Below are 57,671 nucleotides of genomic sequence, written 5' to 3' on the forward strand. Positions count from 1 at the left end.
GCAAAAAAGGCATCAGCAGTGATCAAGTGGCGGCCATCGGTATCACCAACCAACGTGAAACCACCATCGTTTGGAACAAAGAAACGGGCAAACCGGTTTACAACGCCATTGTGTGGCAGTGCCGTCGTACCGCCGACATCTGTGAGGACCTAAAAGCGCGCGGATTGGAATCTTACATTCGCGAAAACACCGGCCTTGTGCTTGACCCTTACTTCTCGGGCACCAAAGTAAAATGGATTCTCGATAATGTTGCAGGCTCACGTGAAGACGCCGAAGCGGGCAAACTACTGTTTGGTACTGTCGATACTTGGCTGGTGTGGAAGATGACCCAAGGCCGTGTGCACGTCACCGACTACACCAACGCCTCCCGCACCATGCTGTTCAACATCAATGAGCTATGTTGGGATAGCAAACTGCTCGAAGAAATGGGCATCCCATCATCGATGATGCCGCAAGTAAAACGCTCATCGCAAATTTATGGCCAAACCAACATTGGTGGTAAAGGTGGTACGCGTATCCCTATCTCAGGCATTGCGGGTGATCAACAAGCGGCGCTGTATGGCCAAATGTGTGTCGAAGCAGGCCAAGCGAAAAATACCTACGGAACGGGCTGTTTCTTGTTGATGAACACCGGACAAGAGAAAGTGACCTCACAAAACGGGTTGTTGACCACCTTAGCGTGTGGACCAAAAGGTGAGCCAGCATACGCACTCGAAGGCGCGGTATTTATGGCGGGTGCGGCGATTCAGTGGTTGCGCGATGAGCTGAAACTGATTTCCGATGCGCACGATTCCGAATACTTCGCCACCAAAGTGGACAGTTCAAACGGCGTGTATGTGGTGCCTGCCTTTACTGGTTTAGGTGCACCGTACTGGGATGCCTATGCTCGCGGTACCATTGTAGGCCTCACTCGTGGTGTCAACTCAAACCACATCATCCGCGCAACCTTAGAAGGCATTGCCTACCAAACCCGTGATGTACTGGACGCCATGCAAGCGGACTCTGGCATTAAGCTCTCAGCCCTACGCGTTGATGGCGGCGCAGTGGCCAACAACTTCCTCATGCAGTTCCAATCTGACGTGCTTGATACCGAAGTGCATCGTCCAAAAGTGACCGAAGTGACCGCGCTGGGCGCGGCGTACCTCGCAGGTTTGGCCGTGGGTTACTGGAACAGCATAGATGAGCTGAAAAACAAAGCAGAGCTCGATCGTCGCTTCCTTCCTCATCAAGATGAAGAGAAACGCAGCCGACGCTATAAAGGCTGGAAACGCGCGGTTAAATGCGCACAAACTTGGGCCGAATTGCGTGAGATTGACGAGTAAACTAAGTTCACCTTAGTTTCAAACTGCTTGTTTTAGCAAGATGACATTGGAGCCGTACAAATGATTACTGCATCGTCCACAACGCTCTCGGTACTCGACATCTTGGTTGTCGGGGGTGGTATCAATGGCGCAGGCATCGCAGCAGATGCGGCAGGACGTGGCCTTAGCGTCGCACTTTTTGAAGCCAAAGATTTTGCCTCGGCGACCTCTTCAGCCAGCTCGAAACTGATCCATGGTGGTTTGCGCTATTTGGAACATTATGAGTTCCGTTTGGTCTCCGAAGCTCTGGCGGAGCGCGAAGTGCTGATCAAAAAAGCGCCGCACATTGCCTTTCCCATGCGTTTTCGCCTGCCGCACCGCTCCTATCTTCGCCCCGCGTGGATGATTCGTTGCGGGCTGTTTTTGTATGATCACTTAGGTAAGCGCACCACACTGCCTAGCAGCCATAAGGTGAACCTTGCCGAAACCGGGCTGCTGAAAGAAGAAATGAAAATTGGCTTTGAGTATTCCGATTGTTGGGTCGACGATGCTCGCCTCACGTTACTGAATGCCATCAGTGCCAAACGCAATGGCGCAGAAGTGCGTAATTACTGCAAAGTAAGCAAAGCTGAGCGTGTTGACGACCTTTGGAAAGTGACTATTGAAGATCAGCAAAATGGTGAACAGTTTGTGCGTTACGCCAAAGCCTTGGTTAACGCGGCGGGCCCTTGGGTGAAACAATTTTATGATGACAGTTTAGATGGCCCATCACCACGCAACATTCGTTTGATCAAAGGTTCACACATTGTCGTGCCGCGCGTACATCCCGATCCGCAAGCTTACATCCTACAAAACAACGATGGGCGGATTGTGTTTGTGATTCCTTACTTGGATAAATTTTCAATTGTCGGCACAACGGATGTCGAATACACCGGTGACCCTCGCCATGTGGCGATTTCAGAACAGGAAGTTGACTACTTAATTGACATTGTTAATCAGCATTTTGTCCATCAACTGAGCAAACAAGATGTGGTGTGGACTTACAGCGGCGTACGACCGCTGTGTGATGATGAATCTGATTCACCCCAAGCCATCACGCGTGATTACACCATCGAGCTGGAGCAAGAACTTGACCAAGCACCGCTGATCTCTATTTTCGGTGGCAAACTGACGACATATCGCAAGTTGGCGGAGTCTGCCATGCGTAAACTCGCGCCCTATTTCGACCATATGGGCGCACCGTGGACGGCGCAACAAACGCTCCCCGGCGGTGATTTTAGCTGTACACGAGACCAGCTAGCCCACGCGTTGCGCCAACAATACCCTTGGTTGAGTGCAACCTTAGCCTACCGTTATGTCTGCCAATACGGCAGCGATGCACGCCAATTGCTCGCGGGGGCTGAAGAGGTATCAGCGATGGGCATCGAACTTGCTCCAGAGGTTTACCAACGAGAATTGGATTATCTGATGACGCATGAATTTGCGCAGTGCAGTGAAGACATTTTATGGCGTCGAAGCAAACTAGGACTTTATCTCACACCAGAGCAAGTGCTTGATGTCGATAATTACGTCATAAAAAAGTGCTTTAAAGCCCTGGCACTAAAACAAGTCTGTTGAACTGCTTGCCCCCTTGTTCAATCTTCATCAAGTCAGTAGCCAAACGTCATCAAGTCGAGTAACTTGATGACGATACTTACGAATAAAGGTAACTGACTATTATGGGATTTTTAATTGACCACTGGGACTTCTCTACCTCTCCAGCGACTCGATATGAAAACAACTTTCAGCACATACAAGCCAGTCACTGGTATCACTGTGAGCGACACCATCCAGATATCCGCGCTTGGCTGCTCGAAAATCAAGTACCACTGAGCACAGTTAATCACCTTCTTGCGGATGAAACTCGTCCTTCTTTTCATCATTATGACGATGATAGCTTTATGTTGATTCTTCGCGGAATCAATATGAACGACAACGCGATACCTGAAGATATGCTTAGTATCCGTATCCTTTATTACAAAGGGGCCTTAATTTCGACACGTAAAACCTCCTCGAAAGCCATCTCAGAAATCAGAGCCTCTCTTGCCGATAGAAAAGGCCCCAATAGCATCGCCGATCTGCTCCTGACCATCATCGATGGATTGACCGGGAAAATGCAGCAATATCTTCAAGATATAGAGGAGCAAATCGAACAGTTTGAGCTCGACACCGAGCAAATTGGCGAGATCATTGAGGTACAAAAAGCGCTTTTAAGAATCAAACGCTTTATTCGCCCGCAGCAGTATGCTATTGCTGATTTTTCGAGCTCTGAAGTCGCTCTTTTGACCAATAAAACCTTAATGGTCAATTATGCACTGAGTAATATTACTCGCATTAACGAAACCATAGAGTTCTTTCTTGGCGAGCTCGCACTTCTCAAAGAACAAATTCAGCAGTTGCGCGAAGACAAAATCAGCCGCAACAGCTATCTGTTTACATTAATCGCCAGTATTTTCCTACCCACCAGTTTTCTCACTGGCTTGCTTGGTATCAATATCGGTGGCATACCAGGAGTCGAGTCCCCAGTCGCCTTCTTGTGGTTTTGTGTTGGGTTGGTGGTCATTTTTGCCGCCGAAGTTTTGCTGCTCAAGCGGCTCAAATTCTGGTGATGCTTACACTTTTACGCGGTCTGGATGGATAACCACACAGGCCGTGTGTTTCTGTTTACCAAAGCCGATGATCTGCGCTAACGCTTTTTTACTCACCGTCACATGTGCTGATGCCATCGCCTCTTCTTCCGATTCCGCGTGAGGATCGTGAATGAAGAAGAAACGCTCACTCATGCCACTTAGCAGCACCCAGTGCGGCTCTTTACTGCCATTAAATCGATAGGTGCTGATCAGCAGCAACACGCTCGCGCCCATACTGACCCACTCTTCCAGCTGGCTTTGCGATGGCGGTGCTTCAATGGTGCTCACAGGGTATTCTTCTAACTGCTGACAGAAATCCTGATGCACAATTTCAATCACTTGCTTCTTATTTTCATCACGTACGCTGTCAATAAACGGCGTCGATTTCGCATGACTCCACAGCTCTACCGTGTAACCTCGGCGTGCAGCCGCTAACGCTAAACCATGTCCGCTGCACCCGCCATGTCCGGCCGCCATAAAAATGGTGGTTGCTTCGCGCCAAAGCTGCAACTCCTGCTTACGCGATGGCTGAAAACTGGCGTCGTGATGGGCAAACGCCATCAGCAAACAAGCCGCGCCACAAGTAAAAGGGGTGGTCTGCACATAGAGCGGCATAGGCAGCAACGTTTTAGGCCCATAGTGTGCCAAACGCTTCTGCATCCGGATGCCATCGCTTAAATCGTCATAATAGTGAATAAGAATTTTAAGCTTTTGATAACCCAGCTTTTTATACAAATTTATTGCGGCACTATTGTCTTCACGAACTTCTAAGCGTAATGTAGTGAAACCCTGTTCAATGGCGAACTGCTCACAGATCTCAATAAGAGATTGAGCTATCCTTTGGCCACGAAATTCAGGTCTAACGGCAATCGAATATAACCTTGAGAGTTGTGTTCCTTGGTGAAATAAAACAAGAGCATATCCTGCTAGCTCTAGCTCATTAGTAGCGACGAATAAAACGGCATGTTCAGATTGGATAAAACGCTTCATTTGTCTTGGTGCAATTCTGTCACCAGTAAAGAGCTCTCTTTCCAAACGATTTAGTGCATCAAGATCAGACATTTTCGCAATACGAAAATCCATGTAACACCTTCAAGGACTGATTATTTCCCCTCATCATAGCTCGTTTATTAAGGAAAGAAATAGATGGCAAATCTTTTAATTGTGACTGACCAAGCTAGCGATTGGCAGCAGTATTTCCCATCTGAACAAGTGGTTGATGTTGCCCAATATCTCGACAGTGATTGGCAACACAATCAACGTAGCGTGCAGGTAGTGAACCTGTGTCGCGATTATGGTTACATGAGCAGCGGTTACTATTGTTCGCTGATGGCGGGGGCACGTGGCCACCGAGTCATCCCGACAGTGACAGCCATTAATGACATCACTCAACCGCTGCTGATTTCATCTGGATTCCTCAAGCTCAACAAGTTAGCCAAAGATCAAGACAGCATCAGCTGCAAAATCTACTTTGGCCGTACCGAACACAAAGGCTTAGAGAAACTCGCCCGTCGTCTGTTTGAACAATTTATGGTGCCCGTCATTGAATTAAAAATGACCAAAAATCAGCACCACTGGCAAATCGACTCCGTCGCGCCATTTCCTTTCCAAGAGCTCAGCGATACAGAAGAAAACTTCTTTATTGAGTCGTTGGAGATGTTCTCCAACAAGGTTTGGCGTAAACCCAAACAAGAGAAAAAGTATCGCTACGACATCGCGATGCTGATCGATGAAGAGGAAAAAATGCCCCCTTCGTGCCCTCAAGCGCTGAAACGCTTTAAACGAGCGGCATCGCGTTTGGGGATGAACTTAGAAACCATCTCCAAAGATGAGATTTCTCGTTTGGGTGAGTTTGACGGTTTGTTTATTCGCAGCACCACCAACATCAGTAACTTCACCTATCGTTTTGCCAAAACAGCAGAAAAGCTAGGCTTAATCGTGATGGATGATTCTGAGTCGATCATGAAATGCACCAACAAAGTCTTTCTCACTGAGTTGCTGAAAAACAACAAAGTGCCCGCGCCAGCGAGCGTTATTTTGAAGAACTTTGACCCAGAATGGAAAAGTGATCTGCTCAATGAGCTGGATTTCCCGATGGTGTTGAAGATTCCAGACGGCGCATTCTCACGTGGCGTGGTGAAGGTGCGTAACGAAGAAGAGTTGGAAAAAGAAGCCGCAGCGCTGTTTGAAAAAAGTGAACTGATTTTGGCGCAAGCCTTTATGCCAACCGACTTTGACTGGCGCATTGGCATTTTGAACCGCCAAGCGATTTTCAGCTGTAAATACATGATGAGCCGCGGCCATTGGCAGATCTACCAACACCACAATAGTGGCCGAGTGTCGTCCGGTGGTTTTGAAACCTTGGATTTGAAACAAGTGCCGAAAAACGTGGTTGATGTGGCGCTAAAAGCCGCTAACTTGATTGGTAATGGTCTGTATGGCGTCGATCTTAAGGAAGTGGATGGCCAAGTGTATGTCATTGAGGTGAACGACAACCCAAGTATTGATCATCATGTTGAAGATGCTTTCCTTGGCGATTTACTCTATGACCGCGTGATGACCGAGTTCTTGCGTCGCATTCAAATGCGCGGGTTCTAACATCCAACGTCAATACGCTTTTAAACGCTTTTAATAACACAAAGCCACTCCTCGTGAGTGGCTTTGCTGTTTATATCATGCAGAGCTTAGCCTGGGTGGCCATCCGCTCGCGGCGTCACGAGCATATAACCAAACTTCCAGACAAACAGCGTAAACGCGAATACCCACAACGCGGCACTGATGTCGATCCAGATAAACAGTTGTGCTGGCGCAAAAATGACGCCAAAACTGCGCACCAAAGCCGCGAGGAAGAGTGCGCCAAACGCCAGACTCATATTCGGCCCTTGGTAGATCATTCGTCCGGTGTGCCCCATGGTGACACGTGCAATCATCGCCAGAATAAGCCCAGCCAAAGCCCCAATCGCAAATAAGTGGATTAGGTTGTGTGACGCAAACGGATTATCCAGCAAACCGCGCAACAGCAGACTCAACGGTAAACACAGATAAGCGGCGTGCAACGACCAAACCAACGGCTCACTTAGGGTCAGCCAAGGTTTCCAACGGATAAAGCGCACCAGTTGCGCCACACCCGCGATCACCATCAGCGGCTGGCCAAGTTGTGCCATGGTCACTGGGAAAAAGCTGAGCAAAAACAGCATCACCAAAGGTAAGTTTGCCGCCCAATCGAGCCAAACAATCGGATTGGCTTTTTCAAAGTTAAAGCGACGTGCGGTAAAGAATGGGATCACGCGTGCCCCCATCACCGACAGCAGCAAGGTGAACCACCAGAGCATCGCTTGCCAAACCGCCGAAGAGGTAAATGGCGGCATGCCTTTTATTGTCGCGTAGCTGGCAAAATTAGCACCAATTGCCAACAAAAACAGTGGGACGAAAAAGAGATTACGCCAACCTTTGGCCTGCACCACTCGGCTACCGATTTCAAAGGCCACCAAAGCAAGAAACAGCGCTTCAATACTGGAGGTTAACCACAGCGGCGTTGGCGTCCAAAGCAAAATCCTCGGCAACAGCCACAGCGCCACCAGCAATGCCAAACGATAATGTTTGGTGCCGTTGATGCCCGTCCAGTTTTGTACCGCGGTTAACAGGAACCCAGCCACAATCGCCATCGCAAAACCAAACAGCATTTCATGCACATGCCACCAAAGTCCTGGCACTTGGAGTTGTGTTGGCTGACCGGTTTGAAAAATCCATACCCACACCGCAATAGCGATAATGGCGTACACCGAGCCTAATAAAAAGAAAGGTCGAAAACCCAATCTCAGCCAAGCGGGAATTTTTTCTTCCACTTTTTTGTCAGTAATATTTAGCACGTTTCGCCCCCTCCACATGCTGAGCAAATTCACAACAAATGCAGTGTAGCACTAAAGATGCATTAAAAATACAACTTTAAAAATTTTACCTCTTAGGTATAACGGTCATTAGGAATATGGCTCAAGGAATACAGATGTACATTTTTGGTTATGGCAGCTTAATCAATGCTGCGTCGCGTCAATTGACGGGGCAAACGGGTGAGGCTATCCCGGTGATTGCTCACGGTTTGGTGCGCTATTGGGGCAAAGTCGACGACAGCTACATTCTCTCACCGTTGGTTGTGAACCGTGGCGAGAGCCAAGTGAATGGTGTGCTGCTGGAAATTGATGATCGTGCGCTCGCGGAGTTCGATCGCCGAGAGAGAGGCTACCATCGCATTGAGATTACGCCGGATCAGATAGAAACCGACCACTCATTCAATCGTGCTTATCCCATTTGGGTGTATGTTAAAGACGATCCGCAACCCCCCTGTCCTTCGAGCCCGATCATGCAAACTTATGTCGATACGGTACTCGCGGGATGCTTAGAAATCTCCGAAGCGTTTGCCCAACATTTTGTGCAATACACCGTAGGCTGGCATTTTCCTAAAGAAGACGATCGCCACGCGCCAAAATATGGCAATTTGGCTGGAGTGGAGTCACATCACTATCCGTTGATTGACGCGCTCATAATACAAAAGGGAGCATGATGCTCCCTTAAACAATACGTGCTCGTTGCCGATCAGAACTTGTAACGGCCACCGAAATATAACGCGGTAATATCTACATTGACATCGTTAAATTCTGTTGCGACGCCACGGTAGCCACCTTGCAGCATCCAGCCAGAATCGAACTCATAACCCACTTCAACACCGTAGTTAATACCAGTGTTGCTGTCGGAATCTAGACTTGCAGACTTAAAGTCTTCTTTGGTCAGCTCAAACTCGTAAGAAGTCGATGCAAAGCCTAGTAGACCGCCTACGTAAAAGTTCGAGTTTGCCACATAGTATTTAGGACGAATGTTCAAACCAAACGATGAGAATGACGCTTCAACATCTGCCATCACAACGCCCGCGGTTGAGCTTGCTGCAACTTGACCGAATGTCTTCGAGCCATACAGCACATACTCACCCTCAATACCGATTAAGAAAGAATCTGAAATTTTCTTATCGTAGCCAATTGCAAACTGCACGCCTGCGTCTAGGTCGTAAGAAACTTCGTTGACTTCGTTGATCGATACATCCGCCTTAATCACTTCAAGGCCAACATACCAACCCTGCTTTGGACCTAAGTTCGTTTGTTCAACTTCAGTTGCATTTGCGCCGAATGCAGCGCCCATAGCCAATGCCAAAACCGGCAACATCTTATTCATTATAATTCCTTGTATTTCATACTGTTAAAACCAATAAACAGCGCGGGGATTATAATGAATTTCATTGAGCCAACAAATAGAGCAATTAATAAATGCGACTTAAAACATAGTTTGCAGTTATAAACAGACGAAAACTACTGTTCTATGAATCGCTCAACTCAGACTATAAATGACCCTTTCAAGAACAGTCTGCACGCCCTTGATCAGCCGCTCTCGCCGCTCCTGTTGCGGCATTGAGTGCAAGCAAGTTGGTTTGCTCTGAGATGCTACCGATCACATTCGTAAACTCACTGATCTGCATGACGCCCTCATTGTAGAAAAGGGAACATGATTCTCCCCTATCAACTACACAATTCTCACCCCCGTCGGCATCGCTCTTTCTGGCGTTAAGAGAACACTTTCGCTTTCATCGTCCGTTTCTGCGCACAACAGCATGCATTCTGAGGTTTCTCCACGCATTTTCGCTTTGGCAAGGTTGCACAACACCACCACTTGTTTGCCCATCAGCTCTTCTTCGCTGTAGTACGGCACTAGGCTAGTGACGGTTTGCAGTGTTTTCTCGCCGACATCAATTTGTACGATATAGAGTTTGTCTGCATTCGCATGACGGGCGACTTCAATAATTTTCCCAGTACGAATTTCCAGCTTGGCGAAATCAGCGTAAGCGATCGTTTCCATGTAAGATAACCTCAGTAAAGTTTTACTAAAAAGATAACGTTTACACTATCATTAGAGCCTGATATTACAAGTGGTAAAGATCGCATTTTTAAAATGAAAACTCGCAGTTATTTGCCTAATTTACAGTTCAGAGGTTTAATGAGGGCAGCATAGAAATGAGGTAACACATGGCCACAATTAAAGATGTCGCTCGCGAGGCTGGCGTTTCCATCGCCACCGTCTCACGAGTGATTAATAAATCGCCCAAAGCCAGTAAAGCGTCGATTGAATCCGTCACTCAAGCAATGGCCAAACTGGGCTACCGCCCCAACGCCGCCGCCAAAGCGTTGGTGAGTCAAAGCACCAACACCATGGGCGTATTGGTTGGTGATGTATCGGATCCCTTCTTCGGCACGCTGATCAAAGCCGTCGATGAAGTGGCCCATGAAAATGGCAAGCATCTACTGATTGGCAATGGCTATCACAATGCCGAGGAAGAGCGCAGAGCCATTGAACTGCTGATCAATAGCCGTTGCGACGCACTGGTGATTCACTCGAAAGGCTTGAGCGATGAAGAGTTGCTGTCATACGCGCAAGAAGTGCCAAGCTTAGTGATCATCAATCGTCATATTCCACAAATCGCGCAACGCTGCATTTCCCTCGATAACTACAAAGGGGCCTATTTGGCTACAGAGTATTTGATTCGCCATGGCCACCAACACATTGCCTGCATTTCATCGAGCCACAAAATTGAAGACGCCGACGCGCGCATCGCTGGGTACCTCGCCGCATTAAGAGACAATCACATCGAGCTCTCCAGTGCGTACATAGAACAAGGCGAGCCCAATAGTGATGGTGGGGAAACGGCAATGACTAACCTGCTGACAAAATCTCTGCCGATCACCGGCGTGGTCGCTTACAACGACTACATGGCGGCGGGTGCGCTATCGGTATTGGATGAAAATGGCTTAAAGGTGCCAGAGCAAGTGTCAATGATAGGATTCGATGATGGTTTGATTGCTCGCTATGTCAGCCCTCGCCTCACCACCGTGCGCTATCCAATACAGATGATGGCAGAGAAAGCCGCAAGACTGGCGATCGATTTGGCTCGCCAGCAAGAGGCCGACCACAGCACCATGATCTTCTCACCCACTTTGGTAAGAAGAGATTCTGTGGCCAAGCTCTCTTAGCGTCTTTGCCTCATCAAAGCTTAAATCGCGTCATCTTCTGATCAAGCTGGCGCGACAAATCGGCCAAGGTTTCACTCTCTTCAGCTAAGAAGTTGGCCGCTTGCGACATCTCCATCGCCGCGTCATTGATACCACTGACGTTGCGATTCATCTCCTCTGCCACCGCACTTTGTTCTTCCGCTGCAGTGGCGATCTGCGTTGCTTTATCGCTCACGTGACGAATGTGATCAACGATCAATTGCAAATCCTCTCCTGCGTGTTCCGCTCGAGCGACACTGCTTTGTGCCAGTGATTGGCTTTTCTCCATCGCCTCCACGGCAGAGACGGCTAACTGCTGCAGTTTATTGATGGTGGTTTGTATTTCATCGGTCGATTGATGGGTGCGCCCAGCCAGATTTCGCACTTCATCAGCCACCACCGCAAAACCACGCCCTTGCTCTCCTGCCCTTGCGGCTTCTATCGCGGCATTGAGCGCAAGCAAATTGGTCTGCTCTGAGATACTGCTGATCACATTGGTGAATTCGCTGATCTGCATCACCCCTTCTTTGAGCTTGGCGACCTGATCATTGGCCACTTCGAGTTCAACAGACAGCGACTTAATGCTGTCCACGCTGGAATGCACGTCTTTATCGCCCAAGTTGGCTTCTTTAGTCGCATCCAGCGTATCTCTGGCGGTGTCTTCTGCGTGGCCAGCCACATCAGCCACCGTCGCGCTCATCTCATTCATTGCCGTGGCTAACTGATTCAACTGGTCTCGCTGGCTCAACACCGCTTGGCTGGTCTCTTCCGCTGATGATGCAATGCGCACCGCGGCATCGGCCACCTCGGAAGCAGACTGAACCGATTCAAATAGCGCCTCTCTGACTGAGCCGATACTTTGATTGATGTCCTGTGCCAAGCGGCCAAATTCATCTTTACCCAACACCGCCACTTGAGCGGTTAGATTTCCTGCCGCGACTTGCTTCATACTCTGGCGAATGGCGTTTAGCGGCTCAATCACCGCACGGCTAATCAGCATCCCCAGCGCACTCATGACCAAGGCAATCGCAAGAGTGGCCATGCCCATTTTCAAAATTTGTTGATTCACCGCTGCTTCGATATCGTCCAATAGCATCCCAGAGCCAATGATCCAGCCCCAAGGCGCAAAACCGTGCACCACTGAGAGTTTGTCGGCGGGTTGACCGCGACTGTTTTGCCACAGATAGGTGAGTGAGCCAGTACCCCCCGCTCGGCCTAAATCCACCATGGTGAACCAAAACTGACCATCGCTGCCATTGCCCATCTGCTGACCAACCAACTCAGGTTTGATCGGATGAACCACGGTATTGCGATTTTCATCAATGACAAATAGATAGTTGTTTTCATCAAAACGTGTGGCTGAGATCAACGCCTTGGCCAGATTTTGCGCCTCTGATTTGGCGTATGTTTGGCTGAGTGATTCCACTTGTGAAAACACGGTATGGATCACGGCGTTCAACCGCGCGTGACGCTCAGCAATCAAGTTCGTTTTGAGAGTATTAACGGAGATAAACAGTAGGAGTAGGAATCCTAAAATCCCAACAGCAACAATCATTGCCAGCTTATAGCTGACTTTCATATTTCTTAGCTTCAACATGACGTACCCATCCCGACAGAGATTCTGACTCAGATTTTCAAGGCTGATAGATTTGTTATTTTTATAATTGCTCTTTATAGAATGGTAGAGGGGGAACGCTTTGCCACTGACAACACTGAGTTTGTTAACTGGATCACTAAAAAATATGCAACCAAGAGCATTGATTGTTTTTGAGGAAAGAATGAAAAAGGCTCCAACATGCAGAGCCTTTTATTTAAACATCTAAAAATCAAAATGATAGGAGGTAAAGTAACGATACTCTTCGCCAGGAGAAAGCAGGCAACTGGGTTGTGGCCAATCCGGATGGTTCGGCGAATCAGGCAAAAATTGGGTCTCCAGCGCCAATCCTGCGTAGTCTCGATATTCACTGCCACTGCGGTTTGGTGTGCCTGCCAACCAATTACCCGTGTAGAGCTGAATGGCGGGTTTGTTGGTACAAACAGACAAACGAATCAACTCATCAGGCGAGGTCACACACGCAACGGGCAGAGACACATCGCGCTCTCGTTCAAACAAATAGCTGTGATCATACCCTTTGGCACATTGTTGCTGCTCATCTTGTAGCAAAACTTCACCAATGGCTTTTTCAGTATTGAAATCAAAACTGTTGCCAGAAACCCTTCGCAGCGTACCCAATGGAATGCCAACGTCATTGGTCGGCAAATAGCACGGGGCATTTAATACCAACTTATGCTGCAAGCAATCATGCCCCGATTCCGCCCCCATTAGATTGAAATACGCATGGTTAGTGAGATTCACTGGCGTCACGGCATCGGTTGTTGCCCAGTAACGAATAGTCAGTTGATTCTCGTCGGTCAACTGATACTGCACGTTAACGCTAAGATGGCCGGGAAACCCCTGATCGCCATTTGGAGATTCGAGTGAAAAGGTCACTTCGCTACTTGATTGCGATTCAATATGCCAACGTCGTTTATCAAAACCTTGCGCTCCACCGTGCAAACAGTTCCCCGCTTGGTTTACCGAAACTTGGTACGCCACATCATCAATCGAAAAAAGCCCATTGGCGATGCGATTTGCATAACGCCCGACGGTTACCCCCATGTAACTTGCCTGACGCTCGAAGTTCTGCATCGTCCCCACGCCTAACAGAACTTCTCTTCGCTCCCCGCTCGCCAACGGTAATTGGCAACTTAGCCAAGTCGCGCCAATGTCCATTAAGGTCACAGACATACCCGCACGATTTGACAGTTCCACTAATTGGGCAGGCTGGCCATCAAAGGCTGCCTGCTCAGTCATAGTTTGGTTCAATTGAGCAATCATCCCGCCGTCCTACAGCACTTCAACCAAACCCGCGCCATCTTTGGCTTGGCACACGTAGATGGATTCTTTTAAGCCTGTGGCCGCTTGGTATTTCGCTGCAACGGTGGCTTTCACGTCATCAACCAGCGCTGGTGGTACAAGTGCCACGATACAGCCACCAAAGCCACCGCCAGTCATGCGCACACCGCCTTGGTCGCCAATCACCTCTTTGACGATCTCCACCAGCGTATCGATCTCTTTTACCGTGATTTCGAAATCATCGCGCATTGAGGCATGAGACTCAGCCATCAGCTCGCCCATACGCTTCATGTCATGTGCTCGCAGCGCTTGCGCCGCTTCCACTGTACGATCGTTTTCTGTGATGACGTGACGGGCACGTTTTGCCACCATTTCATCCAGCTCAGCAACTTTCTCGTTGAACTGCTCAATCGTCACATCGCGCAGCGCTTTCACACCGAAAATGCGCGCCGCTTCTTCACATTGCTGACGACGAGTGTTGTATTCACTGTCGACCAAACCACGCTTTTTATTCGAGTTGATGATCACGACAGCCATCTCTTCTGGCATCGAAACCGATTCCGTTTCTAAGCTACGGCAATCCAATAGCATCGCGTGATTTTCACGTCCTTCCGCTGAAATCATTTGGTCCATGATGCCGCAGTTACAACCGACGAACTCGTTCTCGGCTTGCTGACCGTTTAACGCGATTTCCGCTTGGCTGATCTCAAGATTGAACAGCACTTTGAACGTCTGGCCAATCACCACTTCCAACGCCGCCGATGAGCTCAAACCCGCACCTTGAGGCACGTTGCCGCTGACTGAAATATCCGCTCCTGTGAACGAGTAACCGCGTGCAAGAAGGCACTTCACCACGCCGCGAATGTAGTTCGCCCACATTTTGTCTTGCTGGAAAGTAATGGCTTGCGTGATATCGAACTCGTCCACTGCGTTGCCGTAATCGACTGAAACCACACGCACGATATTGTCTTCACGCTTTGCTGCTGCCACCACGGTTTGGTAGTTAATGGCACATGGCAACACAAAACCATCGTTGTAGTCGGTGTGCTCACCAATCAGGTTGACACGACCAGGCGCTTGAATGATGTGGCTTGGCGCGTAACCCAGCACTTGTTCAAAAGCGGTTTTCACATTTTGGATAAGTTCAGACATAGGGACGTTCTCTTAAAATAGTAATTTGCTGTGGGATAGCGCGTTGAGCCTAACTTCTATCTGTAAAATCGCGCTATCCCGTTATTCGTAATCAGTCCAATTTAAAGACTTAGCATTCTTTGTAGTGGACATCACTCACATCACGCAGACGCTGTGCCGCCTGCTCTGCGGTGAGATCGCGTTGGCTTTCTGCCAGCATTTCGTAACCGACCATAAACTTGCGAATCGTCGCACTGCGCAGGAGTGGCGGATAGAAAAGTGCATGAAGTTGCCAATGGTCGATGTCGGTGCCTTGGTCAAAAAACGGCGCGTAGTGCCAGCCCATTGAGTATGGAAATGAGCACTGGAATAAGTTGTCGTAACGGCTGGTCAGCTTCTTGATCGCTCGCGCTAAATCATCTCGTTGCTCATCGCTAAGTTCACTCATACGGCGAATGTGCGTTTTCGGCAGCAGCATGGTTTCGAATGGCCACGCCGCCCAGTAAGGCACGACGGCCAACCAGTGCTCGGTTTCCACCACGATGCGCGAGCCATCTTTGAGTTCTGCTTGCACGTAATCCACCAGCAAGTTGCTGCCGTGTTCTTGGTAATACGCTTTTAGGTTGTGCTCTTTGCGCTCAATTTCATTGGGTAAGAAGCTGTTCGCCCAGATTTGACCATGTGGGTGCGGCTGAGAACAGCCCATGGTTTCGCCTTTGTTCTCGAATGCTTGAACCCAAACGTACTCTTTGCCGAGCTCTTCAATTTGTTCGTTCCAGGTCTCAATCACGCCGCGGATTTTTTCCACTGGTAGCTCAGGTAAGGTTTTGCTGTGATCTGGAGAGAAGCAAATCACTCGACTCAAACCGCGCACACCTTGGGTTTTGAAGAGCGGGTTGTCTGACTCCGGCGCATCCGGTGAGTCCACCATCAAAGCAGCAAAATCGTTCTTAAACACGTAAGTGCCTTGGTAATCTGGATTAACATCGCCAGAGACGCGTTCGTTGGTCGGACACAAGAAACACTTTTCATCATAACTTGGCAGTTCATCAATGGCCGGTTTTTCATCGGCACCGCTCCAAGGGCGTTTTGCACGATGAGGCGAAACCAAAACCCACTGCCCCGTGAGTGGATTAAAACGACGGTGTGGGTGATCCACAGGGTTAAACTCAACATTCGACATATGACTTACTCAACTCTTCAAAAATCTTCAAACTCAGCTTCCCAACACCGTGAGAAGCACAGATGACAACGCGGTGGCTGCCATTACGCAGGGGAATAGCCATTACGCAGGGGAATAGCCATTAGGGTTATTTGACTGCCAGTTCCACGTATCGGCAGTCATTTCCGCCACCGAGCGTGTTGCCTTCCAGCCAAGTTCACGCTCGGCTTTTTCTGTGCTTGCCCAGCATTCGGCAATGTCACCCGGACGACGCGGGCATAACTCGTAAGGCACCGGTTTACCGCAAGCGGCCGCGAACGCCTCCACCATCTCAAGCACGCTAGAGCCTTTGCCTGTACCTAAGTTGTAAATGTGCAAACCCGAGGTTTTCCCCACCGATTTCAATGCGGCGATGTGGCCGTCGGCCAGATCCATCACATGGATGTAATCGCGCACGCCAGTGCCGTCGGGGGTTGGATAGTCGTCGCCAAATACCGAGAGTTTTTCACGGCGACCAACGGCCACTTGGGCGATAAACGGCATCAAGTTGTTGGGAATGCCTTGTGGGTCTTCCCCCATGCTGCCCGATGGGTGCGCGCCAACCGGGTTGAAGTAACGCAATAAGGTGATGCTCCAGTCAGTTTCTGCGTGGAACAAATCACTTAAACACTGCTCCACCATGTATTTACTGCGCCCGTATGGGTTGGTGGTTGCGCCCGTGGGCGAATCTTCGGTGATCGGTACCACTTGTGGGTCACCGTAAACCGTTGCCGATGAACTAAAGACAATGCTTTTCACCCCAGCTTTGCGCATGCAGCGCGCCAGTACCAAAGAGCCATTGACGTTGTTGTCGTAGTACTCGAGTGGTTTTGCCACCGATTCGCCAACCGCTTTGAGGCCAGCAAAGTGGATCACCGCTTGAATATCATGCTTGGCGAACACGGAGTCTAAAAAGGCTTCATCACGAATGTCACCTTGGTAGAAGGTTGGTTGCTTACCCGTGAGCGCTTCAATACGACTTAACACGTCCACCTTCGCATTGCATAAGTTGTCGACAATGATCGGTTCCATACCGGCCGCCATCATCTGCACACATGTATGGCTACCGATGTAACCCATGCCACCTGTCACTAAAACGTTCACCCTTGCCTCTCCTGATCTCAAATTTGCTCAATGGCTTTGCTTACTTAAAAGCTTACCAAGCATGTTGGATCGGGTTCCGTGATCCAATTCGCAAAGTGTAAACGTTTTCACTAATTTTAATAAACAATCCTTTTTACACTGAGATTTAGTGAAAGACATTCCACCACACAGCGAGTGTGCCAGTATCATAAAAACACTCACGGCTCGATTTTTACTAAAAAAACGGATGCATCACGCAGCCTCTTGATTACAATAGAGAACAGATGAATTCACTCAGCACAGTGCGCTGTGCCAACAGGAAGAAAAATGGCTACGTTAAAAGATATTGCCACGGAAGCGGGCGTTTCCCTGGCCACGGTGTCGCGAGTGCTCAATGAAGACCCGACTCTGAGTGTCAAAGAAGAGACCAAACACCGCATCTTAGAAATTGCGGAGAAATTGGAATACCGCACCAGCAGCGCGAAAAAGAACAGTGTTGCCGCCGTGCCGGCACATCATTTCCTAGCATTGTACAACTACAAGCCAGAAGCTGAGATTAATGATCCTTACTATCTCTCCATTCGCCATGGCATTGAAACCCAGTGTGAAAAACTCGGCATCGATTTAACCAACTGCTACGACAGCAAAATCGACCCCGACGTAAAAAAGATCACCGGTGTCCTTATGGTTGGCAAAACCACGCCTGCCGCGATGTTGCGCGCCAGCAAGATGACCGACAACATCTGCTATCTCGATTTTAGCGATGACAACGGCGACTTCGACAGCGTGGATATTGATCTGGTAAAAATCAGTAAAGAAGTAACCGATTTCTTTATCAGCCAAGGTTTTGATCGCATTGGTTTTATTGGCGGTCAAGACGAACCCGGCCAAGCCGACATTCGCGAAATGGCGTTTGCCGAGTATGGGCAACTCAAAGGCGTGGTCAACGAGTCAGACATTTATCGCGGTGATTTTTCTAGCGCTTCTGGTTACAAACTGGCGCAAGCGATGTTGGAAAAGGGCAACTATCCGAAGGCGCTGTTTATCGCTTCCGATTCCATCGCGATTGGCGTGCTGCGTGCTTTGCTCGAACATGGGCTCAACATTCCTCGCGACGTTTCACTGATCAGTGTCAACGACATTCCCAATGCCAGATTCACTTTCCCTCCTCTCTCGACGGTGAGAATTCACTCAGAAATGATGGGCATTCAAGGCGTTAACTTATTGGTGGAAAAAGCGCGTGATGGCCGAGCACTGCCGCTTAAAGTGTATGTGCCAAGCAAGCTCAAGCTAAGAGGAACGACGCAGGAGAGGAGCCAAACATGAACCACGAGCAACTGCTTAAAGAGCTGGAAGAAAACGCCTGTCTTGATCTGCATAAACTCTATTACTCCAACCCAGATAAGCGCTTTTATGCTCTGCTGGCGGAGCTTTACCAGTTACGCAAACAACATGGGCTGACTACACGCTTATCTCCCTACGTCACGGAAATTGAATCTCTGACCAAAGCGCTCAGTCTGACCATAGAACGAAGTCTCACCGATGAGCAAAAGGGTCACACCGTGACACCAGAGCAGTTTGACCACTTAGTTGAAACGCTCGACTTTAACCAAAGGGCCCACCGCATGAGTCGTTTTATTTTAACCAAAGATAACCACAAAGCGTTTAGTAAACCGGTGGAGCTGGTGATGTACGGCGATTCCATCACCGAGTGGGGCCCTTGGCACGATGCTTTTTCTGGTTTTCAAGTCGCGAATCGCGGGCTCGCGGGGGACACCACCGCAGGCATGCTTGAACGCATTGACACCACGTTGGTGTGTCAGCCGAAACTGGTGTGCATCATGGCGGGGATTAACGATTTAGCGCAGGGCTACTCGGTACAGCAAGTCGTGGAAAATTACCGTCGAATACTGGCCATTTGGCAAGAACAGGGCATTGAAGTGTGGGTGCAGTCCACGCTGTATGTGGGCGAGCGAATGTCATCATTGAACCCACTGGTCAGCGAGTTAAATCGTCAATTAGGGCAAATATGTCAGGCGCAATCACTGCGTTTTATCGATCTCAACGCCACACTCTGCCCAGAGCAGACACTGCCTCTTGATTGCAGTTGCGATGACTTACACCTCAACTCGCACGCTTACACGCAATGGCTTTCTGTGCTCACGCCAATGCTGGATGCTCATTTCGCTGCGGCATAAAGCAGTGACACCATTTTTATCCAAAGCACGCTGAGCGTGCTTTCTTTTTATCTCTATTTTTCAATAGCTAAAGTTCAAATCCTATCTCATTCACTGCTGTTTTTCCTCTTCACCTCCCCCCCTATCAACCACGCAAAAGCCGCTCAATCTGGTTAAACATTATTCTTTAACTCGGATCACACCTTTCACTCTTCCCCACGTAGAATTCGTGATCAGGTTAAAGTAAAACGTTTTCACCAATTTTATTTAGTAAAAGTTTTACTAATATATTTCCCAAATATCCAAATCTCTATTTAACAGAACGTCGGCGGATCCTTTGATCGAAGTCGCCGAGGGGAGAAAAAACGTGAACAACTGGGAAAACTTCCTCCATTTACATGAGAACAGAATGGCGCCGCGTGCGTACTTCTTCTCCTATGATACCGTTCAACAAGCTCAAACCTTTCAGCGTGAGTTGAGCAGCCGCTTTATGCTGCTAAGTGGTCAGTGGCAATTTCATTACTTCAGCAACCCAATGCTGGTGCCTGATGAGTTTTACTCACAAACCATGAGCGATTGGGGGCACATTACCGTACCCAACATGTGGCAAATGGAAGGCCACGGCGATCTTCAATACACCGACGAAGGTTTCCCATTCCCAATTGACGTGCCTTTTGTTCCCACCGACAACCCAACGGGCGCTTATCAACGCACTTTCACTTTGGGCCCTCAATGGGACGACAAACAAACCATCATCAAGTTCGATGGCGTGGAAACCTACTTCGAGGTGTACGTCAACGGCCACTATGTCGGCTTTAGTAAAGGCAGCCGTCTTACTGCGGAGTTCGACATTTCTGCCCACGCACAACCAGGTGAAAACTTGCTCTCTGTGCGTGTGATGCAATGGGCCGATTCGACTTACATTGAAGACCAAGACATGTGGTGGACGGCGGGGATCTTCCGTGATGTTTACCTTGTCGGCAAAGAGCCGGTTCACGTCCAAGATCTGACTGTTCGTACTGATTTCGCCGACGATTACCAAAGTGCGACGCTCAGCGCTCAGGTCGAATTGGAAAATCTTTCTACCGCTATCGCGTCTGACTACACGCTGGAATACGCGCTGCATGACAAAGGCACTGTCGTAGCCAGCGGTCAATGCGATTCACTGACTATCCAAAACCGCCATTCAGCCAGCTTCGCCATTGATATGGTGAACCCAACGCATTGGACAGCAGAAAACCCTTACCTTTACCACTTGTTCATTACCTTAAAAGATCACCAAGGCAAGGTCGTGGAAGTGATCCCACAACGCGTGGGTTTCCGTGACATCAAAGTGCGTGACGGCCTGTTCTACATCAACAACCAATACGTGATGCTGCATGGGGTCAACCGTCATGACAACGACCACCTAAAAGGTCGTGCAGTAGGCATGGACCGCGTGGAAAAAGATCTGATGTTGATGAAGCAGCACAACATCAACTCAGTTCGCACCGCGCACTACCCGAACGACCCACGCTTCTACGAGCTGTGTGATATTTACGGCCTGTTTGTGATGGCAGAAACCGATGTGGAAACCCACGGCTTTGCCAACGTTGGCGACCTCAGCCGCATCACCAACGATCCAGCATGGGAAGCGGTGTTTGTTGATCGCGCAGTGCGCCATGTGCACGCACAGAAAAACCACCCATCGATCATCATGTGGTCACTCGGCAATGAGTCTGGCTACGGTTGTAATATCCGCGCCATGTACGCCGCAACCAAAGCCCTTGATGACACCCGTTTGGTGCACTACGAAGAAGACCGCGATGCCGAAGTGGTGGATGTGATTTCCACTATGTACTCGCGTGCACAACTGATGAATTACTTTGGCGAACACCCACACGAGAAACCACGCATCATCTGCGAATACGCCCACGCGATGGGTAACGGGCCGGGTGGTCTCACCGAATACCAAAACGTGTTTTACGCGCATGACCACATTCAAGGTCACTACGTGTGGGAGTGGTGTGATCACGGCATTCTAGCGCGTGATGAACACGGTCAAGAGTTCTACAAATACGGCGGCGATTACGGCGATTACCCAAACAACTACAACTTCTGTATGGATGGTCTGATTTACCCAGATCAAACCCCAGGCCCAGGCCTGAAAGAATACAAGCAAGTGATTGCGCCGGTGAAAATCCGCGCCGTTGAGGGTTGCCATGACCGCTTCATCGTTGAGAACAAACTGTGGTTCACCAATCTCGATGACTACACCATCACCGCTGAAATTCGCGCCGAAGGCGACACCTTGCGTAGCGTGCCGTTTAAAGTCGAAGCACTGGCCGCCAACAGCGCTCGTGAAGTGAGCATCGACTTGCCAGAATTGGATGAGCGCGAAGCCTTCATTAACTTTACGGTACGTAAAGACAGCCGTACCTTGTATAGCGAGGCCAACCACGACATCGCGGTGTACCAGTTCCAACTGAAAGAAAACACCGCCACGTTGCCTGCGTTAGTCAACCACAATGTTCAACCATTGGTGCTTGAAGAAAGCCGCCTAGAGCACGTGATCACAGGTCATAACTTCACGCTCATTTTCTCGAAAGTAAACGGCAAACTGACCTCCTGGCGTGTGAATGGTGAAGAATTGATTCAATCAGAGCCAAGATTGAACTTCTTTAAGCCAATGATTGATAACCACAAACAAGAATACGAAGGGTTGTGGCACCCTGCGCATCTGCAAATCATGCAAGAGCACTTCCGTACGCTGAGCGTGGATGCGAGCGACGATGCCATTCTGATCACCACCACCAGCATTGTGGCACCACCCGTGTTTGATTTTGGCATGCGTTGTACCTATCGCTACCAAATCAACGAGCAAGGCCATTTGAACGTGGAACTGAGTGGCGAGCGCTATGGCGACTACCCTCACGTGATTCCGGTCATTGGTTTGGATTTAGGCATTAACGGTCGCTTTGACCAAGTGAGTTACTACGGTCGCGGCCCTGAAGAGAACTATCAAGACAGCCGCCAAGCTAACCTCATTGATGTTTACCACACCAACGTGGCGGACATGTTCGAGAACTACCCGTTCCCGCAAAACAACGGCAACCGCCAGCACGTGCGTTGGGCATCGCTCACCAACCGTCATGGCACAGGGTTATTGGTGAAACCTCAGCAAGAAATCAACTTCAGTGCGTGGTTCTACACCAACCAAAACCTGCATCAAGCACAACATACGATTGAGCTAGAAAAGAGTGGCTACATCACCCTTAACCTTGACCATCAAGTAATGGGCTTGGGTTCAAACTCTTGGGGCAGTGAAGTGCTCGACTCTTACCGCGTGTATATGGATGCGTTCCGCTACGGCCTCACTCTGATGCCATTGCAAGCAGGCGATTGCAGCGCGCAAGTCATGGCAAACCATGATTTCGACAACGCATTTTTCACTTCAACCGATACCAAAATCGTTAACGAGGCGTAACCCATGATCGTGTTAGACAGCTTAGAGCAATTCAAACAGGTATATCGCAACGGTCGTAAATGGAACCGCTGCGTGGAGGCGATTAATAACCTCAACCATATCAAACCGGGGGTGATGCATTCGATTGGTGATTCCTTGGTTTATATGCTGGTGGAAGGCAGCTCTCAAAGCTGTGAAACCTTTACCGGAAACCGTCGTTACTTTGATGTGCATTACTACCTCGAAGGCGGCGAAACCGTAGAGTTTGCCGCCAAATCCGAACTCGAGACCGTGACCCCTTATCGCGATGAAACCGATCGCGAGCAACTGCAAGGCCAAGGAGAAACGCGCCAACTACAACAAGGTCAAGTGGCCATTTTTGAAAACGACAAAGCCTACCGTTTTTGCGGCAACCAAGCGGTGAAAAAGGTGGTGCTGAAAGTGACGATAGAGGATGGCTATTTCCTCAATAAATAAACACTGCCACGGCAGAAAATAGAGCAATAAAGATAAATAAAGACGAGAGCGACAGCATGAACTGTCGCTCCACCCTACAAAATAACGTGCCTCTTCGGAGAAAAAACATGTCTGATACTAAACGGAACACCATAGGTAAATTCGGCCTCTTGTCCCTGACATTTGCCGCTGTGTTTAGCTTCAATAACGTCATTAACAACAACATCGAGATCGGGCTGGCGTCAGCACCGATGTTCTTCTTAGCGACCATTTTTTACTTCATCCCTTTCTGTTTGATCATCGCGGAATTCGTTTCGCTCAATAAAAACTCCGAAGCGGGAGTTTACGCTTGGGTGAAAAGTTCATTGGGCGGCCGTTGGGCTTTCATCTCCGCTTACACCTACTGGTTTGTTAACCTGTTTTTCTTTACCTCGTTGCTGCCGCGCGTCATCGCCTATGCGTCTTACGCGTTTTTAGGCTACGAGTACATTCTTACCCCGTTTGCCACCACCGCATTGAGCATGCTGTTGTTCGCTTTTGCCACTTACGTCTCCACCAATGGTGCGAAAATGTTGGGTCCCATCACTTCAGTAACCTCTTCACTGATGCTGCTCCTAACGCTCTCTTACATCTTGCTCTCCGGCGCTGCTCTGCTAGGTGGCGTGCAACCGGCAGACCCAATCACAGTGGAAGCGATGGTGCCAGAATTTAGCTGGGCCTTCCTCGGCATTACCACGTGGATCTTCATGGCTGCCGGCGGCGCGGAATCGGTCGCGGTCTACGTCAACGATGTAAAAGGCGGCTCAAAATCGTTCGTCAAAGTGATCATCGTGGCTGGCATCTTCATCGGTGTGCTTTACTCGGTTGCTTCCGTGTTGATTAACGTGTTTGTTTCCAGCAGCGAGCTGAAATTCACTGGCGGCTCCGTGCAAGTGTTTGAAGGGTTAGCGAGCTACTTTGGCTTACCTGAAATTATGATGAATCGCTTTGTCGGTTTGGTTTCGTTCACCGCGATGTTTGGCTCGCTACTGATGTGGACCGCAACCCCAGTGAAGATCTTCTTCTCTGAGATTCCAGAAGGCATCTTTGGTAAGAAAACGGTGGAACTGAATGAAAACGGCGTGCCAGCGCGTGCCGCTTGGATTCAATACGCCATCGTTCTACCGCTCATGGTGATCCCAACATTGGGCTCAGACACCGCGCAAGATCTGATGAACACCGTGATCAACATGACCGCCGCTGCCTCAATGCTGCCACCGCTGTTCATCATGCTGGCGTATCTGAATCTGCGTCTCAAGCTCGACCATCTCGAGCGCGATTTCAAAATGGGTTCTCGTATGACGGGGATTGTCGCAGTCTCGATTCTGATTGGCATCTTCACGGTTGGATTCTTGGCATCCACCTTCCCAACCGGGGCCGACATCATGACCATCATCTTCTACAACGTTGGCGGCATTGTGATTTTCCTTGGCTTTGCTTGGTGGAAATACAGCCAGTACGAAAAGTCACTCAACAGTGAAGAACGCGCGAAAGAGGCCAGCCCAAGCGCCGTCCTTCCATAAATGACACTCAACCAGTCTGGTTGATGACCGAAAACTTGGGCAGAGAAAAACACTCTGCCCTTCACCCTGCCCGCCCCCATAACAACTCTAATGGCTGGCAGATTATTTTCATTCACTGATCCATTTTTTTGTTTTACTGCAGACGGATACGGGAGGAACTATGTCTGAATCACTGCGTGGCACCATAGGCAAATTTGCCTTGCTGTCAATGACCTTTGCCGCGGTTTTCAACGTGCGCAATATCGTCAATAACAACATCGAACTGGGGCTCAGCTCCGCCCCCATTTTTCTCTTAGCAACCGTGGTCTATTTCATTCCATTCGTGTTCATTATTGCCGAATTTGTTTCCGCCAATAAGAATTCAGAATCCGGCATGTATGACTGGTTGAAAAAGCCTTTGGGCAGCAAAGCCGCTTATTTGGGCTCGTTTCTCTACTGGTTTGTGAACCTGTTCTGGTTTGTTTCCTTACTGCCTAACGTCATTGCCTATGCGTCTTACGCCATGTTGGGTTACGAATACAGCTTCTCACCCATGGTGACGTCACTCATCTCGATTGTGTTGTTTGCCTTCGCCACTCACATCTCTACCAAAGGCGCGAGTTGGCTGGGTAAGATCTCTGAAATGGTTGCTTATGGCGTGTTTGCTTTGTTTGCCATTTATGTATTGGGCGCGCTGATGGCCCTTGGTGGTGACCACACACCCGCCGAACCCATCACGTTACAAACGATGACCCCAACCATCAACTGGGCAACCCTTGGCATCATGTGTTGGATTTTCCAAGCTGCTGGGGGTGCAGAAACCGCCGCCGCTTACCTTAACGACGTCAAAGGCGGCCATAAATCCTTTATCAAAGTGATCATCATCGCCGGTGTAGTAATCGGTGCGATGTACGCCATCGGCTCGCTCTTGGTCAACGTGTTTGTTGCGCGTGAAGACCTCACTTACGCTGGCGGCATGGTGGAAATTTTCACTGGCATGGCGAATTACTTTGGCATCTCGCCAACTTTGGTTGGCCGTTTCGTTGGCATCATTTTGTTCATTGCGATGTTTGGCTCAATGATGATGTGGACCGCCGCTCCGGTGAAAATTCACTTCTCTGAAATTCCAAAAGGCGTGTACGGCGAGAAAACCACTGAGCTGAACGAACACGGAGTTCCTGTCCGTGCGGCGTGGTGGCAGTTTGCCTTTGTATTTGTGATGCTGGTGGTGAATGGCTTTGGTTCGGAATCGGTGCAAGACATGATGAATCAAGCGATCAACCTCACCGCAGGAACGGCGATGCTTCCACCCATTTTCATCATGGTGGCGTACTTTGTCTTCCGCTTGAAGTTCGACGATACCCCACGAGATTTCCGCATGGGTTCGCGCAAAGTGGGGATGAGCATCGTATCCGTGCTGATTGCCATCTTTGTTGTCAGCATGACGGCATCGGCCTTCCCAACCGGGGTTGACTTAGTCAGAGCCTTCTTTATCAACGTCTTTATGACCGCGGTGTTCTCTGGCCTCGCTTGGTGGTGGATCTCTCGCTTTGAGAAGAAGCAGACGCTTAAAGAGCAAACTTCCAATCCTATTACTCAAGCATAAACCTGACATATCACACTAAGGAGCATCCTCGAGATGCTCTTTTTTTACTAAAAACAAGTAGAAAAGGATGACTAGGGTCTACTGCTCCGACAAATTCAGTTAATCCTGTTCAATTACCTAATAAATCTATGATTGAAAACCTTCCTATACACGCTAACAATTTAAACAAACCCAAAGTAAAACTTTACTAAATCGACGTCACATTTTAACGACTTTTTATTTAGTTATTTCTGGATAGAAAGATAACATCAGCCCTAGTTTGCACACGAGCTGCCCATTAAGCCTTTAGAGCACCCCCACAAAAATTCAGCCAGGTTAGCAAACGATAAATTCTACTCAATTAAGAAGTGATTAAAATGAAGACTTGTTTTACTAAAACTATTTTGTCCGGATTGATTCTTGCTGCTGTCAACGCCCATGCATCTGAAAATCAAGCGAATCATAGCCCTACTCAACCTCCTCAATCTGACGCAGAAGTCATCTTCGACTTCTACGGCGAACTAGGCGTTGGTGGCCATGTCGCGTTAGAAGGTGAAAATAAAGGCCGCTACGCAGACGGCACTTACATCGAAGGTGGCCTCGCTGTCCAATACGGTAACTGGTTCGCTCTTGCCTATATGGAAGGTTGGACTGTTCAAGCCGATGACGATGGCAATGCTTGGGCGACAGGCCATGGTTGGGGAGGCTTCGAAGGTGGTTTTAACCGTGTCTACGCAGGCTATCGCACCGATGGCAACACCGAATTTATGATTGGCCGTATTGACTCTTCTCTGGATGACGTTCAATGGTGGGGCGATGCAACGGTTGAATATGGCTACGCAATCTCCAATACTCGAGACCTGTTCTTAGGCGCAAAAATCCAAAACCTTGAAGGTAATTTCCGCTACAGCATTTCTGCCGCTCCTGAGTCGGATTTTTCGGAAGATGATTCTTGGGTCAACTTTGGCAAATACGACCGATTTGCTGATCAATGGAACGATAAGAACGCCATGATCAATGGTTACATCCAATACGATATCACAGAGCACTTAACGCTTATGGGTGGCGCCGAAGTTCGTAACAACGACGGTGGTGAACTGTTCCTTCTTGGCGTGGAATACAAAAACGTTGCCGCTCGTGTATGGCACGACTCCGATAAAGGCAATCAAGTTTCTAATGGCAGTGAATCAGGCTTTATGACCAGTGCATGGTATGAAGCTGCTCCGGGCGTCTATCTATCAGCGGCCTATAACTACGCCAACTTTGAATCAGACACCGCTGAAGACGAAATCACTTCTTACATCAACGCTGGTGTGTGGTGGGAATATGGCAATGGTAAGTGGGCAACCGCATTTGATAGCCGCTTCGCTGTCGGTGATGACAACGTGACTGGCGATGCTCAAGTTTTCGCAATGCAATATTTCTACTGGTAAACCGAGGAGCCACACATGACTTTACGTAAAACTCTAATTGCTTTAGCCGTTGGTTCAACGGTGACACTATCTGGGTGTCAGATCGTCACACATTCTGAAACTCCATTGCAAGCGAGCGAATTTCAGAATGTGATTGACCGTACAGGCTCTCCAGAATACATGCGTGATTACGACTTTGATGATCACCAACGCTTTAATCCATTTTTTGATATGGGCGCATGGCACGGCCACCTATTGCCTGACAATGCAGAAGGCATGGGTGGCTTCCCCGGCACAGCGCTGTTGACGGAAGAATACATCAACTTTATGGCCAATAACTTTGATCGCTTAAGCGTGTACAAAGATGACCAAAAAGTCGCCTTCAAAATGGAAGCGTACAGCTTACCGGGCGCATTGGTGCAAAAGCTAATCTCCGATGATGTCATTGTGGAGATGACACTGCGCTTTGCTTCTGACCGCACATCTCTGTTGGAAACCAGCATTACGACAGACACCCCTGTTAAGCTCGTATGGGATGGGCAACTGCTTGAAAAATACCACGCCAAAGAGGGCAAATCGCAATCCGATAAAACCATCGACGAGCAATACCCAGATTACAACCGCACTATCATCGCGACGGATGACGGCTTAAAGGTAACATTTGGCAAAGTGCGCTCAACCTGGGATCTGCTGACCTCTGGTGAGTCTGAGTACCAAATCCACAAGTCCGTAAAGATGAACACTCAAGTAAATGGCCACCAATTTACTTCGACGGCGAAAATCAACGCTTCTACCAAGATTTACACCACCTACTCCCATGTGCTGACGGCCAAAGAAAATCAAGCGGAACAAGCGAAGATTCAAGATATTTTAGCCAATCCACAAGCGTACCTTTCGGCTTCTGAGCAGCGTTGGGAAGGCTATCTCACCCAAGGTTTAACCAATCCTCACGCCACATCAGAGCAAGAACGCGTGGCGGTGAAAGCAATGGAAACATTGAACGGCAACTGGCGCGGCGTTGCTGGGGCGATGAAGTTTGACTCGGTGACGCCATCGGTGACCGCACGTTGGTTCTCCGGCAACCAAACTTGGCCTTGGGACACATGGAAGCAAGCTTATGCGATGGCGCACTTCAACCCAGATGTCGCGAAAGACAACATTCGCGCAATGTTCGCTTATCAAATTCAAGCAGACGATCCTGTTCGCCCTTGGGATGAAGGCTATGTGCCGGATCTATTGGCCTACAACTTAAGCCCAGAACGTGGCGGCGATGGTGGCAACTGGAACGAACGTAATACTAAGCCAAGCCTAGCCGCATGGGCGGTAATGGAAGTGTACAAAACCACAAACGATAAAGCGTGGCTTGAGGAAATGTACCCCAAGCTGGTTGCTTATCATGACTGGTGGCTGCGTAACCGTGATAACAACGGCAACGGCGTTCCTGAATACGGTGCAGCGGTAGACAAAGCGCACAACACACCAGAAGGTGAAATGTACTTTACCGTGGTTCGCGGCGAAGAGCATGAAACGGTCGTAGGCCAGAAAGCGCTGACAAAAGTGATGGCAGAAGGTAATTACGATTACATCGAAAGCCCGGCACAAACTGCCGCTTCTTGGGAATCTGGCCGCGATGATGCAGCAGTATTTGGCTTTATCGATAAAGAACAGCTTGATGCTTACGTTGCCAAAGGCGGCAAGCGCAGCGATTGGGATGTGGAATTTGCGCAAAACCGCGCGGAAGATGGCACCTTACTGGGTTACTCGCTACTGCAAGAATCGGTAGACCAAGCCAGTTACATGTACAGTGACAACCAATATCTGGCGGAAATGGCCGATCTTCTTGGCAAACCAGAGCAAGCAAAAACGTTTCGCGCCAAAGCAGACAAGCTTGCTGACTACATCAACACTTGTATGTTTGACGAGAGCACGGGATTCTTTTACGACATTCGCATTGAAGACCAACCACTGGCTAACGGCTGTGCAGGCAAACCGATTGTTGAGCGTGGCAAAGGGCCGGAAGGTTGGTCACCCCTCTTTAATGGCGCTGCAACCCAAGCGCACGCCGATGCGGTGGTGAAAGTGATGAAAGATCCGCAAGAGTTCAACAGCTATGTGCCATTAGGTACGGCGGCGCTGTCTAGCCCGGCATTTGGCCCCGATATTTACTGGCGTGGACGCGTTTGGGTCGATCAATTCTACTTTGGCTTAAAAGGCATGGAGCGATACGGCTATCGCCAAGATGCGGTGGCGATGGCCAGCGCCTTCTTCAACCATGCTGACGGCTTAGTGCAAGATGGCCCAATTCGTGAGAACTACAACCCGCTCACGGGTGAGCAGCAAGGCGCGCCAAACTTCTCTTGGAGTGCGGCGCACTTATACATGCTGTACAACGATTTCTTTACTGCTGAATAAGTATTACTGCCAGCTAAAACCAACCAGCGACAATGCCCTTGGCTGCCAAGCCAAGGGCATTTTTTATAAAAAACCAAGCAAAACCAGTCACTAAGACTAGACTCTAAATATCGCTGATCGTTTTAAAGGGCTCTATGGAGTGATGCCATCTTCGCCATTTTACACGCGTGCCTTATTGACACTGCTCCTGTTAGGATTGGTGGCGTTTAGTTTTAATCCGTTTCTCGATCGCAACGATCTGCTGCCACTTTACGACAGTAAACGCCTGTTTGTGTTGTTTCTGTTGCAGATCACCACGCTTATCGTGCTGTTTTCTACTCAACAACGGCAGCGCATCATCGATCATTGGTGCTCACTCACGCTCCTCCACCGAGGTTTACTGAGCCTTTTTATTGCTTCGAGCTTACTGGCCACGTGGCTTGCTCGCTATCCACTGGCCGCTGTTTTGCAATGGTTTTATTTGGCAGGATTGGTTTTGATGCTGTTTGTACTGCGTGATGTAGTGAAACAGCGGCAAGCCCGATGGTTTGAATACTCTCTTTGGCTCAGTGTGTTTCTGTTTTTGAGCATTGCATTGGCGTTTTGGATCCGCATTGTGCACCAGTTGAACGTCAACAACTTCACTCTGTTTGGCTTTGCTAACCCGCGTTTTCTCAACCAAATCCATATTTGGCTCATCTTCCCTGTCGTTTATCTTGCCGCGATAGCGATGAAACGCGGCAAACGTGGCGTGGTGCCAAGAGCGATCCTCGCGATCGATTTTGCCATTTGTTTTTCAACCGATGCACGAGGGCCACTGGTGGCCATACTGGGTGGATTCACGCTGCTGATGCTTTGCGCCAGAGATCTGCGCTCTATTTGGTGGAAACTGTTGTGGCAAAGCGCTGTGGCTGGCGCATTGGTGAAACTCGCACTGCTTTCCCCACTTCCCAGCATGATTTTTGGTGGACCAACTGAGTGGCTACACATACGAACCGAGAACTCCGGACGTTTAGCGCTGTGGCGACACTCTTGGCAAATCTTCACCTTTACCGGATTGGGTGGGGATGCGTTTGTCTGTGAAGACGCTCAGTTTGGTAGACCGCACAGCTCTCTTCTCAACGTGTTGGTGCATTGGGGCGTGGTGGCCGCTCTGTGTTACCTCGCGTTGATCGCCTCACTGTTGCGCCTCACCATCAGGCAGCGTTCGTTACGCACTACGCTGCTTGGCGTCAGCCTGCTCAGCGGCATCGCGTACAGCTTGGTGTCTGGAGTGCTCGATTCACCTTTAAGTCAACTGATGGCGGTTGTCGCCTGCGCACTGTTTTGGTCACGTTGCTCGCTTGCGTCTGTTTCATTACCATTACAAGCCAACAAACCTGGCCGATTGTGGGGGCACGGCGTGATACTGATTGTCGCTATCGGTTGTAGTGTGTCGGCCGGTTATCGCACCTTAGAGCGATTGGACAATTATCCGGTTTACCGCAGCGAGGTGAACATCAAAACGCAATTCTGGTTGGGGTATAACTGCTTAGCGAAACCTTGGCAACCTTAATAGATTTGCTGGCGAATCACCTCACGTAACCACATGCCCTTTTCGCTGTTGCCAGTGGTGCTATGCCACACCAACGAGATATCAAAATCCGCCACCTCAATCGGCGGTTCAAACGAGGTTAGACGATCATCAAAGCCTTGTGCCAGCGCCATTCTCTCCGGCACGATGGCAATCAAAGCGCGATGAGACAACAGGCTGCGGATGGTAAGAAAGTTGCGCGAGGCTACCGTCACTCGACGGCTTAAACCTTCGCTGGCAAGTAGCTTATCCACTTGAGTGGAGAGCTGACCATCTGGGCTCACTAACGCCTGCTCAATAGCGGCAAACTGTTCGATGCCCATCCGCGTCACATCCACTTGCTGGGGATCGCACAAACACACGTGCTTTTCGGTGTATAAGCGCTGCGCCTCAAATGGCTCTTCCAGTACTGGCATCGAGCCGATCACCACATCCAACTTTTCCTGTTCAATCAAACTGACGTAGTTATTGCGATTGACGTTGATAAAGCTGACCTGCGCTTTAGGGGCTTGCTGGCGAATCGCATCATACAGCTTAGGGGCGAAAATAAACTCGGCATAGTCCGTCATCCCAATGCGGCACACACCGTCAAACGCCTGAGGTGAAAAAGGCGGCTTTGCCAACAACTCACCCGAAATCACGCTGAGCAGCTGGTGAATTTGTGGCGCAACCTGATGCGCTCGCTCACTGGGCTCCATCTTGTGGCCCTTACGGACAAACAGCACATCATCAAACAAACCGCGCAGACGATTAAGACTGTGGCTCATCGCCGATTGGCTGACGAAGCTTTTTTCCGCCGCCACGCTGACACTGCGATAACGGTATAGGTAAGAGAACACCACCAGCAAATTGAGGTCGATGTTCTTCCAATTAATCTCGTCCACACTTCATCCCATACAATTCATACAAATCATGAAAACTATCAATTTGAATCATTATAGGTTCTTTCGTAGAGTGAACTCACTTTTTTGTTGAGATGTACAACATGCTACAAATTTTTAAGACTTTTTTCTGGCTCGGCTGGATCAGCTTTGGCGGTCCTGCGGCGCACATTGGCTATTTCCGCCACACCTTTGTTGAAAAATTGAAATGGATTAGCGACGAAGAATACGCTCAGTTGGTTGCACTGAGCCAGTTTCTACCGGGACCTGGCTCAAGCCAAGTCGGTTTTGGTTTGGGCTACAAGAAAGGCGGCCTACCCGGCGCTTGCGCGGCATTCTTAGGCTTTACCCTGCCTTCGGTGGTGATCATGTTGCTACTGGCGCTGGTTAGCAGCCAAGTGACCGACACCGCACTATTTCAAAATGTCGTACACGGCTTAAAACTGCTCGCCGTGGTGGTCGTGGCCGACGCGGCTTGGGGGATGTATAAAAACTTTTGCCGCTCGCCGCTGACCGTTGGCATCTGCGTGGCCACCGCTGTCGCCTTGTTGGTGTTCTCAGGCATCGCCACGCAAATGGCCGTGCTGATCCTCGCGGCGCTGATTGGGGTGATTGCACTCAAAGGTGAAAACAAAGCCACTGAGCACGGCTTTACACCATCACTGACCCCACTGGTGATCTTTGCTGCTCTGTTGCTGCTGTTGCCGCTGCTGACCACTGCTCAGCCGTTGGTACGACTGTTCAACGAATTCTACCAAGCGGGCAGCTTGGTGTTTGGTGGCGGGCATGTGGTGCTGCCTTTGCTGCAAAACATCGTGGGAGAGCAAATCAGCCAAGATGCGTTTCTAACTGGTTACGCTGCTGCCCAAGCGGTTCCGGGGCCGATGTTTACCTTCGCCACTTATATTGGTTATGTACTGCATCCAAGTTCGCCCATTCTTGGCGCGATTGTCGCGACTTTGGCGGTGTTTTTGCCTGGATTCTTGTTGATGCTGGGCGTGCTGAAAAACTGGCAGCTGTTAGCCGCTAATCCTCGCGTTTCAGGAGCGTTGCAAGGCGTCAATGCTGCGGTGGTTGGCTTGCTGGTCGCCGCATTGTATCAACCTGTCTTTAGTAGCGCGGTGAGTAGCGGGCTGGATGTGGGCTTGATTCTCATTGGCTTCTATCTGCAAAAGCAGATCAAAGTACCTATCTTGGCTCTGGTGCTGTTTTTCATGCTCTCAGGAGCCACGCTGGGCATGCTGTAATTGCTGCATGCGCCACTTCGAATGCCACGTTTTTAGATAACACAAAGCGAGCCTGAGCTCGCTTTGTTGCTTGAGGATAACCACTATGGCATGAAGTGAAACCTCAAATCATCTTGCTAAGGCTTCACCATGGTTGTCGAGACCTCACCTTGCGCGTTTTCTTGCTCTTCACGAACCATCGCCAAAGCACGCTCTAAGTTCTCATTCGCCAGCTTGTAATAGGACGGCTTTTTATCAATCGCTTGTTGCAAGTAGGGAATCGCTTTGTCCGGCTTACCTTGCAGAATCAAGAAGTAACCAACATTGTTCAGCGCTTCCGGTGCCCCCATGCTGCGCATGAAAATGTTGATGGCTTTCTTCACTTCGTTCTTGCCAAGATAAATTAGAGCTAAGTTGTTTTGCCCTTTTTGATTATTGGGATCTTTTTCCAGCGCCGCTAAGGTGTAGCGCTCGGCTTTGTCATACTGGCCGCTCATGTAATAGGAATAGCCGAGATTCATCATCCCTTTCATCGAATTGGGCTTGATCTCTAGCGCTTTGAGATAATAGGCTTCGGCCAACGTGTGCTGAGAATCAACATCCGATAGTACACCAAGCCCCATGTATGCCATCGCTGGAGAGGCTTTGTCGACTTTAAGCTGGTTGATGTCTTGCACCATGATCAAACCGCCAGCTAAAGTTTTACCATTTTTCAAGCGCACTTGGTCTGCATTCAAGGCACGCAAGAAATAGCTTTTTCCTTCATCGACTCGCCCTTGTTTGCTGTAAATTGCCCCTAACTGTTCCAGCGCTTTCACATTGTCCGGATTGTATTCCACCGCCATTGTGTAGGCTTTCTCCGCCAAGGCGATATTGCCGCGCGATTCGTGAATACGGCCGATGTTGTACAAGGTTTTGTCTTGATATTGTGCATCGGGGAAAGAGAGTGCACGGATGTACTCATAAAGCGCCAGATCATTGTTATTGTTACGTAATGCCACATCACCGCGTGTGATCGCTTCGGTTTCAGAAACTGGCATCACATCAGAGGTTAATGTATCGATGGGGCGACCATCATACAAACTAAGATCATACTGTGGGCCTTTCGGCTCTTGGCTGGCACATCCATAAAGCGTTACGACCACCAGCAACCCGAGTAGCGTTTTTGTCATTTTCATACCTTTTCCCCTTACCCTAGCGCATCCGATAGCGATAACAATGCTGGCCCAACGGCAACAATAAAGAAACAAGGCCATATAAATAACAGTAGCGGAAAAATCATCTTTGTCGGAATTTTTGCTGCAATTTCTTCCACTTCCTGATTACGTTTGTCACGGAAATCTTCCGTATAATCACGCAACGTTTGTGACAAACTGCCGCCAATTTTCGAGGCGTGAGCCAGCATGGTCACGAGGCCATTGATTTCCGTCAGCCCAGTGCGAGTCACCAAATCCTCAAACGCGGTCGACATTTCGACCCCTGCTTTGATCTTGGCACATACCGTATCCAACTCATCGGCAAACTCAGGGTGAGAGATGGCCAACTCATCGGCCACTTTTCGCAATGCCGCATTAAAACCTAAACCGGATTCGGTACACACGACCAATAAGTCCAGTGCATCAGGAACACCTGCACGAATCATACGTTGACGCTTTTTGACAAAGTGGTTGAGTCCAATATTAGGTATATACAGACCGCCTGCGATTGACACGATGATAGCAATAGAACTGTTGTCCATGTCAGGCAACAAAAAGAAAACCAGCGCCGCACCAGTAAAGCCCAACACAGCAAAAACAGCCTTGATAATGTAAAACACCGTCAAGGCATCTCGATTGTGGAAACCGGCATGCATTAACTGGCTGCGTATGCTTTCTTTCTCCTTCGAACTTTTCCCCACCATGATCGGGGTAAGGGACTCCAATGTATTTTCAACTTTGCGATTTTTCTTTTTCAGTGCTTGTCCTGAAACTTCTTTATGAATTTGCTCAAGCTTTTTCTTCACTGGTGCGCGATTACCGGAAAACACGACGGCAACCGTGACAACCAGCAAACTAGTAGAAATCAGAACTAATGCAAGCAACACCCATTGTTCATCGAGCTGCACATTAGCAAACACCGAAAGTAGTTCGTCCATATCACACCTCGAAATTGATGATATTGCGAATCCAAATGGCGCCAAAAAACAAACTGACAATCCCCATGGTGACCAGCTCCATCCCTCGCTCATCTTGGTACAAGGGTTTGACGTATTCGGGGTTAATGAACATCAGCCCGACAAACAAAACAAATGGAGAGAGCACGAGAATCCAGGCCGACATGCGGCTTTCAGCCGAGATGGTTTTGATTTTTCGCGTTAACTTGAAACGTTGGCGAAGCACCTTGCCGACTTTTTCAAGGTTTTCAGACAGATTCCCGCCCGTTTCTTTCTGTAATAACACCGCACTGGAAAATGCCAACATTGACACCGTTGGGGTGCGCTCCGCCATTTGCATGATCGCCAAACGCATGTCATAGCCATAATTGAGTAAGTTAAAGGTATTTTTAAACTCAATCCCAATCGGTGGTGCCATCTCGTTGCCCACTTCATTGAACGCTTGAGTCACGGGTTGACCGGCTTGCAACATACGTCGAATAATATCAAGCGCGTCTGGTAGCTGCTCTTCAAAACGGTTTAGTCGGTTGGTAATACGCTTTTGCAGGTAAAACTGCAATGCGAACCAAATCGCAGAGCCGCCCACCAAGGCGAGATACCAAGGCTGAGCCAGAATCATCATTGTGACGATGGTGGTAAAACTAATGATCGAACAGACCATTAATGTCTGCGCCAAAGACCAATCTAGGCCTGAAAGTTCGATCGATTTTTTCAACGAAGCAAAGGCAGCCACTTTGACCAAACTGCGATCTAAAGGAGACAAGCTTTTTAAATAGTGCTCTTGAAGTAGAGAGCGCGCCTCTTCATCTAGGTTCATCTGCGTTTCTTTCAAACGCTGAGAGAGCTCTTTGTGCTTAGCTTTACTGCCTGCGGCGGGAAGAATTAGAGCCTGAGAGATAAACACCACCGCAAAAAAGAGCAAGACGAAGAAATAGGTAATATCATCCATGTTTGCCTCCCGCTATGCATAGCTTTCATTAAAGAGCTCAAACGGCAGATCTAAGCCACGTTTGGTCAGTTGATCGTGACAAGCTGGCACCACTCCTGTCGCAGTGTAGTAACCGAGAATATTGCCATTGGCATCGAGACCTTGGCGTTTAAAGTGGAAGATCTCCGACATGGTAATGATCTCCCCTTCCATGCCATTGATCTCTTGAATGCTCACCATACGACGTTTACCGTCTTCTTGGCGCTCCATCTGCACCACTAAGTGAATCGCCGAAGCAATTTGCGCACGCAAGTTTTTGGTCGAAATATTCCAACCCGCCATGGCGAACATATTTTCCACCCGACTCAGCGCATCACGAGGGGTATTGGCGTGAATGGTCGCCAGAGAACCGTCGTGACCGGTGTTCATTGCCGCCAGCATATCCACCGCTTCAGCACCACGCACCTCCCCCAGCACAATGCGATCAGGGCGCATCCGTAGCGCATTTTTCACCAAATCACGCTGAGTGATTTCACCTTTCCCTTCCAAGTTGGGAGGACGCGTTTCCAATCTCACCACGTGCGGTTGTTGCAGTTGCAGCTCTGCCGAGTCTTCAATGGTGATAATGCGATCATCGGAAGGGATAAAACCGGAGAAGATGTTGAGAGTGGTGGTTTTCCCTGAGCCCGTACCACCCGCAATCAAAATATTCAGCTCCCCTTTCACCGCCGCTTCAACAAACTTAGCCATTTGCGGCGAGAGGGAGTTATAACCAAGCATGTTGTCCATGGTGAGCTTGTCAACGGCAAAACGACGAATGGAAACGGATGCACCATCGAGCGCTAAAGGCGGTATGATGGCGTTGACTCGCGAGCCATCCAGCAAACGCGCATCCACCATGGGTGACGCTTCATCAATACGACGCCCCACTTGGCTGACGATACGATCGATGATGTTGCGTAAGTGGCGGTCGTCTAGAAAGGTATATGGTGTTTTTTCTAGCTTACCGCGTCGCTCTACAAACACATTTTTTGGGCCATTAACCAAAATATCTGACACCGTTTTATCATGCAGCAACGGCTCTAGAGGACCTAAGCCAAAGACCTCGTCTTCAATTTGTCTGATCACCCGCTTGCGCCCTTCCGAGCTCATTGGGTGAGTTTGATCGTCCGCCATTAAGTGTACGATGGCATCATGAAGCTCTTTCTTGGCCCGCTCTTTCTCTAAACTCGACAACAACCCCAAATCTAAGGTTTCCAATAAACGCTGATGGTAATAGTGTTTTATGGCCAACTCTTGTTCCAGTTGCTTACGCGCTTCCTCGACAGCCTTATCTTTTGCCTGACGCTCCAGCTGTTTTTTGTCTTGCGACAACACCTCATCACTTACGATTTGTTGCGGCGACATGGTAGAGTCAATGCCCACCACAACATCATCACTGATGGTCGAATCTGGCTGTGTGACAAGAGCCTCTACTTTTTCCTGAAACTCTGGGTTGATATTTTTTCTTTTAAAAAACATAACCTTGTCCTTTTATTTTTAATTCTTACGCTCTAAGAAAATAGTTTCTTTAACCAACTTTTTTTCTCTTCTTCAGGTTTCGCAATGTGATGAGAAAACTCGACAATGGAACGCGTAATCGCACTGTTTTTTTTGCTCTCCACAAAAGGTTTGCCTAAGTTGGCACTCTCTACCGCCACTCGGTAGTCATTAGGAATCATAAAGACCGGAATGCCAGTGATGGTGTGCTCGATATCTTTCAATTTGATCGATGCACGTTTTTCATAGCGATTAACGATCAACTCAATCTGCTCTTTCGTCACGCCATACTCAAAAGTGAGCATGCGTAAAATGCGAGAGGTGTTTTTTATCGCCGCCAAATTCTGCTGTGTCACTAAAAAAACCTTGGTCGCGGGAGACACCACCGCAGAAAATATCCGATCAACACCTCTCGATAAATCGATGATGACATAGGGGTATATTTCTCTCAGCACAGGGAGTAAACGACCTATTTCTTTCGCTTTATCAAAATCTTCAGTGTTATTTTCATGGAAAAATCCAAGCACATGTAAACCACTGGCCATTTTAGTCACCATGGCAGAGAGAGAGTCGTGGTCTAAATCTTTCGAGTGTTCAATCACATCCGTTAAGCTGTATTGAGGTGAAATGTTGAGGTATTCAGAAATGACGCCAAAAGGAATATCCACATCCAGCAACAAAACTTTTCCAGGATGAGTACCCGCTACTTCCAATGCCGTGTTTAACGCCAATGTGGACGCCCCACATCCGCCTTTGGTGTTGATAAAAAGATATAATTCTCCGGACTCTCGACTCGAAAACTTCTCATCCGATACATTTTTAAGCAGATGAAAGAAATCCCCCACCATCGCTTTATCTGACACAAAGTCAGCCGCCCCCAAACGCAAGGCAATCTTAAGCGCCCCGTTATCGCTCTCATCACCAAATACGATAAGAGAAGCTTCAAAATCCTCACTCGGTGCTTCATATTCTTGTAAGGCGAGCACTTTTTGAGCCCAATTAGGCCCAGTTTCGACAAAAATTAAGTCGGGTGGCGTCAAATGAGCAAGACCCGATACATTAAAGTTATGCAGTGAGATCAGGTCAAAACTGAGGTTTTTACACAGCTTGAGCTGCGCCCCCATATGAAGCTGAAATCGATCGCTACCGTACAACACCCAGATATGTAAACTGGTTTTTAAGCGAGCATAACTTTCATCATTGTTTCTATTGAGCTTCACAGCTTCTCCCATATACCGTCCCCTAGCAGTCTGTTGTGGACCCATCCGAATCGTTTTTATTTGGTCTCACTACACCCAGGCTTTCTACCGGTAGTGTGGTTTCAAATTCTGGAATGGTCACTAAGCCGTTGTTTCCTAAAAAATTAAGAACAGAAACAAATTGAAACTGATAATTACTCACTCTAGCTCTGACGTATTTTATGGTGATGAAAACATCATTATCTGTAGGGTCTCCCGCCACCACATCTCCATTGGCATCGAGATACTCAATCACCAAATGCTGATCCGAAAAATTGCTTGGTAAACTACTGTTGATTATCGTATTTTTGACATTTTGATGCGCGGTCGAAGTGACGTAACACACCGTAGCTAAGCGCGCAGCTTTGCGTGTTGCTTCGTTGATCATTTGAATCGAAAACATGTAATAGCCAATCGAAAAAATCGACAGCAAAATCAACATGAGTACCGTGGAGACGATGGTCAGCTCGATCACCGCCAATCCCTGCACTTTTTTGCCACTTCTTCCACCATGCTTTCTCACAATCCGCTCCTCATCACCGATGACGCCGTAAAGGTAATTCCCAACTCTGTATTGGTGTAGGGGATCTTGGTGAAGGCTGGCACATAGGTATAAGAAGCCGTCACGGTTACCACCCCTCCGCTGTGAGTAATGGTAATATCGTCAGCCGTTAAGTTATCTAAAATAGTGTAGCTGCCTCCAGAGACTTGCCCATGTAACACCATGTTTTTGATGTCGGCTTCGTTGGCGATTTGGTCATAAGTAATGGTGCCGTAAACATCGTTCACCGCAAAACGAGCACCGTTTTGCACCCCTTTCGCCAAAGTATTGTATTGGGTGAACATGTGGCCGATTTCCAACATCCCGACGAGAAGAATCAGGATCACAGGGAGGGTCGCCACCATCTCGACCGCGGCGAAACCTTGTTGACGAATGATTCGATTTAAGAAGGTCATGTTAAGCACCTCCACTGTTGGGGTCTTTGTACATGATGATTTTGTAGGCACCTTGGTTTCCTGGTGTATTACCAATCGAGCCGTTTTCCACCACACATGAGTCAACGAACTCACCAAACACCACTTGTCCTAAACCAGAGTTGTTTGTTGGTACACGCTGCAAAAGGAAGAAACAGCCAACTTCCACCACAGTATAGGTCGTGGTACCACCACTCGACCCCGAGCAATCCACCATAGGGATCGGTAAAACACGACGCCAAGGCTGACCACCGGACTCACAATCACCTGAACTGCTATCGGCAATGCAAGCTTCCGTCTTAGCTTTGTACTCCGCATAGGTAAGGTCACTGGCATAGTCATAAATCACATTACCATCACTATCGAGTGTGGCTGGCGTGTCGGGAAGGTCAGTAATGAAATCAGGTGGATAATTACTGCTTGAAACACCCCCTTGATAGATGCCAAGTCGAGTATTTGCTCCCTGCCCAACTGGCCCGGCAGCTACCCCTGTTTGGGTATTAATGCTGCCACCAATTTGCACCGTGCCATCGTAACCGCCACCTAATGCTTCACGGACAGTGTCGGCACCCGAGCCAAAATCAAGCAGATGGAAGTTACCTGGCCCCATACTGGATAAACTGCTATCGCCGACTTTTAAAACGTAGACTTCACCCGCGTTGTAACCATAGATACCACCAGTTTCGTCACCCTTACACACCCCGATCGGCACCACATTGCTGATGGTGTTGATGTTAGAACTTGGGCCAGCTACCGCCGAAGCTGAAACGACTTTACTCAGTCCTAACGCTTGCATGAAAAACTCACTCAAACTGAGATTATCCACCGACACACGCACATAAATATCGCCAGTGTCATCAAAGCTGCCGTCGGGGAAAGTCAAAGGATCGTTAGAATAGGCAATGGCAAAAGTCGCCGAATCCATATCCAACTCACTGTTGCCAGAAGCATTATGCATGGAGGTGAGTGTTGAAATGGCCGCTTCCGTTGCCTCGTCCGTGTCGTGGGTAGCATCGGCAACCATAGCCGCGGCCAAGGCTGCCGCATCTACCGCATTTTGAAGCTTGGTGCGATTGACCACTTGGTGTGTCACATCAATGGCTAAGGCAGCCATAATGATAAAGCTCAGCATGGCGACCGTGATTAACACCGCCACTAAACCTTGCTGTTTACGTCTTCCATTGCGGTATCTGCCTATGACCATAATGCATCCTTAACGGCTATTACTTGAAACCGTTGATAACTTGGCTACTACTCGTCGACATGCTTTCAGTTTTCTTACCGAGGTAACCCTGATAAGCGCTGTCCATTTTATCGCCACTGCCGTAGGGAATAAGGTCTAGATTCTCCTGAGTTGCATCAGGGTTATAAGTTTGCTCTGCTTTAAGTTTAGCCACATGTTGGCCTAAAGGCGCATCATTTGCACATCCGCTTAAAAAAGAGACACTGATAATAAATAGCACGGTATAAACATTCATCTCTCTTTCCTTATAAACTGTGTCCAAACTCACCTTCAGTGCCACCTTGGCCGTTCTGAAGGAACTCCGGCTCAGGCTGTGCGCCAGCCTTCTGTTTCACGGGGGAATCCGCAATGTAAGCACCAACACCCAATAGGTAATATTTGAGATCACTGGGCTCTACAAAGGCATCCGTCGGCAGAGTAATTTTGCTACGGTCGATTGGCTTAGCGAGTCTGGGTGTCACCAAAATCACCAGTTCGGTTTCACCCGAAATATAATCTTGGCTACTAAAGAGTTGCCCCAAGACTGGAATATCGCCAAAGCCAGGCATTTTGCTGCTGACATCTCGAACGTTTTCGCTGAGCAAACCCGCAATACCAATGGTTTGACCATCCGCCAACTCCAAGGTTGATGAAGCGGATCGACGCGTGATCGGTGGAATAAAGTAACTGGCATTGGTACCACCAGGGCTTAACGTCAAAGTGTTCGATGCGGCAATTTCACTCACGTCAACCGCCAAGTTAAGATTGATGCGTTTGTCACTCAAGATGGTCGGAACAAATTTCAATCCCACCCCATACTCTTTGTACTCGATGGTAACACCATCGCTATCCGGCACAGGGATCGGGAACTCGCCACCAGCAAGAAACTCCGCTTTAGCGCCACTTAAAGCCGTCAAATTCGGCTCGGCCAATACTTTGGCGACGCCATTTTCTTTGGCTATGTCTAATGCAAAAGTAAACAGAGTGTCGCCATCAATAAAGGTGCTGAGTAAACCGGTACTGTCGATCCCTGGCACATTGAAGATAGGGCCAACACCACCGCCAATATCATCAATGATGCCGCCCGCAGAGGTGGCTCCCCATGAGAAGCTGCCGTTGTTTTCAAAGAAGTGAAAATTGGAATCGAAACGACGAACCAAGCTGCGCTGCACCTCTGCTACGGTTACTTCGAGCATCACTTGCTGCGCACCGCCAATCGTCATGAGGTTGATCACGCCACTTTTATCCACCTGACTATTGAGTGAAGAGGTTGCCTCATCAGCTTGCTGACCCGCGGCATACGTTTCAGCAACACGCAGCGCGATGTTCATTCTTTCTTGGTTGCTAACCATGCCACTTAAAATCAAACGGTTTTGCGCGCTGTGTACTTGGATCGGTTCATCTGGCAAAAACTCAAACAACTTCTGCTTTAAGCTATTGAGATCATGAGTCACTTCGATGTTGATTGATTCGATCAGATTGCCGCGGCTATCCCAAGCCATTAGGTTAGTAGACCCCAGCCTGCGACCAATCAAAAACAGTTCATCGGACTTTAGCATCACAATATCCAGCACTTCAGGATCCCCAAGAGAGACTCGCTTTGCTTTGCCCGACAATGCGACAAAGGTGGATTTATGATGAGGTACGGTGACCACTTTCCCTGTCTGCGTTGCCCCTTGAGCGGTAAAGATACTCAGCACGCTTAACGTAAAGACTAAAATCAAAATTTTCATGCGTCACACCTTATTCTTTAACCTGAATCTTCGATGACTCCGTCCCTTTAATTATGGTGACACTAGGGGCGACATAACGGCGAACCACTTTTTCCTCGGGTTCGTGGGGATTTCTCAATGTGAGCTGGATTTCCCCTTTACTCTTGGCACTCAATAGCTTCTCAGCTTGCTCAGGTGACACTTCAAGCGTCACCGCTCGCACTATGATCGGCTTGTTTTCTTTGGTTCTTGCCGTTTGGTCAACCGCTAGTACCTTAATATCCTTGAGTACGGTTTGCGTGGTCGCAGAGCCTTTACCATAAGAAACGGTATTGAGCACATCCACACGGTTACCAGGTAGTAAGAAACCGGCTACCCCTATGACGTCATTGACTCGGATGGTAATGGCACGTTTCTTCTCTGGAATCAAAGCGGCCAGTGTTGAGCCTTCTCCGGGAACCGTCAGTCGTTGCTCGATAATAATTTCCCCGGGATAAACCGCTCCTGCAACGATTTGCCCAACCAACTCTTTAGGATCCGTGTACTGAGAGAGCTCTCGCCACGATTTCTCGAGAAGCTTAGTGGTCAAATGTTGCGGTTCAATCACACTGCCAGCGGGTATTTCTATGGCAGCAATCACCACGGGCTCTCGCTCAACGACCTCCACCTCTTGCTGGGGAAGCAATTGTTTATCCATCCACTGCTTGGCAAAAAATACCGCCGCCAAACCAAATAAAATCGAAAGTAAGAAAAGTAATATGATTTGGTTACGACTCATCGTGCACCTCCGCCTTTACCATCCGCGGTAAAGTAGACTTGCCATGCCCGTTCAAGGACTTGTTTTGTGATCACGGGTTCTGACTCTTCGAATGCCACGATATCGCGACTGATACCTGCAATATCTTTCGGCAAACAAGGGTAATAACCGACATTGTGTTGTTCATGTAGTTCAGTGAGACGTTCAAACAACCCTGGCTCAAGTGATAGCGATTTTCCACGAGCCATGATTTGCCAAAGCTCTTGGTATTCATCTTTCATCAAGGGTTGGAATTGAATCTTATAACCCAGACGACGCAAGAATGCGGGATCACTGATTTTTTCAGGGTCTAAATTGGTCGAAAACGCCAACGTCAAAATAAATGGAATGGTGATTTGTTGACCATTGGGCAACGAGAGATAGTCGTAGAAATATTCCATCGGCACAATCCAACGGTTGAGTAAGGTGGCAACTGGCATGGGCTGACGGCCTAAATCGTCAATAATAAAAATCCCGTTGTTGGCCATCATCTGTAATGGTGCCATCCAAACTCGATTGTGCTGAGAATGGTTCACTTCCAACATATCCATCGTTAACTCACCGCCAACCTGAATGCTCGGACGTTCACACAGTGCCCAACGCTTATCAAATTGATCTTTGAATGCGAAAGACTGCTGGCCGATATCTTCTTCAACTTTCTTATGATGCTGCGGGGTAAACACCTTGATAATGTTACCTGCGGCATACACAGAGTAAGGAATAAACACTGAAGTATTCAAAGAGTTCAGCAAACGAGTAGCGACAAACGTTTTGCCTGTTCCTGCATCACCGTACAAGAGTAAAGCTCGGCCTGAATTGATGGCTGGCCCTAAAACGGACACCATACGATGGGCGCCCAATACATCTTTGAAGGCGTACTCTACATCCGCTCGATTGACGATTTTTGCTCGTACATCTTGCGCTCTCACCATCTCAGAGTATTCCGTAACGGAAACCGGGCATGGCCCCAAGTAAGCATCTTTGACAAACGCATCGTCCGCTTCTTCCATTCCAGATTCAGATAATGCGTAGAGAATTCGGGTTCCTTGATTCGCTTCACCAAAAGCAGCGGGATCCGACTGAAAAACCTCTACTAGAGATTTCTTACGTAACGCAGCCAGCACTTCATCAATAATGTGGCTGTTAAGTCCCATTAAACGAGTAAGCGAAAGAAGATCTGATTTTGGGTAGGCAGCCAACTGTTTGATCACTAGATTCTCCACCACGACTGGCGGAATTTTTAACTGACTCAAAGAGGTAGGCACCTTAGGTGGTTCTGCCTGAGGTGTGAGTTTGTCTCTGTGTTTCGCTGTGGGTTCTGCGGCCATAAAGCCCCCTACTATTATGTATTGCGTTCACTCTAAAAGTAATGAAACAGCGCCAACCCTATAACAACAGCGGGTGCAAACGGCATGGTGAGTTTCCCGTGCATAGCAACGCGTGACTGAAACGATGAAAGTATAGGTACTTGGCCACTCATTGCTTGCAGTGAATAGCGCCCAAGAACTTGACTCAGCGAATCCGGATTCTGCGCGTAGTGAAGAAGCATAAACAGTGCGGCAACCATACCTGCCGAGAGGGTAATCCAATAAGCAACGTCCCCCATGGCATCCCAACCGACGAGCATGCCGACAACACCCAACAACTTAACATCACCCGGAGACATCGCCCTTAGGAAGTAAAGTGCTAGGCCACACGAGAAATAAACCGCTCCGGCAGCCAATGACGACAACATAAATGCCACGTCGTAAACAATAAGAGAGTGCACACAAGCTAAAAGGGTGAGGGGCAATAACCAAATATTCGGTATGCGATTGTCCCTAGCGTCATAAACCGCAATCACCAGTAAGCAAAACCATATCAAACTATTCACTATCACTGGCCTCTCCCTAAGCTCAAGCGAGCTCACGCTTAGCTAAGTGCACTATCTACTTTGTTGTTCAGCTTGTCATCGTACTCAGCGAACAAAGTCCCTAACGCCAACACAAGTAGGGCAGCGCCAACGACATACTCAACGACGCTCAACCCTTCCTCATTTTTCAAAAAATCGATGCCATTTTTGAAACTGTGAAGTAGCTTGAATGGACTATGATCCACTGCCAATAGCCCCGTCTAATTTGGTATTCAGATTATCACCAAGGCCGGTAAATACCGCACTCAACGCTGCAACCAGCAACGCTGCACCGACAACATACTCAACCACGGACAAACCTTCTTCATCTTGCAAAAAGGCTTTAGCTTTGTGTAATAGATTGCTCATTGTGTCTCTCCTTCCATAAGCAACGAACTTGCTCTTTAAAGTTAGAGCTCACTAAATAAAGACGTTAGGACTTTTTTGTCTTTAACTAGTACTTTTTTACGACTTTCATCAAGAAACTCATTGTTTATTGATTCGCAAAAAGAAATACCTGAGTGACTGCTATTCAGAAAATGTTAATAAAAACATATGAAAACAATAGTAATTACTTGGAATTTCCATCCAGTTTTCCTCCTCAAATAGAAAAAATAAAATGGATCACTTTTTTTGTTGGCACTTTTTTGCCGCAGAACTAACCTTTTTATATGAGCTCATTCACTTTTCTATATCTGTTTGATTAGGGGTAAAAAGCACAATGATAGACAGAATGAAGATCAATGAGAGCGAACGACAGCATAAGGAGGAAGCTTGTCGCAATGAATACCAAGATCGTAATGACTTAGCATTCAGGCTTTTTTATTTGGGGGGGAATCAGTATGGAAGTGAGACGCACCGCTCATTGGTTAGGGAGCTCCGTTCACCATCTTGATCAAAAAGAAAAAGATCTCATCCTCAATACGTTCACATTGATCGAGCACGATACTGATGTATCAATACTTAGTGAACCTAGCACCCAGTTTGCGTTCTTTTTTATCCGTTCGGAAGAACAGTATCCGTTACTGCTTACTGCGCTAAAGCTGAGTATTAACCTCAACAAAAAACTCATACTGATCCATTCCAGACCCATCGAGCTCGGCTCTTATTACCATTCGGCCGTGTTTGATCATCTCAATTTAGCCATGAGTAATACGCAAGAATGGTTACAACAACTGATCACTCGCATGAACTTACATTGGTATATTGAGCTGGGGGGAACTTCTGATTCTCAGTCAAATGTTGTGCTCCAAGAGCCCGTTGCGAGCCTAGCATTGCAGTCTCTGCTACGCCATATCGACAAAAACATAAGTAATGTCATACGAGAAGAAGATGCCGCGTCCTTTTGTCATTACTCTGTCACCTATTTTTCAAAAGTCTTCCATAAAGAAATCGGACTGAGCTTTCGTGATTACCTATCCAATAAGCGAATCAACCTCGCGAAACAGCTTCTGGTCGAAGATAAGCAAACCAAAATTGCTTTTATCGCTTACCAATGCGGTTATCGAGACGTCTCTTACTTTTCTAGAATATTCAAAAAGAAAACAGGCGTGAGCCCCGGAAAGTTCCGACTTAATAATTCGTTATCCTGATCGCCTTGAGCGCCATTTTTTTTATTTCTGCTAAGCATAAAGCATGCTATCGTTAACAATAAATTAACATAAAAACAAACATTGTTTTGCCAATAACATGGAGTTAGAAATGATACAGCCTAACGAGTTAAGCAAACTGCCACTTGCTCTCCCAACCCCCAGCGACATGATCCTCAAATGGGCTAAGGAACGCCCGCATGACGTGTACCTCAAACAGATCATCAATCGACAGTTTGTGGAGTTTACCTATGCAGAGGTGGCTGACAAAGCACTCAGATTGGTCTCAGCACTAAGAGAACTTGGCGCTCAACCGGGTGATAGAATCGCTCTGATTTCTAAAAACTGTGCTGAATGGTTTATTTGTGATCTTGCCATGATGCTTGGCGATTATGTGAGTGTGCCCATTTTTCCGACAGCGGGCGCCGATACCATTGAATACTGCATTACTCACAGTGAAAGTAAAATTCTCCTTGCTGGCAAGCTTGACGATTCAGCGGCAACTCAAAAAGTGATCGATTCGCTCTCTGAACTCATCACAATTGCATTACCCTATGACAGCGCACCACAATGCCAATACCAGTTCACCACGTTAATTCTTCAATCAGAAGCCAGTACTGAACGGCCAACGCACTACGATGATAAATTGATGTCCCTTGTTTACACATCGGGTACGTCAGGATTGCCAAAAGGGGCGATGCTCACCTATGGTGCCTTTACATGGTCAGTACAACAACTGATCAAACACATCGGTATTCAACCCAATGATCGGTTGTTTTCCTATCTCCCACTGGCTCATATTACCGAGCGCGTTTACATTTTTGGATCGTCGATCATGGGAGGTGTACAAACGGCCTTTCCAGAATCGTTAGATACCTTTATCGAAGATGTAAAAATGCAGCGTCCAACGTTGTTTATTTCGGTGCCACGCCTGTGGACTCTCTTCCAGCAACGCATCCAAGATAAACTGCCGCAAAAACGCCTTAACTTTTTGCTGAAGATTCCCTTTGTGAGCTCCTTAATTAAGAAGAAGTTAGCCGATGGCTTAGGCTTAGATCAAGCACGCGTTCTTGGTTGTGGCTCTGCGCCCGTTTCTCCGGCTCTTCTTGCTTGGTATCACAGTGTCGGTTTGAATATTACCGAAGCATGGGGAATGACTGAGTCGTTTGCCTACAGCACGCTCAACTACCCATTTAGAGCCGACAAAATAGGTTCCGTTGGCAATGCAGGTCCGGGTATTGAACTCAAAATCGCCAACGATGATGAGATCATGGTGCGTGGCAAAGGGCTGTTTTCCGGATACTACAAAAACGATATTGCCACTCAAGAAGCCTTTGATAAAGAGGGCTGGCTTCACACCGGTGACATAGGTCGAATCGATGATGATGGCTATTTAACTATCCAAGGTAGGAAAAAAGACACCTTTAAAACCGCCAAAGGTAAGTTTGTGGCCCCTGTTCCAATTGAAAATAAACTCTTTGAATACAGCCGAGTGGAAATGATGTGCCTTATCGGCTTAGGCTTACCAGCCCCTATACTTCTTGTCGTCCCTCACAATTTTCCTAACTTTGATCGCGCGCGTTATGAAAGTACCACGCAAAGAGTAGTCACCAAGATGAATGCACAATTGGAATCACACGAACAGATCAAAGGCGTATTAATGATCAAAGAACCTTGGAGTATTGACAATGGAATCCTAACTCCGACGCTAAAAATCAAACGTCATGTACTAGAACAGAAATATCACGAAGTAGGACAAAACTGGCCTAAAGATAAACTGGTCATTTGGGAGGACTAACTGCGATGTGAGCGGGCACGCTCTGCTCACACTAGTATGTGTAAATATTCCAACCGGTTCTGTGCCTAAAAGTTTTACAAAAGAGACCGATAATAAAAAAACCCGCAGCGAACTGCGGGTTTTATTGTTATTGAGTTAACTTAAGAATTACTTCTTAGCGTTACGCTCTTTAACTTCAGCAATTACTTGCTCTGCTACGTTGTTTGGACATGGTGCGTAGTGAGAGAACTCCATAGAGAACTGACCACGACCAGAAGTCATTGTACGTAGAGTACCGATGTAGCCGAACATTTCAGAAAGTGGTACGTCTGCTTTAACGCGAACGCCAGTTGCACCCATTTCTTGGTTCTTGATCATGCCGCGACGACGGTTCAAGTCACCGATTACGTCACCAACGTGGTCTTCTGGAGTGAACACGTCAACTTTCATGATTGGTTCAAGAAGTTGAGGAGCCGCTTTCGGAATTGACTGACGGAATGCACCTTTCGCTGCGATTTCAAATGCGATTGCAGATGAGTCAACTGCGTGGAAGCCACCGTCGAATAGTTCAACTTCAACGTCAAGAACAGGGAAGCCAGCCAAAGTACCAGTAGCCATCATAGACTTGAAGCCTTTCTCAACTGCTGGCCAGAATTCCTTAGGAACGTTACCACCAACAACAGTTGACTTAAAGGTAAAGCCAGAGTTCTGCTCTCCTGGTTTGATACGGTAATCAATCTTACCGAACTGACCAGAACCACCAGACTGTTTCTTGTGCGTGTAGCTGTCTTCAACTGCTTTCGTGATAGTTTCACGGTAAGCTACCTGTGGAGCACCAACTTCAAGCTCAACGCCGTAAGTACGCTTCAGGATATCAACTTTGATGTCTAGGTGAAGTTCGCCCATACCTTTAAGGATGGTTTCGCCTGAATCTTCGTCAGTTTCAACTTGGAATGATGGATCTTCTGCAACCATTTTACCGATCGCGATACCCATTTTCTCAGAACCGTTCTTATCTTTAGGCTTAACAGCGATAGAGATAACTGGATCTGGGAAGATCATTGGCTCAAGAGTACATTCGTGCTTAGGATCACATAGAGTGTGACCAGTTTGAACGTTCTTCATACCAACAACAGCGATGATGTCACCCGCTTGTGCTGCTTCAAGTTCGTTACGGTCGTTTGCGTGCATTTCCACCATACGGCCGATACGCTCAGTCTTACCAGTTGCACTGTTAAGAATAGTGTCACCTTTCTTCAGACGACCTGAGTAGATACGGATGAAGGTTAGAGCACCGAAACGGTCGTCCATGATCTTGAACGCTAGCGCTTTTAGAGGCGCATCAACAGATACTGTTGCAACTTCACCAGTTGGCTCACCCGTTTCTGGGTTAGTCAGTGGCTGAGGCTCAACTTCTGTTGGAGACGGTAGGTAATCAACAACTGCGTCTAGTACAAGTTGCATACCTTTGTTCTTAAATGCAGAACCACAGTACGTTGGGAAGAACGCTAGGTCACGAGTACCTTTACGGATACAAGCTTTGATTTGCTCGATAGATGGCTCTTCGCCGTCCATGTAAGCCATCATTAGCTCGTCGTCTTGCTCAACAGCAGATTCGATCATCATCTCACGGTATTCTTCAACTTGATCTACCATGTCTGCTGGGATTTCTTTGATTTCGTAGTTTTCTGGAAGACCTGTGTCATCCCATACGAATGCTTGACGAGTCAATACGTCAACTACACCTACGAACTCGTCTTCACGGCCGATAGGTAGAGTCATAACTAGAGGGTTAGCGCCTAGTACTTTCTTCACTTGCTCAACAACACGGAAGAAATCTGCACCCATACGGTCTAGTTTGTTAACGAAAATCAGACGAGATACTTCTGATTCGTTTGCGTAACGCCAGTTGGTTTCTGACTGAGGCTCAACGCCGCCAGAACCACAGAATACACCGATACCACCATCAAGAACTTTTAGAGAACGGTAAACTTCAACAGTGAAGTCAACGTGTCCCGGGGTGTCGATTACGTTAAAACGGTGGTCTTTCCAGAAACAAGTAGTCGCAGCAGACTGGATAGTGATACCACGCTCAGCTTCCTGCTCCATGAAGTCCATGGTTGATGCGCCGTCGTGTACTTCGCCTAGACGGTGGATTTTACCAGTAAGCTTCAAGATACGCTCAGTGGTAGTGGTTTTACCCGCGTCAACGTGCGCGAAAATACCAATGTTTCTGTATTTTGATAAATCTGCCATTGTCTTACTCTGTTAATAAGGTATAAAGTGCGCGCAGAGTATATCACAATCTGTCAAGACTGATACCCTTGCGTGCTATTCGTTAAGAAAAATTTTCTTCTACAATAGTAAAGCTTACCAATGCTTAGCTTGCAAAGCGGTGACAAACTAATTTTTTACTTCCTTTACGCTCATTCAAAGTCTCTCAACACTACAGCTGCATTATCTAAAGTTCGTCAAACGCTGATATCGCATCGGCTAATTTTTTAACCCCATGGATCTGCATTCCGGGTATCCCACCTTTCGGCATATTCGCCAACGGCACGATGGCTTTCTTAAAGCCATGCTTGAAAGCTTCGTTTAAACGTTCTTGGCCACTGGGTACAGGGCGAATTTCGCCAGCCAAGCCCACTTCACCAAATATCACCACATCTTTTGGTAAGGCTCTATCTCGAAAACTGGACAGTAGCGCCATAATAAGCGCTAGATCCGCACTGGTTTCCGTTACTTTCACGCCACCAACAACGTTAACAAACACATCTTGGTCCGCCATTTGTAAACCACCATGCTTATGCAGCACCGCCAGCAGTAGCGACAAACGATTTTGCTCAAGGCCCACGGCAACACGTCTTGGGTTGGCGAGTTGTGAGTAATCGACCAGCGCTTGGATCTCCACTAACAAAGGTCGGGTGCCTTCCCAAATCACCATCACAGAACTGCCTGACGTTTCTTCTTCGCCACGAGACAAGAAAATCGCCGAAGGGTTACTCACCTCACGTAATCCCTGCCCTGTCATGGCAAACACCCCAAGCTCGTTCACCGCGCCAAAACGGTTTTTATGGCTGCGAAGGGTACGAAAACGACTATCCGCATCACCATCCAGCAGCACAGAACAGTCAATAATGTGCTCCAACACTTTCGGCCCCGCCAAAGTGCCATCTTTTGTCACGTGGCCAACAATAAATACCGCCACATTGTTTTGCTTCGCATAACGAGTGAGCGCGGTGGCAGACTCGCGAACTTGCGCCACACTTCCCGGAGAAGATTGAACATCAGAAACATGCATCACCTGAATCGAGTCAATAACCATGATCTTAGGCTGAATTTGCTCAGCCACTTGGCAAATTTTATCAACATTGGTTTCTGACAGCATTTTAAGATGTTCTTTCGGTAGACCCAGTCGAGAAGCACGCATCGCGACTTGTTGCAACGACTCTTCCCCCGTGACATAGAGTGCGTTCATGTTGGCGGAAAGCTGACACATGGTTTGCAACAGCAGCGTCGATTTACCCGCACCAGGATTACCACCGATCAAGATCGCCGCTCCAGGGACAATGCCGCCCCCCAAGACACGGTCAAGCTCTTTGAAGCCACTGGAAAAACGGGGAACTTCTTGCAAATCAATCTCAGACAACACCTGAACCTTTGATTCAGTTGCAGAGCCCGCATAACCAGATAAACGCTCGTTTCTCGCAACGCTTGGCGATGCGGCCAATCTCACTTCGGTAATGGTATTCCATGAGCCACAGGCATTACATTGCCCTTGCCAACGCGGAAAATCCGCTCCACAGTCATTACATACATAAGCGCGTTTTGCTTTCGACATGCTGCCTCAAATTTTCAAGCTTGTGACCTAGTTAGACCACTGATCCGTTAAACCTCAAACAATGTGCTGTTATACTTAAGTTTATTAACACTTTGCCGATACTCTTTTAATAAGCAGCTACTTTAACAGAAAAAATGGAACAAGCTGAAATTCTCTCAATCGCGGAAAGGCTTATCCCGGTTTATCACGCGGAAGACTTTGATTTTGTCCTTGGTCAATTGACCGAAGGCCACCCTCCGTCTGCTAAATTACTGGTAAAAATGGAATTAAATCGTGTCATGGCGCCTTGTAAAAAGAGCGTAGACTTGCGTGGCCGAGTCCAGGGCGATTGTCGGGAATACGAAATTGACGGCATCAAACATTGGTTTGATGATGTCGCCTTTAATGCTTACTACAAAAACACGCGCAAATTTGGTGGCTATACCGAAGGCGTGTGGGAAGCGTTAATCAACACACGCAACAGTTTCCGCGCCTTAGGTAAAGGTAGTCAACCGGCCAGCAATCAGGGAATGAGCGATTCCGTCAGCCCTTTTGAGGCCGAAGCTGTCCATCTTGGTTACGATCTCAAACGCCAAGAAAAACGTCTCAGAGTGCACTCCCAAGTCGACATCACATTATCAAAGGGGCAATTGCTCCACGGCGTCAGTGTCGACCTCTCTGCTTCGGGTGCAAAGTTCAAAGTACCGAGTGCATTTAACTACAACCTTGGTGAAGTGATCCAAATTACCTTTAGTGAGTTGGCCAAAACCTCAGAAATTGCACATGTCAACAAGCCGATCGAGTACCGAGTTTTGGCTGTTGAAGATTCTTATGAAAACGATGCGGTTAAGTTTCTTCGTTGCTTACGCCTAACGGACACCAATGTTGTCTCAAGAGTGATCGATGAGTCTTTAAATAGCTCAGCCAAACGCGCCCGACACGATAACCAAGACAAAATCATTCGAGCAAGAACGCGGGGCTACGAACATATTTATCTCAAGCACACTTGCAACTTACCGCTGTTCTTCCAAGGCGATGAGCTCAAGCTCGCCATGCTCACGCCAAACAATATGCCAATTTGGCAATACTGGCATGATGAACGAAACCAACAGGTCTTTGGTTCACTGTTTAACTCACAGCGAATGTCGATGCTAATGCGACCGGGGCTCAAAGGTGCAAGTAACGTTATTTATGCGTTTACTCATGAACATGAAGGGAAAAACTTTTTTTACTCCATGCTCATGCCCGAGGCCACACGGGAACAAAGACAGCTGTTTTGGCATCTTGGCGCCAAACGAGCCAGTTGGCGGGCATTCCGTATTTCCATTTTTGAACTCAGTGAAAACGAACGTCAACAACTCGGCAGCTTCTCGCAAGAGTTAGCCGAAGCCTCTTCCGGGTTAACGCATTGTGGGATTTTGCAAGAAATTGCGGACAACTCGAATGGCGCAGACTATCTCTTTACCGAAAAGCCTCGACTGCCATCGAGCACCTTAAATGCTTTTCGTCATACGCGGAAAATCATCGGCTCCCCAAAAGGGATTTTCTTTGATGCACAGTCTCGTCGAAAAGAACCTCGCTATCGTTTTCAATCACCGCTTACGCTGACCAAAACAGACGGCTTGGCGGTGAGAGGTAAGACGATCGATCTATCCAAGCGAGGATTGAGCCTCACCTTGGATGCGCCACTTGAGTTGGTGTCGTCTGAAGAGGTCGAGATCAACCTACATGAACTGCAGCTCTACGATAAAAAGCTGCCATTGGACAAAATCCCTTATCGTGTGGTTCGCGTCAGCCCAGACAACAAGCAAGTGCAACTGGTGATTGATGAAAACAGCCAAACGATGAAAACCATTGCGTTTTTCAATAGCATCATCGAACACAACCAAGATAAGCTCAAACCACAAAACGAGATCTTACCAAGTAATGAGCTGCTCGAATCGTTGCACGGCATTTTGCTGTCCAAAATGGTCAGCACGCCAGTGTTCATCAGTAAGATGCAATCGGGCTACAGAACCAAGGCCATCGGGGTTAACTTCCCACTGGAAAAGCATTTAATGGTATTGGCAAAGCTAGGGCACAAAGAGAATTTCTCTTTAGAACCGCTCTATAAAGGTCGTTCAAACACCTTAATCGCCAATCCGACGAAACGCATTGAAGGGGCTGAGCCACACCACCACGATATTTACATCGCAGTGGCAAAATTTGGCGACAAAATCAAAGCAGTACAAACAAAGTTGACGAACGAGTTTGATAGCGTCAAAGAACGCATCCTATTTATTAAAAAAGCACAGATGTCGGGCGAGTTTTATGTACTGCGGCTGTCCACCTCGCCGATTTTCAGCCCGATGACTTCCCTGTTACAAAAAGATCTGAATGAACTGTCTCAACTCAGCATGCATCAGGCCAGCAAACTGGAAAAGGAACTGGCAACATTGGTTGGCTACTGTGAGATAGAGGAAGTGACAGAAGAGATTTTGGTACGACTTGAACTGACAAATTAAGCGACTCTGTGGCGCTGGTTTGAGACGGTTTTTCTTTCGAGATAATCATGGGCAGAACGATTCTGCCCATGTTTATATTTAACATTCTTCAGTTACGGTTTGCTTTGCCAACTGATTTTTTGTTGCTTGGCGAGAATACCGGAAAGAATACACAAAATTCCGCCAAGCCCTGCAAAACGCACTGCCGTTTGTGCTTGCTGCTCAACTTTCGGTTTAGCGTGATAAGCGATGCCCAGCCCTGCCGCATTCATCATCACCAAGTCGTTCGCCCCGTCACCGACAGCAATGGTGTTGTGCATCTCCACCTCAAACTGCTCCGCCAACTCGATTAAAATATCCGCTTTGGTTTGCGCAGAGACCACTTCACCCAAGACGTTGCCAGTCAGCTTACCTTGCACAATTTCCAACTGATTCGATTGCGCATGATCCAACTGCAGTGTCTCTTTCAAATAGTCTGAAAAATAAGTAAAGCCACCTGACGCAATAGCGGTTTTCCAACCAAAGCCTTTTAAGGTGTGGATTAATGCCACCAAATCCGGCATGAAAGGCAATGTCTGACGAACACTGTCGAGAATGGACTCGTCCGCTCCTTTTAATTTGCCTACTCGCTGACGCAGACTCTGCTCAAAATCGAGCTCACCTTGCATCGCGCGCTCTGTCACTTCCGCCACCTCCTCACCGACTCCCGCCAGTTTGGCGATCTCATCAATACACTCGATTTGTATTGCTGTGGAATCCATGTCTAACACAATTAGCCCTGGCTTAGAAAGGTCGGGCACATCGGTCAAGCAAGCGTAATCAAGTTGAAGCGCTTGAAGAATTTTTTCATGCTCTGCAGTCAGTTCTCCTGCCATAAGCGCCACTTCGTAGTAGCCCACTTTCCAAGTATCAATAATCGGGTTGTAGCCCCCCGTAAAAAAATCGATATCTTCAAAGTGTCCGGGCGCTAAATACTCAGCATAAACAATCCAGTTGGCTTTACTTTTGTCCCATTGCGTGGCAAAACGAGTTTCTGGCAAACGAGTTAACAGTTGTGTGTGCCTTCTAAATGGCAAGGTTTTTAACGCTTCCATGGTATTAATCCTTTATGAACCTTCACAAACGTTACCCTATTGCAATTTAAAAAGGCAAGCCCCAAACTTGCATTTATTCCGATATTAAAAGAGTTCATGCCTCGATATGAAAGAGTCTCTGTTTTCACTACGAAATGCTTTGAGAGTGGTCGCCCTACTATTATTAGGTGTGATGTTTTTCGTCACCATTAAAAACAGCGTGGTGATCAGTAAAGGGAATGAGAAGATCCAAGCGCAGCAACTAGAAACGCTAACGAAAGTTCTGATCTCTCAAGCGGCTCTTTCAGCAAGTGAAATGATTTTGTCTAAAGATCAAGAACAACTATTGAAGCTGACAGATCAACTCGCAAAGGAACGTCTGGTATTTGATGCAACTGTCTATGACTCCCATGGCATTCGCTT

The 57,671-nt window shown here is 48.1% G+C and carries 48 protein-coding genes and 1 pseudogene (2 of these 49 running past the window's edge); 20 read left to right on the top strand and 29 right to left on the bottom strand.

Annotation, left to right across the window (positions count from 1 at the left end):
- From glpK to LZU85_RS07380, 3 genes are all read left to right on the top strand, one after another.
- Positions 1-1,322: the 3' portion of a glycerol kinase GlpK gene (gene glpK, locus LZU85_RS07370; protein ID WP_237286799.1), read on the top strand. The gene continues 196 nt to the left of window position 1, outside the view; only the last 1,322 of its 1,518 coding nucleotides appear in the window; its start codon lies beyond the left edge, outside the window; the stop codon is at positions 1,320-1,322.
- Positions 1,323-1,382: 60 nt separating this feature from the next.
- On the top strand, positions 1,383-2,918 hold the full coding sequence (glpD, locus tag LZU85_RS07375; protein WP_176298853.1) for a glycerol-3-phosphate dehydrogenase: 1,536 nt from the start codon (positions 1,383-1,385) through the stop codon (positions 2,916-2,918).
- A gap of 101 nt (positions 2,919-3,019) precedes the next feature.
- Positions 3,020-3,949 carry a zinc transporter ZntB gene (locus LZU85_RS07380; RefSeq protein ID WP_237286800.1) on the top strand — a complete coding sequence of 310 codons (930 nt, stop codon included), beginning with the start codon at positions 3,020-3,022 and terminating at the stop codon, positions 3,947-3,949.
- A gap of 3 nt (positions 3,950-3,952) precedes the next feature.
- Here the strand turns inward: LZU85_RS07380 and LZU85_RS07385 are convergent, their stop codons facing one another.
- Positions 3,953-5,053 carry a GNAT family N-acetyltransferase/peptidase C39 family protein gene (locus tag LZU85_RS07385; RefSeq protein WP_237286801.1) on the bottom strand — a complete coding sequence of 367 codons (1,101 nt, stop codon included), beginning with the start codon at positions 5,051-5,053 and terminating at the stop codon, positions 3,953-3,955.
- A 63-nt stretch (positions 5,054-5,116) separates the two neighbouring features.
- Here LZU85_RS07385 and LZU85_RS07390 point away from each other — a divergent pair, with 63 nt between their 5' ends.
- On the top strand, positions 5,117-6,568 hold the full coding sequence (locus LZU85_RS07390; protein ID WP_176298856.1) for a RimK family protein: 1,452 nt from the start codon (positions 5,117-5,119) through the stop codon (positions 6,566-6,568).
- 86 nt (positions 6,569-6,654) lie between these two features.
- On the opposite strand, the gene LZU85_RS07395 is transcribed toward LZU85_RS07390, so the two are convergent.
- On the bottom strand, positions 6,655-7,839 hold the full coding sequence (locus tag LZU85_RS07395; RefSeq protein WP_085761304.1) for an NnrS family protein: 1,185 nt from the start codon (positions 7,837-7,839) through the stop codon (positions 6,655-6,657).
- A gap of 134 nt (positions 7,840-7,973) precedes the next feature.
- On the opposite strand from LZU85_RS07395, the gene LZU85_RS07400 reads away from it, so the two are divergent.
- The gene (locus LZU85_RS07400; protein ID WP_176298858.1) at positions 7,974-8,528 is read left to right on the top strand and encodes a gamma-glutamylcyclotransferase family protein; all 555 of its coding nucleotides are present in this window, start codon (positions 7,974-7,976) and stop codon (positions 8,526-8,528) included.
- 32 nt (positions 8,529-8,560) lie between these two features.
- Here LZU85_RS07400 and LZU85_RS07405 read toward each other — a convergent pair whose 3' ends face one another.
- From LZU85_RS07405 to LZU85_RS07415, 3 genes and pseudogenes are all read right to left on the bottom strand, one after another.
- Entirely contained in the window at positions 8,561-9,190 is a 630-nt protein-coding gene (locus LZU85_RS07405) for an outer membrane beta-barrel protein (RefSeq protein WP_176298859.1), read from the bottom strand.
- Between the two features lie 193 nt (positions 9,191-9,383).
- Positions 9,384-9,500 (bottom strand): annotated as a pseudogene (locus LZU85_RS07410) (methyl-accepting chemotaxis protein); the annotation flags it as partial.
- Positions 9,501-9,535: 35 nt separating this feature from the next.
- Positions 9,536-9,868 carry a tRNA-binding protein gene (locus LZU85_RS07415; protein WP_011151020.1) on the bottom strand — a complete coding sequence of 111 codons (333 nt, stop codon included), beginning with the start codon at positions 9,866-9,868 and terminating at the stop codon, positions 9,536-9,538.
- A 167-nt stretch (positions 9,869-10,035) separates the two neighbouring features.
- On the opposite strand from LZU85_RS07415, the gene LZU85_RS07420 reads away from it, so the two are divergent.
- Positions 10,036-11,037, top strand: a complete 1,002-nt coding sequence (locus LZU85_RS07420; protein ID WP_011151022.1) for a substrate-binding domain-containing protein — start codon at positions 10,036-10,038, stop codon at positions 11,035-11,037.
- A gap of 13 nt (positions 11,038-11,050) precedes the next feature.
- On the opposite strand, the gene LZU85_RS07425 is transcribed toward LZU85_RS07420, so the two are convergent.
- The 5 genes from LZU85_RS07425 to galE all read right to left on the bottom strand — a co-directional run bounded on the left by LZU85_RS07425 (position 11,051) and on the right by galE (position 17,387).
- Positions 11,051-12,652 (bottom strand): methyl-accepting chemotaxis protein, encoded by a 1,602-nt coding sequence (locus LZU85_RS07425; RefSeq protein ID WP_061058860.1) that lies wholly within the window; start codon positions 12,650-12,652, stop codon positions 11,051-11,053.
- Between the two features lie 222 nt (positions 12,653-12,874).
- The gene (gene galM, locus LZU85_RS07430; RefSeq protein WP_237286802.1) at positions 12,875-13,933 is read right to left on the bottom strand and encodes a galactose-1-epimerase; all 1,059 of its coding nucleotides are present in this window, start codon (positions 13,931-13,933) and stop codon (positions 12,875-12,877) included.
- Positions 13,934-13,942: 9 nt separating this feature from the next.
- The gene (gene galK / locus LZU85_RS07435; protein ID WP_080536584.1) at positions 13,943-15,103 is read right to left on the bottom strand and encodes a galactokinase; all 1,161 of its coding nucleotides are present in this window, start codon (positions 15,101-15,103) and stop codon (positions 13,943-13,945) included.
- Between the two features lie 109 nt (positions 15,104-15,212).
- Entirely contained in the window at positions 15,213-16,265 is a 1,053-nt protein-coding gene (locus LZU85_RS07440) for a UDP-glucose--hexose-1-phosphate uridylyltransferase (RefSeq protein WP_130252690.1), read from the bottom strand.
- Between the two features lie 102 nt (positions 16,266-16,367).
- Entirely contained in the window at positions 16,368-17,387 is a 1,020-nt protein-coding gene (galE, locus tag LZU85_RS07445) for a UDP-glucose 4-epimerase GalE (RefSeq protein ID WP_237286803.1), read from the bottom strand.
- 306 nt (positions 17,388-17,693) lie between these two features.
- On the opposite strand from galE, the gene ebgR reads away from it, so the two are divergent.
- The 9 genes from ebgR (at position 17,694) to LZU85_RS07490 (ending at position 31,928) form a co-directional block, all read left to right on the top strand.
- Entirely contained in the window at positions 17,694-18,692 is a 999-nt protein-coding gene (gene ebgR / locus LZU85_RS07450; RefSeq protein ID WP_237286804.1) for a transcriptional regulator EbgR, read from the top strand.
- Entirely contained in the window at positions 18,689-19,564 is an 876-nt protein-coding gene (locus LZU85_RS07455) for an SGNH/GDSL hydrolase family protein (protein ID WP_237286805.1), read from the top strand. The genes ebgR and LZU85_RS07455 overlap by 4 nt, the downstream gene beginning before the upstream one ends.
- Positions 19,565-19,910: 346 nt before the next feature.
- A complete protein-coding gene (gene ebgA, locus LZU85_RS07460) occupies positions 19,911-23,009 on the top strand; it encodes a beta-galactosidase subunit alpha (RefSeq protein WP_237286806.1) in 3,099 nt (1,032 codons plus the stop codon).
- Between the two features lie 3 nt (positions 23,010-23,012).
- Entirely contained in the window at positions 23,013-23,465 is a 453-nt protein-coding gene (locus LZU85_RS07465; RefSeq protein ID WP_039447065.1) for a beta-galactosidase subunit beta, read from the top strand.
- A gap of 107 nt (positions 23,466-23,572) precedes the next feature.
- Positions 23,573-25,006, top strand: coding sequence for an amino acid permease (locus LZU85_RS07470; RefSeq protein ID WP_011079676.1), 1,434 nt, complete (start codon positions 23,573-23,575; stop codon positions 25,004-25,006).
- A 160-nt stretch (positions 25,007-25,166) separates the two neighbouring features.
- Positions 25,167-26,591 carry an amino acid permease gene (locus LZU85_RS07475; RefSeq protein WP_237286807.1) on the top strand — a complete coding sequence of 475 codons (1,425 nt, stop codon included), beginning with the start codon at positions 25,167-25,169 and terminating at the stop codon, positions 26,589-26,591.
- Between the two features lie 356 nt (positions 26,592-26,947).
- On the top strand, positions 26,948-28,003 hold the full coding sequence (ygjJ, locus tag LZU85_RS07480) for a protein YgjJ (RefSeq protein ID WP_206628991.1): 1,056 nt from the start codon (positions 26,948-26,950) through the stop codon (positions 28,001-28,003).
- A 15-nt stretch (positions 28,004-28,018) separates the two neighbouring features.
- The gene (gene ygjK / locus LZU85_RS07485) at positions 28,019-30,394 is read left to right on the top strand and encodes an alpha-glucosidase (RefSeq protein ID WP_237286808.1); all 2,376 of its coding nucleotides are present in this window, start codon (positions 28,019-28,021) and stop codon (positions 30,392-30,394) included.
- A 142-nt stretch (positions 30,395-30,536) separates the two neighbouring features.
- Positions 30,537-31,928: an O-antigen ligase family protein gene (locus tag LZU85_RS07490; protein WP_237286809.1), complete on the top strand. Its 1,392-nt coding sequence runs from the start codon at positions 30,537-30,539 to the stop codon at positions 31,926-31,928.
- Here LZU85_RS07490 and LZU85_RS07495 read toward each other — a convergent pair.
- Positions 31,925-32,830, bottom strand: a complete 906-nt coding sequence (locus LZU85_RS07495; RefSeq protein WP_080538674.1) for a LysR family transcriptional regulator — start codon at positions 32,828-32,830, stop codon at positions 31,925-31,927. The genes LZU85_RS07490 and LZU85_RS07495 overlap by 4 nt on opposite strands.
- Positions 32,831-32,931: 101 nt before the next feature.
- Between LZU85_RS07495 and chrA the strand changes: the two genes are divergently transcribed.
- Entirely contained in the window at positions 32,932-34,074 is a 1,143-nt protein-coding gene (chrA, locus tag LZU85_RS07500) for a chromate efflux transporter (protein ID WP_139784349.1), read from the top strand.
- 116 nt (positions 34,075-34,190) lie between these two features.
- On the opposite strand, the gene LZU85_RS07505 is transcribed toward chrA, so the two are convergent.
- The 15 genes from LZU85_RS07505 to LZU85_RS07575 are packed head-to-tail and all read right to left on the bottom strand — an operon-like array spanning position 34,191 to position 46,875.
- On the bottom strand, positions 34,191-35,231 hold the full coding sequence (locus LZU85_RS07505; protein ID WP_176298870.1) for a tetratricopeptide repeat protein: 1,041 nt from the start codon (positions 35,229-35,231) through the stop codon (positions 34,191-34,193).
- A gap of 11 nt (positions 35,232-35,242) precedes the next feature.
- Positions 35,243-36,187 carry a type II secretion system F family protein gene (locus LZU85_RS07510; protein WP_237286810.1) on the bottom strand — a complete coding sequence of 315 codons (945 nt, stop codon included), beginning with the start codon at positions 36,185-36,187 and terminating at the stop codon, positions 35,243-35,245.
- A gap of 1 nt (position 36,188) precedes the next feature.
- Positions 36,189-37,154 (bottom strand): type II secretion system F family protein, encoded by a 966-nt coding sequence (locus LZU85_RS07515; protein ID WP_176298872.1) that lies wholly within the window; start codon positions 37,152-37,154, stop codon positions 36,189-36,191.
- Positions 37,155-37,166: 12 nt separating this feature from the next.
- A complete protein-coding gene (locus tag LZU85_RS07520) occupies positions 37,167-38,654 on the bottom strand; it encodes a TadA family conjugal transfer-associated ATPase (protein WP_176298873.1) in 1,488 nt (495 codons plus the stop codon).
- A 32-nt stretch (positions 38,655-38,686) separates the two neighbouring features.
- On the bottom strand, positions 38,687-39,937 hold the full coding sequence (locus tag LZU85_RS07525; protein ID WP_176298874.1) for a CpaE/TadZ family protein: 1,251 nt from the start codon (positions 39,935-39,937) through the stop codon (positions 38,687-38,689).
- Positions 39,915-40,433: a TadE/TadG family type IV pilus assembly protein gene (locus tag LZU85_RS07530; protein ID WP_237286811.1), complete on the bottom strand. Its 519-nt coding sequence runs from the start codon at positions 40,431-40,433 to the stop codon at positions 39,915-39,917. The genes LZU85_RS07525 and LZU85_RS07530 overlap by 23 nt, the downstream gene beginning before the upstream one ends.
- A complete protein-coding gene (locus LZU85_RS07535) occupies positions 40,430-40,867 on the bottom strand; it encodes a TadE/TadG family type IV pilus assembly protein (protein WP_176298875.1) in 438 nt (145 codons plus the stop codon). Before LZU85_RS07535 ends, LZU85_RS07530 begins: the two co-directional genes overlap by 4 nt.
- A gap of 1 nt (position 40,868) precedes the next feature.
- Positions 40,869-42,089, bottom strand: coding sequence for a pilus assembly protein TadG-related protein (locus tag LZU85_RS07540; RefSeq protein ID WP_176298876.1), 1,221 nt, complete (start codon positions 42,087-42,089; stop codon positions 40,869-40,871).
- A 19-nt stretch (positions 42,090-42,108) separates the two neighbouring features.
- Complete coding sequence (locus LZU85_RS07545; protein ID WP_176298877.1) at positions 42,109-42,363, bottom strand: hypothetical protein; 255 nt, start codon at positions 42,361-42,363, stop codon at positions 42,109-42,111.
- A gap of 10 nt (positions 42,364-42,373) precedes the next feature.
- A complete protein-coding gene (locus LZU85_RS07550) occupies positions 42,374-43,840 on the bottom strand; it encodes a type II and III secretion system protein family protein (RefSeq protein ID WP_176298878.1) in 1,467 nt (488 codons plus the stop codon).
- Between the two features lie 10 nt (positions 43,841-43,850).
- Positions 43,851-44,597, bottom strand: a complete 747-nt coding sequence (cpaB, locus tag LZU85_RS07555; RefSeq protein WP_176298879.1) for a Flp pilus assembly protein CpaB — start codon at positions 44,595-44,597, stop codon at positions 43,851-43,853.
- A complete protein-coding gene (locus LZU85_RS07560; RefSeq protein ID WP_176298880.1) occupies positions 44,594-45,943 on the bottom strand; it encodes an AAA family ATPase in 1,350 nt (449 codons plus the stop codon). The genes cpaB and LZU85_RS07560 overlap by 4 nt, the downstream gene beginning before the upstream one ends.
- Positions 45,944-45,975: 32 nt before the next feature.
- Positions 45,976-46,488: an A24 family peptidase gene (locus tag LZU85_RS07565; RefSeq protein ID WP_237286812.1), complete on the bottom strand. Its 513-nt coding sequence runs from the start codon at positions 46,486-46,488 to the stop codon at positions 45,976-45,978.
- 38 nt (positions 46,489-46,526) lie between these two features.
- A complete protein-coding gene (locus LZU85_RS07570) occupies positions 46,527-46,712 on the bottom strand; it encodes a Flp family type IVb pilin (RefSeq protein WP_419795962.1) in 186 nt (61 codons plus the stop codon).
- Entirely contained in the window at positions 46,702-46,875 is a 174-nt protein-coding gene (locus tag LZU85_RS07575) for a Flp family type IVb pilin (protein WP_176298882.1), read from the bottom strand. Before LZU85_RS07575 ends, LZU85_RS07570 begins: the two co-directional genes overlap by 11 nt.
- Positions 46,876-47,348: 473 nt before the next feature.
- On the opposite strand from LZU85_RS07575, the gene LZU85_RS07580 reads away from it, so the two are divergent.
- Both LZU85_RS07580 and LZU85_RS07585 read left to right on the top strand, forming a co-directional pair.
- A complete protein-coding gene (locus tag LZU85_RS07580; RefSeq protein WP_237286813.1) occupies positions 47,349-48,098 on the top strand; it encodes a helix-turn-helix transcriptional regulator in 750 nt (249 codons plus the stop codon).
- A 109-nt stretch (positions 48,099-48,207) separates the two neighbouring features.
- Positions 48,208-49,893 (top strand): AMP-binding protein, encoded by a 1,686-nt coding sequence (locus tag LZU85_RS07585; protein WP_237286814.1) that lies wholly within the window; start codon positions 48,208-48,210, stop codon positions 49,891-49,893.
- Between the two features lie 147 nt (positions 49,894-50,040).
- Here the strand turns inward: LZU85_RS07585 and fusA are convergent, their stop codons facing one another.
- Together fusA and radA are read right to left on the bottom strand one after the other, a co-directional pair.
- Positions 50,041-52,128, bottom strand: a complete 2,088-nt coding sequence (gene fusA, locus LZU85_RS07590; RefSeq protein WP_176298885.1) for an elongation factor G — start codon at positions 52,126-52,128, stop codon at positions 50,041-50,043.
- A 205-nt stretch (positions 52,129-52,333) separates the two neighbouring features.
- Positions 52,334-53,713, bottom strand: coding sequence for a DNA repair protein RadA (gene radA, locus LZU85_RS07595; protein WP_011151055.1), 1,380 nt, complete (start codon positions 53,711-53,713; stop codon positions 52,334-52,336).
- 134 nt (positions 53,714-53,847) lie between these two features.
- Here radA and LZU85_RS07600 point away from each other — a divergent pair, with 134 nt between their 5' ends.
- Positions 53,848-56,196 carry a PilZ domain-containing protein gene (locus LZU85_RS07600; RefSeq protein WP_176298889.1) on the top strand — a complete coding sequence of 783 codons (2,349 nt, stop codon included), beginning with the start codon at positions 53,848-53,850 and terminating at the stop codon, positions 56,194-56,196.
- Positions 56,197-56,288: 92 nt separating this feature from the next.
- Here LZU85_RS07600 and serB read toward each other — a convergent pair whose 3' ends face one another.
- Complete coding sequence (gene serB, locus LZU85_RS07605; RefSeq protein ID WP_080538686.1) at positions 56,289-57,269, bottom strand: phosphoserine phosphatase; 981 nt, start codon at positions 57,267-57,269, stop codon at positions 56,289-56,291.
- A 106-nt stretch (positions 57,270-57,375) separates the two neighbouring features.
- On the opposite strand from serB, the gene LZU85_RS07610 reads away from it, so the two are divergent.
- A protein-coding gene (locus tag LZU85_RS07610; protein ID WP_237286815.1) for a YtjB family periplasmic protein crosses the window boundary here: on the top strand, positions 57,376-57,671 show its beginning. 316 nt of this gene lie beyond the right edge of the window; the window shows 296 of its 612 coding nt (coding positions 1-296); its start codon is at positions 57,376-57,378; its stop codon lies off the right edge, out of view.

The sequence above is a fragment of the Vibrio floridensis genome (genome assembly GCF_021852965.1).
Lineage (GTDB): Bacteria > Pseudomonadota > Gammaproteobacteria > Enterobacterales > Vibrionaceae > Vibrio > Vibrio floridensis.

Excerpts from the sequence above, each read along its gene's own strand:
- LZU85_RS07420 (WP_011151022.1), top strand. The coding sequence starts at position 10,036 with ATGGCCACAATTAAAGATGTCGCTCGCGAGGCTGGCGTTTCCATCGCC.
- LZU85_RS07550 (WP_176298878.1), bottom strand. The coding sequence starts at position 43,840 with ATGAAAATTTTGATTTTAGTCTTTACGTTAAGCGTGCTGAGTATCTTT.
- LZU85_RS07490 (WP_237286809.1), top strand. The coding sequence starts at position 30,537 with ATGCCATCTTCGCCATTTTACACGCGTGCCTTATTGACACTGCTCCTG.
- LZU85_RS07465 (WP_039447065.1), top strand. The coding sequence starts at position 23,013 with ATGATCGTGTTAGACAGCTTAGAGCAATTCAAACAGGTATATCGCAAC.
- LZU85_RS07415 (WP_011151020.1), bottom strand. The coding sequence starts at position 9,868 with ATGGAAACGATCGCTTACGCTGATTTCGCCAAGCTGGAAATTCGTACT.
- LZU85_RS07540 (WP_176298876.1), bottom strand. The coding sequence starts at position 42,089 with ATGGTCATAGGCAGATACCGCAATGGAAGACGTAAACAGCAAGGTTTA.
- LZU85_RS07525 (WP_176298874.1), bottom strand. The coding sequence starts at position 39,937 with ATGGGTCCACAACAGACTGCTAGGGGACGGTATATGGGAGAAGCTGTG.
- LZU85_RS07575 (WP_176298882.1), bottom strand. The coding sequence starts at position 46,875 with ATGAGCAATCTATTACACAAAGCTAAAGCCTTTTTGCAAGATGAAGAA.
- LZU85_RS07585 (WP_237286814.1), top strand. The coding sequence starts at position 48,208 with ATGATACAGCCTAACGAGTTAAGCAAACTGCCACTTGCTCTCCCAACC.
- LZU85_RS07515 (WP_176298872.1), bottom strand. The coding sequence starts at position 37,154 with ATGGATGATATTACCTATTTCTTCGTCTTGCTCTTTTTTGCGGTGGTG.
- LZU85_RS07425 (WP_061058860.1), bottom strand. The coding sequence starts at position 12,652 with ATGTTGAAGCTAAGAAATATGAAAGTCAGCTATAAGCTGGCAATGATT.
- LZU85_RS07440 (WP_130252690.1), bottom strand. The coding sequence starts at position 16,265 with ATGTCGAATGTTGAGTTTAACCCTGTGGATCACCCACACCGTCGTTTT.
- LZU85_RS07600 (WP_176298889.1), top strand. The coding sequence starts at position 53,848 with ATGGAACAAGCTGAAATTCTCTCAATCGCGGAAAGGCTTATCCCGGTT.
- LZU85_RS07455 (WP_237286805.1), top strand. The coding sequence starts at position 18,689 with ATGAACCACGAGCAACTGCTTAAAGAGCTGGAAGAAAACGCCTGTCTT.
- LZU85_RS07470 (WP_011079676.1), top strand. The coding sequence starts at position 23,573 with ATGTCTGATACTAAACGGAACACCATAGGTAAATTCGGCCTCTTGTCC.
- LZU85_RS07520 (WP_176298873.1), bottom strand. The coding sequence starts at position 38,654 with ATGTTTTTTAAAAGAAAAAATATCAACCCAGAGTTTCAGGAAAAAGTA.
- glpD (WP_176298853.1), top strand. The coding sequence starts at position 1,383 with ATGATTACTGCATCGTCCACAACGCTCTCGGTACTCGACATCTTGGTT.
- LZU85_RS07580 (WP_237286813.1), top strand. The coding sequence starts at position 47,349 with ATGGAAGTGAGACGCACCGCTCATTGGTTAGGGAGCTCCGTTCACCAT.
- serB (WP_080538686.1), bottom strand. The coding sequence starts at position 57,269 with ATGGAAGCGTTAAAAACCTTGCCATTTAGAAGGCACACACAACTGTTA.
- ebgR (WP_237286804.1), top strand. The coding sequence starts at position 17,694 with ATGGCTACGTTAAAAGATATTGCCACGGAAGCGGGCGTTTCCCTGGCC.
- LZU85_RS07400 (WP_176298858.1), top strand. The coding sequence starts at position 7,974 with ATGTACATTTTTGGTTATGGCAGCTTAATCAATGCTGCGTCGCGTCAA.
- radA (WP_011151055.1), bottom strand. The coding sequence starts at position 53,713 with ATGTCGAAAGCAAAACGCGCTTATGTATGTAATGACTGTGGAGCGGAT.
- LZU85_RS07405 (WP_176298859.1), bottom strand. The coding sequence starts at position 9,190 with ATGAATAAGATGTTGCCGGTTTTGGCATTGGCTATGGGCGCTGCATTC.
- galM (WP_237286802.1), bottom strand. The coding sequence starts at position 13,933 with ATGATTGCTCAATTGAACCAAACTATGACTGAGCAGGCAGCCTTTGAT.
- LZU85_RS07390 (WP_176298856.1), top strand. The coding sequence starts at position 5,117 with ATGGCAAATCTTTTAATTGTGACTGACCAAGCTAGCGATTGGCAGCAG.
- LZU85_RS07475 (WP_237286807.1), top strand. The coding sequence starts at position 25,167 with ATGTCTGAATCACTGCGTGGCACCATAGGCAAATTTGCCTTGCTGTCA.
- cpaB (WP_176298879.1), bottom strand. The coding sequence starts at position 44,597 with ATGAGTCGTAACCAAATCATATTACTTTTCTTACTTTCGATTTTATTT.
- galK (WP_080536584.1), bottom strand. The coding sequence starts at position 15,103 with ATGTCTGAACTTATCCAAAATGTGAAAACCGCTTTTGAACAAGTGCTG.
- LZU85_RS07560 (WP_176298880.1), bottom strand. The coding sequence starts at position 45,943 with ATGGCCGCAGAACCCACAGCGAAACACAGAGACAAACTCACACCTCAG.
- LZU85_RS07505 (WP_176298870.1), bottom strand. The coding sequence starts at position 35,231 with ATGAAAATGACAAAAACGCTACTCGGGTTGCTGGTGGTCGTAACGCTT.
- chrA (WP_139784349.1), top strand. The coding sequence starts at position 32,932 with ATGCTACAAATTTTTAAGACTTTTTTCTGGCTCGGCTGGATCAGCTTT.
- ygjJ (WP_206628991.1), top strand. The coding sequence starts at position 26,948 with ATGAAGACTTGTTTTACTAAAACTATTTTGTCCGGATTGATTCTTGCT.
- fusA (WP_176298885.1), bottom strand. The coding sequence starts at position 52,128 with ATGGCAGATTTATCAAAATACAGAAACATTGGTATTTTCGCGCACGTT.
- LZU85_RS07380 (WP_237286800.1), top strand. The coding sequence starts at position 3,020 with ATGGGATTTTTAATTGACCACTGGGACTTCTCTACCTCTCCAGCGACT.
- LZU85_RS07510 (WP_237286810.1), bottom strand. The coding sequence starts at position 36,187 with ATGGACGAACTACTTTCGGTGTTTGCTAATGTGCAGCTCGATGAACAA.
- LZU85_RS07545 (WP_176298877.1), bottom strand. The coding sequence starts at position 42,363 with ATGAATGTTTATACCGTGCTATTTATTATCAGTGTCTCTTTTTTAAGC.
- LZU85_RS07535 (WP_176298875.1), bottom strand. The coding sequence starts at position 40,867 with ATGACCTTCTTAAATCGAATCATTCGTCAACAAGGTTTCGCCGCGGTC.
- LZU85_RS07385 (WP_237286801.1), bottom strand. The coding sequence starts at position 5,053 with ATGGATTTTCGTATTGCGAAAATGTCTGATCTTGATGCACTAAATCGT.
- ygjK (WP_237286808.1), top strand. The coding sequence starts at position 28,019 with ATGACTTTACGTAAAACTCTAATTGCTTTAGCCGTTGGTTCAACGGTG.